The sequence below is a fragment of the Thermosynechococcus sp. PP555 genome (assembly GCF_031583225.1).
Lineage (GTDB): Bacteria > Cyanobacteriota > Cyanobacteriia > Thermosynechococcales > Thermosynechococcaceae > Thermosynechococcus.
Genome location: NZ_CP134168.1, coordinates 1,847,658 through 1,903,940 on the forward strand (window position 1 = coordinate 1,847,658; position 56,283 = coordinate 1,903,940).

Here is a 56,283-nt window from a genome sequence, read left to right on the forward strand (position 1 = left end):
AAATTGGTGAAGAATGGGGACGCCGCGATGCCGAGTTCTTTGCCAAATGGTTCCCGACCGAATATGGCTATGAGCAGGGGATCAAGCAAATGCGGCTTCCCTATGTCCTCGAAGCTTGGTGGTGGCCCTACACAACCCAAGGCTGGGGTAACTGGGAAGTGGATCTCAGTGAGCAAAAACACGGCTTCATGTTTATCAACATCTTTGATTCGGTTGTGGCGCGTACCTTGGGGGATGTTGGCCGACCCGTGTGCCACCTCTACGCAGGCCTCTTTGCCGGTTTCTTTAGCGGCCTGATTCAAAAAGAACTCAGTTGTATTGAAATCCAGTGCTACGCTATGGGAGAAACCTACTGCAAGTTCCTGCTCGGCAAGCAAGATCGCATTGATGCCGCTGCCTTCTGGCAAAACGAAGGAGCCTCCGCCAAAGATATTGAAAAACGGCTCCGCAGTGGAGAACTGGTCTATGAAAAACCGAAACGGTAATTGGCAACAGCAAGCCGTTGCTGAATTCTTTGAGGAACTGAACTGGCTGGGCTTGGTGCACCAGCAGCCGATCGCAGAAACCTTGGTTCTCAACTGGCAATCCCTGAAAGTAGGAGAATTTTGGCAGCGGGTCAATTGGCTGGGGCTTGAGGTCAAAGGGGCGATCGCTCCCACGAGTCCCACAGAATGGCCCAGCTACCGCGTCAAGGACTTCTTTGGTCACATGAACTGGGAAGGGATTGAGGTCATCTTGCCTGCGATCTCACCCCCCCTAGAGGAGGAAATGGCGGCTCCCCCCGTTGCTGCCCCTACCCTCCCTTGGGCTGCATGGTCGGTAGAAACCTTCTTCCGCCAACTCAACTGGGAAGGCCGTCCGGATCAAGCCATCTCCCTCGAGCCAAGTCTGTGCCTCTGGCGCCTGTCGGTCAAAGACTTCTGTGCCAGTATTCCTTGGGCAGGCCAACCCGTGATTGCCCAAGTGAGGAAAGTGGAACCCCCGCCCCCTGCCCCCATGGAACCCGAAGTCACCCTCTCAGACTTATCAAACCTGTTTTAGGAGATCCCTATGCACACGGAGTTAATGAATCTCTACTACAAAGCCGAAGAAAACTACCTCAGCAATGTGGACATCAAAGTCTTCCGCCACCACATCGAGTCTCTGCAACAGCGGTTGAGTACCTATGAATTTCTGCGGGATCATGAAATTGAAATCTTCCAGCCTGTAGCCGACACTCTGCAAAAGAAATACCCCACCGAAAATCCCCAAACCCTTGAGCAAGTGTTGCGTCAAGCGATCGCCCTACTGCGCTATGCCGCCATGGCCATGCTCCTGAATAACCCCGAGTTTTTGCAGCATCGGCTCCTCGAGTGGCTCACGAAAGTGGTCAACGCCCACCAAACCCAAACCCTATGGAGCAGTTGCCACGAGCTTCTCAGTGCCCGCCTCAAGGAAATGCTCACCGAGGCTGAGCAGGACTTGATTTTGCCGCTGTTGGATCACGCCCAAGCGACCCTTGTGGGTCTGCCAGCGGTGGTCTCTGTCCACGCCTAGGTTAGGGTTGGAAGTCTGCTGAAAGTGCTTGTTATGCCTACGAATGAGGATGCCCTATGATCTCCGTTGCTGATTTGGTCAAAGACCCCATCATCCTCGGCAATTACTACGCTGCCGATGCTTATGTACAGGGGGATTTTGAAACAGGTCTGATTGAAAACCGCAAAGGTGCCCGTCTGATTGCCCTACCCGATATTTTGCTCCAAGCCATCTATGCCGGCCTCGATCAGGAAGTGGGACAGGCCAGTGGGGTGGTTCTCTTTAACTGTGGTCGCTGGTGGGGCAAGAACTTTTATCGCCGATTTGTCGAGGAGGTCAGCGAGTACTATCGCCGTCCCCTTGCGGAAATGGAAATGGTGGAGTTTCTCCAGTGTCTCAAGGAATGCTGGAAGACCCACGGTTGGGGCACGATTGATCTCGATGTGAGCTTCTACCAGCAGGGCTTTTTGGTGGTGAAAACGTGGGACTCCCCCTTTGCGGCGGCGGCTCCCAAAAATACGGGTCAGCCCCAATGCGCTGCCGAGGCGGGGATTTTAGAGTCCTTCTTTAGCCAATTGACCGGTCGCGATCTCCACTGTGTGCAAACTGCCTGTGAAACCCTAGGGGCAACCAATAACCTCTTTGTCTTGGGCTTGCGGGAGCGGGTCGAACCGGCTAAGGCTTGGCTGCAAGAGGGACAGGATCATGACACGATTATGGAGCGGCTATGTCGCACTCAAGCCGCTTGAGTATGATCCTAAAGTAACTCTCGATGCGTCATTAAAAGGAGAAAAGAGCAGTGGCCAAAGTTGTCAAACTTGAACCCATCTCGCGGGAAACCACGATTAATACCAATGACAATTTGCTGTCTGCTCTATTGGACTCTGAACTCCACGTGCTCAAGGAGTGTGGCGGGCGCGGGATGTGTGCCACCTGCCATGTCTATATCAAAGAGGGGATGGAGAGCCTCTCCCCGATCAGTAAGCGTGAGCAACGCACCCTTGAAGTGATTACAACGGCAAATGCCACCTCTCGCTTGGCCTGTCAGGCACGGGTACTGGGGCCGGGGGTAGTGGTGGAGCTACCCTCAGGGATGTATGTCAGCGCGGTTGAAGATATTGAGTCTTTGATTGGGCGGCGGGCTGAGCAGGATATTTTGCACCCCCTCGATGGCCGCGTCTTGGTGGAAGCGGGCAAGCTCATTACCCGCACGATGATTACCCAGCTGAAAGATACCCAAGTGCAGGTGGGGCAATATCTCGCCAATACGTCGGATGCCTAACCAACCACTTCATTTTCATCCTCAGGGAGGCACCATTTATGGAAGACCGTAGTTTGAATTCCCATGACACGCCATCGGGCAGGGGGCTAGCACCCCTAGAATGGGGCGCAACAGGGCTAACGGTTGTGTTGTCGGTGGCGGCGGCTGCGACCCAACAGGCCATTTTGACAGCGATCGCTCCTTTGCCCCTCTCATTGGCGGTGGGCTTAAACTTAGTGAGCCGTAAAAAATTGGATGCCCAGTTCCAAGCCTTTGTGCAGCAACAGGAGGCCAAAATTGCTGAATTGGTGGCGTCCCAAGGGCAGCAGCAGTCAGAGGTCGGCGGCCTTACCTTGGCCCTGAGTCAGGTATGCGATCGCCTTGAGGATGTGCAGAAACAGGTCATGCAACTCAACCAAGGGGCACGGGATCTCCACGACTACACCCGCATTCTTGACACCGAGCAAAAACAAATTGAGGAAGTGCTGGATTGCTTGCGGGAAATCGAGAAAAATACCCAAGTGATCCAAGTGGATCCCAGCCATGCCAAGGCCTACTACAATCGCGGTCTGACCCATCAGCGTCTAGGGGATGCCGAAGCAGCAATTCTCGATTACACAGAAGCGATTCGAATTAACGATAGCTATGCCAAGGCCTATCACAATCGCGGTGTAGCGCGCTCAACTTTGGGCGATCGCAAGGGAGCAGTAGAGGATTTGCGCACAGCGGCGAAGCTCTTCTTTGAACAAGGGGACATTAGCAGTTATCAGCGGGCACGGGATCTGGCCAAGCGTATCCATGAAGTGGGGAGTATTGAACAGGACAATAAAGAGGTACCCTTAGAAATCCTCTTCTCCTAGGGGACAATTCATTTTGCTGCTGACCCTGCATTGACAGGGGCAAAATTGCGAATCATTCTGAGAAATGTTTTTCGTTGATGGTTGAGGCTCCTTGTTGGCCACGGCTCGTGCTGCCCAAACCTCCCGTTACCGGCTGGTGGATCTAGCCGGTCAAGGCCAGTACGGACAAGTTTATCTGGCGGTCAATCGCGAGTCGGGTGAACTGGTGGCAATTAAGGTGCTCAGCGAGCGGCAATTGCTGACCCGTGGCTTTTTGCGGGAGTTGAATTTTCTCCTGACGCTTCAGCATCCCCATGTGGTGGGTTGTCAGGCGATTGACTATATTCGCGTGCACCATAGCTCCCAAGTAAGCCGCAGTTTGGTAATGGATTATTGTGCCGGGGGGACCTTGCGATCGCTCCTAGAGCAAGAACAGGCCTTACCCCTGACCACCGCTTTGCGCCTTACGCTGGATGTGCTGGCAGCTTTGACCTACGCCCATCATCGCGGCATTCTCCACTGCGATCTCAAACCGGAAAATATCCTGCTGGAGGTGACTGCTACGGGCTGGCAGGCAAAGGTGTCCGATTTTGGTGTCGCACGCCTCATTGAGGATGTCAAGGGCAGCGGTCAAACGGGATCTCCTGCCTATATGGCGCCGGAGCGTTTCTATGGTCAGACGATGCCCGCTTCGGATCTCTATGCAGTGGGGATTCTCATGTACGAGATGATCGTTGGCGATCGCCCCTTCCACGGCACACCTGCTGAACTCATGACTGCCCACCTTAGCCGTCCCTATACCCTTCCTGAAGGCTTGCCCTTTCTGGTGCGGAGCACTATTACTAAAGCGTTGGATAAATTACCGCAGCGCCGCTATAAAAGTGCAGCGGAAATGACGATGGCGGTGCAATTAGCCCTAGAGGTGATCGAGGCAGAGCGTCATGAGCAGCTGTTGTTGTTCTCTAGGTCACCGGCGGCGGTTTGGCTGGGGGAACCCCAAGGCTATTCTTTAGCGATACCGCCCCAACAGGTTGCTAGTACGGCCACAAGGTTCTATGGGGTGGTGGGCGATCGCCTGTGGGCCTGGCAAGCCAAGGAATCTCACCCTGAAGTGATTGGCCAATGGCCGCTGCCACCGTTGCCGATTCAACTCTATGGCGGTGAATTGAGGGCTTGGCTGGGCATCCAAGGGCAGCCACCGCAGCTTTTCTGTATCCATGACGGGATCATTCCCCTAGAGTGTCATCTTCGCTCCACTCTGAACCGATTAGCCATTGACGCCACTGGTTATTGGTGTGCAGAAACGCAGATTGATGATGCAGGAGAATTAACACTTCATGTCCAACTGCTCAATGGTCAAGGACAGCGCACTCTCCGCTGTGGATGGCAGGGACGAGCTTTTGTGGATACACTCCTCCTCAATCGTCGTTATGGCTTGGTCATCAGTCGTTCCCAACATCCTGAGACGGAGCATGCCACCACCCATTTTCAACTCTTTGACCGCCGCGGACACTGGCGGCTATACACCCAACTGCCTGCCCACCTGACGTTGTTCACCCCTGCCCATCACCAGCCATGGCAACTAGCAGCGTTTGAAGATCATCCGCAGCAACCTCTATTGATGCTCCTCCATTTGCGGCCTTGGCGGATTCAACGCTTGGGGCTGCGGTTTCGTCCCCAATTTCTCTGTGCTACGCCCTGGGGCTATGTGGTGGCGGGTCGCCATCGTTTGAACTTAGTGACCCACAGCGGCGAAATTGTCGGCACGGCTGAAAGTGAGCAGGAGATTTGTGGCCTCGGCTTTACGGGCGATCGCCACCTTTGGCTGATTCGGCAGCATCAGGGCAAGTATATTTTGCAAACGTGGGATATTACGGCCTGGGAAATTGACCTCATCCTCTAGGCCAGCCGCCTATGATAGAAAGAATAGCCGTGGGATATGCCCCATGAAACAGCCCCAGATTCTCAAAATTACCCGCAAAGCGGCCAGTCTGAAACAAAAGCAAAAGCAGCAGTCATCTCCCACCACCCTTGATGTTACAGCGACAACGGTAGCCTCTGAACCCGTCGTTGAGGTAGCAGCGGGCGATCGCGACAGTGCTCAAGGGCGTCAACATTGGTGGAGTGAACGCTGGATTGGTGTGCTAGAGTCCTTTGGCTGGCGCCGACGCCTAGAGCGGGCACGCAATTATGTCCGTGAAGGACGGGTGCTCACCTTGGAATTCAAGGGCAACCAAGTCCATGCCCAAGTTCAAGGCACGGCTCCCGAACCCTATCACGTCAAACTGCATTTGGATGCCTTTAGTGAAGAGCAGTGGCAATATGCCATTGACGGCATGGCACAAAAAGCCTTCTATGCCGCGAAGCTCCTAGCGGGAGAACTGCCCCCCAGTATTGAAGAAGTCTTTACCCAAGCTGGACTGAGTTTATTTCCCTTTACTAAGTTCGACATCCATAGCCGCTGCAATTGCCCTGACCCCGTCAATCCCTGCAAACATATTGGCGCGGTTTATTACTTGCTGGGGCAATACTTCAACGAAGACCCCTTTTTACTCTTTCAGTTGCGGGGCAAAACCAAAGAGGAGATTCTCCAACGCCTGCGCCACTATCGGGCAACGGCGACTACCCCCTCTATGGTGCCCACCCCCCCACCCCTCTATGAGCCACCGAAAACCGATGCTCCCTTTTGCCAATATCGCCAGCCCCTACCCCCAGAGTTAGTGGTGCTTGTCCCCAGTGGTCAACCCCATGCCGTGCTATCCGTGTTACCCCCCTTTCCCCATGAGGTTCCCAGTGAAGTGGCGCAGTTAATGGCCACCCTAGAGCAGATGTACAGCAGTGCCAGTCTTGCGGCCTGTCAGTTGGCGATGGGTGAACCGCTGAGAGGAGATGAGGGAACCGAAAGTGAGCCATGAAACCCAACCAGTATGACGGTCAGGGCGAAAATCTCAAACGTGGTCTCAAAGCAGAGGACGCCTTCTTAGAGCTTGCCCGCAAGCAGGGATTCCAAGTTCACCACGCGAGCGAAGCTGCTGATATTCATGAGCACTGGGATTGTTTGTTGATTAAGGGGTATGCGTCCCTGAAAGTGGACATCAAGGCAGTCAAGAAAATTCAACGCCAAGACCCGCAGCCCCAAGATCAATACACTTGGATAGAATTGCAGGGGGTACGTGATCAAGGCTGGTTGTTTGGCGGTCACTCAGACTATATTGCCTTTCAAACGTTGAACTCATTTATTTTGGTGCAGCGCACAGCACTGATAGCGTTTGTGCAAAAGAATGTCGATCTCGCCGTTCAAGTGACCCAACCTACAGAGGCCCTAAAAAAACATCAAGGCAAATATCCTGTGTACCGTCGCTCAGGGCGGAGCGATCGCCTCATCTTAGTCGAAACCGATATTCTAAGACAGCTTCCGGGCAGTATCGAGTGGCTGAATCCCCAGTAACTTCCCCCTTTTCCCCAATGAAAGTCGCTCTCAAAGAAGATCACATCCCTTTAGACCAGCGATCGCCCAACCTGTCAATAATATGCACCATGTCTGAATTGCTCCAGCCCGCCAGCAGATGGGCAGCAATGGCACACCCCCCCGCACCAACCCCTTCCTTGACAAACCCCTGTTCATAGGCACGCAGGGCAGGATGACGGGATGCGCTGAAATCAAGTTGCGTGTAAATGAGTGGACACTGAACACGCTCTGCCAAGCGGTGAATCTGAGCCGTTTGATCTTCAATCAGCCAGCGGGTTGTGCCCACCACGATTTGTGCGGGACACCAAGGAAGCTGACGCCACTGGGCGATCGCTCGCGCAAAGGCATAGACCGCCATCATTTGTGACCCCCCCGCCAGCAACACACCACAGGTTTGACTTGCCCGCAGGGCCATAGCCGCCACCACCACCTGCATTGGATCGCCAATCGCTGCTACACAAGTGAAAGGATCCGCATTAGCAGGGAGATGGGCAAGCCCCTGTTGCACGAGTGACCACTTTTGGGCATGGTTACTCTGGCGATGACTACTGCCTACACAATCGCGAGCGGGGATGCCCAAACTTTCACAGAGGGCAAGGGCAGTGGTTGTGCCGCCCACGACACATTCAGCAATGATCAGCCACGGATATTGGCTGCTGAGCTTGGCTCCCCAAGACCATCCCTGTTCCCAGAGCTGCGCTACAGTTTGGGCTGTCATCGCTTCAGCCGTGGTTAGGCAGCGCGCCGGAGCGCCCCCCAAGTCAATCATCTCGGGCAGACGCGGCAAAGGTAAACCCGCATCAAAGACGTAGAGGGGCAACGCCAAAGCCTCAATGAGGGCACGACTAATTAGAGCAGGGGACGCACCCGCCGTCAGGGGTGGCAGCGGATAGCGGTAGTAGGGTTGAATGCCTCGCAGCAGGAACTCGCCATCCGCTAGGGCTGTGGTTCGGCGATCGCTGGGGGTTTGACCCGCTGCCGAGATTCCGGGAATCAATGCCGTTTCCGTAAAGCCAAGAACACAGACTAGGGCAGGAAAGTCGGGGTGCTGGCAGTGGCGATCGCCCCAAGCGCGGGCAATGGATTCTCCCGTGGCAACGCCAATCATACTAATCGACTAATAATTCCCGACCACTGCACCTGCTTGAGGTGTTCACGGCGATAGGAGAAAAAGCATTCAGCATCGCGAAACGTACAGTGGGGAGACAGGGCAATTTGCTCGTCCCTTAGCCCCAATTGCAGCAATTGCAAGCGATTCACCCGTGCCACATCCACCCGAAGTCGCTCAGGGTCTGGATCAAGAAAGATCATCTCTGGGTCTAAGGCAGCGAGACGCTGGTAAAGATCATCGCGGTCAGTGGTTTCCGTCACCCCCTCAAGAATGGTCTGCGCCAAGGCACGGGTCACATTCAGCCCCACTTGATAGACCTCACCGCGAATCGCAGGCCCCATGGCAATCCGTAAATTGGCAAGATCACTGCCGAATGCTTGCATCTGCTGGAGCGTGGCCCTAGAGATTTGGATCGCTGTCCCCCGCCACCCCGCATGAATCGCCGCAACCCGTCCACTGCCCACATCGGCAATGAGTAGCGGCACACAATCGGCACTACACACCCAGAGGGCTTGATCAGACCCTGTGGCCACAAGGGCATCCGCTGCCAATCGTTCATCACGGGCTAAAACTTCTGCTGCCAAAGCCACGCGATCGCCATGCACCTGTTGGGTTCGTAGCGGTGTTGCTGTCGTGCCTAGGGCTGCGGTGAGAGTGCTGAGGTCTTGTCCTTGCCAATCGCGAGTAAAGAAGCCATGCTGAAACCCCTGCAAAAGATCGCAGGTGAGAAAGCGCCCGAGGTCAGTGGTTTGCCAGCGCCACATTGTCAGATCCAATGACAGCTAAACTATGGCGTTCTCATAGCTTCCTAGAAGGCACGAATCGCTTCCTTTAATACCTCCTCCCTAAGCCTTGAACGTAAAGATTGGGGTGTGCCCAAATCAACAGAACAGCTTAAGATTTTCTCCAAATATTCTTTTAGCTCAATGAAGGTAAATAATCCAACAGGCCTTTCAAACTCTACTAACAAATCAACATCACTTTCAGCGTCAGCTTCCTCCCGTGCCACTGAACCAAACAGCTGCAGGGTCTTTACTGCAAATTTTTTAAGGGATTCTCGACGGTTTTCTAAGGTATTGATCCCTAATTGACGACTCAACATTCCAATGTTTCCTTATTCCTTTAATCTGAATCTGACCGATCCACTGGCTGATGCGGTTCATCGGGGAGAGAGTCCTTAAGGGGTTCTAGGCAGCAGGGGGCAAGTCAAAGAGAACGGTGGTCATGTAGCGTTCTGCCCAAGCAGCACCAAAGGCTTTTTCCAGAACCCGGCGGGTTTTATCGTTCTGCTGTTGCTGGTGGCAGTAGTGCCGTTGGCCGGCAATCACGGCTTCGGGCTGATCCGTGGGCACAGCTTGCTGGCTAAGTTGACAGTGGAGCGTGAGGTACTCACCAATGCGATCGAGAAATTGCTGTTCCTCAGTGTCTCCCTGTGGCCGAATAAAAATGCAAAAGGACGAGAAGATATGTCCCCAAGGGGGCAACTCACGGGGTTGACTAAAGGTGAGTTTTGGCAAAGCATTTAAGGCCGATGTATAGGCAGCGGGCAACTCACCCGTCACCGGCGAGAGATCCACAATTGCGGCACTAATTTGCCCTCGGCCACCCACGAGGTCACAGCCAAACATTGGCAGATCGTAGCGCGGCTCTGGAAACATGACACAGTGTAAAATATCCAGACTCTCCCCCACCCGTGCCAGTTCAAGGTGAAGTTTGCGAAAGGGCGGCGCTTGGTAGCAGTGGTTCTCAATCGTTAGCCGCTCCCCTTCCAGTTTGCCCTCGACATAACCGAGATCCTCAGGCAGGGTATAGGGGGCTAAGGGCAAAGTGCTTTGCCAAATCTGCTCAATGCGATCGGCGAGCCGCTGAATTAGGGGATGCTGGTGTTGACGGAGAGACATAGCCTTGATCCTAACCCAAGTCTGTGCCGCTTGCGAGGGAGCGATCGCCCCCGCTAAACTAACCAAGAGTCTAACAGCCGAGGAATCATGCAAACTCAAATTGCCGCTGCCATTGACCCAAAGCAACTCCAACAGGCGATTCGTGCCAGCCAAGACTTTCTCTTTTCACAGCAATATGCCGAGGGCTACTGGTGGGCAGAATTAGAGTCCAATGTGACCATGACCGCAGAGGTGATCCTGCTCCACAAAATCTGGGGCACCGAACAGCGGCTACCCTTGGCCAAAGCGGAACAGTATTTGCGCAACCATCAGCGGGATCACGGCGGTTGGGAGCTATTTTATGGCGATGGCGGCGATCTCAGCACCAGTGTTGAGGCTTACATGGGACTGCGACTGTTGGGCGTGGCCGCCGATGATCCTGCCTTGGTGAAGGCACGGCAATTTATCCTTGCTCGCGGTGGCATTAGCAAAACTCGCATCTTTACCAAACTGCACCTTGCCCTCATTGGCTGCTACGACTGGCGTGGGATTCCCTCCCTCCCCCCTTGGATCATGCTCCTGCCGGAGGGTAGCCCCTTCACTATTTATGAGATGTCTAGTTGGGCACGCAGCAGCACCGTGCCGCTGTTGATTGTCATGGATCGCAAGCCCGTTTATGCCATGGATCCGCCCATTACCCTCGATGAACTCTATGCCGAAGGGCGGGCAAATGTGATCTGGGAACTGCCCCGCCAAGGCGACTGGAGTGATGTCTTTATTGGTCTCGATCACGTTTTTAAGCTCTTTGAAACCCTGAACATTAATCCCCTCAGAGAACAGGGGCTAAAGGCCGCCGAAGAATGGGTGCTCGAGCGTCAAGAAGCTAGTGGCGACTGGGGCGGCATTATTCCGGCGATGCTCAACTCCCTATTGGCATTGCGTGCCCTTGACTATGCTGTGGATGACCCCATGGTGCAGCGGGGGATGGCAGCAGTGGATCGCTTTGCGATTGAAACCGACACCGAGTATCGCGTCCAGCCCTGTGTCTCCCCAGTTTGGGATACTGCCTTGGTCATGCGCGCCATGGTGGATTCAGGCGTCGCCCCCGATCATCCCGCCCTGGTCAAAGCTGGCGAATGGTTGCTGTCCAAGCAAATCCTTGACTATGGGGACTGGCACGTAAAAAACAAAAAAGGTCAGCCGGGGGGATGGGCCTTTGAATTTGAGAATCGCTTCTACCCCGATGTGGATGATACAGCGGTGGTGGTGATGGCGCTTCATGCTGTGACCTTGCCTGATGAAAACCTCAAACGGCGAGCCATTGAGCGGGCAGTCGCTTGGATTGCCTCAATGCAGTGTCGGCCGGGGGGCTGGGCAGCCTTTGATGTGGACAATGACCAAGATTGGCTGAATGCCATTCCCTACGGCGATCTCAAGGCAATGATTGACCCGAATACTGCTGATGTCACGGCACGGGTGCTGGAGATGGTGGGGCGGTGTCAGTTGGCCTTTGACAGTGGTGCCCTCGATCGCGCCCTTGCTTACTTGCGCCATGAGCAGGAACCGGCAGGCTGTTGGTTTGGCCGCTGGGGGGTGAACTACCTCTATGGCACGAGTGGGGTGTTGGCAGCCCTCTCCCTTGTTGCCCCTCGCTACGATCGCTGGCGCATTCGCCGTGCCGCTGAGTGGTTGGTGCAGTGTCAAAATGCCGATGGTGGTTGGGGTGAAACCTGCTGGAGCTACAACGACCCTTCTCTCAAGGGCAAAGGCGATAGCACCGCTTCCCAAACTGCTTGGGCCATTATTGGCCTTTTGGCCGCTGGCGATGCCACAGGAGACTACGCCACAGCAGCCATTGAAAAGGGGATTGCCTACCTGCTGCAGACCCAGCGCGCCGATGGCACATGGCACGAGGATTACTTCACTGGCACGGGCTTTCCCTGCCACTTTTACTTGAAGTACCACTACTACCAGCAGCACTTTCCGCTGACGGCCTTGGGGCGCTATGCTCGCTGGCGCAATCTGTTGGCTAGTTAGGTGAGATTAGAAGGAGCGCAGTTGTTGTTGATAGACCACCGGATCGGTGCCACACAGGGGTTGGGGGGCAACCACACAGTCATTGCTCAAACCAGAGCGAATTAAGTTTTCAGCAAGCAACTGACGATCGCGCGGCGCAGGGTGGGTACTCAAAATCGTTGGCGGTGCCCCTCCCTCCCGTTGCAATTTCTGCAGAAATGTCACCATCGCCCGTGGATCATAGTTGCTGCGAGCCAATAGCCCCAAACCATAGCGATCGGCCTCTAGTTCCTGCTCACGACTGCGAGGACGTCGAAAGGCAAGTTCCATGGCCATTTGTAGCCCGCGATCGCGATCCAAGCCCGCAGCCGTCATTAAGCCTTGGGCGATCGCCATTTGTTGCAGTTGACGAATCACATGGCGCTGATCAATGTGGCCAATTTCGTGGGCAATGACGCTGGCTAGTTCCGCCTCGTTTTCCGCCCGCAGCATTAGCCCTGTAGTGACATAGACAAAGCCCCCCATTGTGGCATAGGCATTCACTTGGCGGTCTTGGATGATGTGAAACTGGTAGGGCACACCTCGACGTTCGCCGACATTAACCAAGCGGTCACCAATGCTATGCACATAGTTTTGCGCAGCGGGATTGCGAACAAGGCGCATCCCTTGCCGCAGCATCTGCTCATGGATCTGTTGCCCCAAGGCCACCTCTTGGCGGGGCGAGATATTCGATAGTTGGATGACCTGAATCCCCTGCAACAGTAACCGCTGCCAGAGATTTTGGGCCTGTGCAGCCACAGGATGGAGAGCGATCGCCACCCCACAGACCAAGCTGGCAAAGAGGAGAAACCAACGTTGTTTTTTCACGGCTAATATTTCGCGTAAAGTCCACACCCACGCCTAGCGGCTACTTGCCCCCTTCTGACCCCTCTATTTTAGACATTGTTCCCAAGGCTTAACGTTTTTTAATCTCTGGCACCCGTAGCCCTTTACTGGCCAGCCACTCTGGATTAAAGAGCCGCGATTGATAGCGGGAACCCCCATCGCACAACACAGTAACAATTGTGTGACCGGGTCCGAGTTCCTTGGCGAGGCGTACCGCTGCCCCCACATTAATCCCGACGGAGCCACCCATAAAGAGGCCATCGTAGTGCAGCAGTTGATAAATGATCTCAAGGCACTCTTGATCCTCAATTTGAATCGCATCATCAATGGGAGCGCCTGCTAAGTTGGCGGTAATGCGGCTATTGCCAATGCCTTCGGTAATGGAACTGCCACTGCTACTGAGGGTGCCCGTTTTCGCATAGCTATAGATGGCACTGCCCATGGGATCAGCAATCACAGTGCGAATGGTGGGATTTTTTTCCTTGAGGTACATCGCCACACCTGCATAGGTGCCTCCCGTGCCAGTAGCTGCTACCCACGCATCAATGCGGCCATCGGTCTGCTGCCAAATTTCAGGGCCAGTGGTTTCGTAGTGGGCTTGGCGATTGGCCAAGTTATCGAACTGGTTTGCCCAGATGGCATTCTCCATCTCAGCAGCAATCCGCCCGGAGAGCTTCACATAGTTATTGGGATCTTTGTAGGGCACAGCGGGAACGGGGCGCACCTCGGCACCTAGGGTACGCAACAGATCAATTTTTTCTTGAGATTGGGTATTGGGAATCACAATCAGGCACTTGTAGCCTTTGGCATTACAAATGTGGGCTAGGCCAATGCCCGTATTGCCTGCTGTGCCTTCGACCACCGTACCACCGGGTTTGAGAAGGCCCTTTTTTTCAGCATCTTCAATAATGTAGAGGGCAGCCCGATCCTTAACAGAGCCACCGGGGTTGAGGAACTCTGCCTTACCGAGAATTTCACAGCCTGTGAGGTCACTAAAGTAGTTGAGGCGAATCAGCGGCGTCTGCCCGACGGTGCCGACAAAACCCTGTTTAATATCCATGCCGTCGTTGTTTTAAGTTAACTGAATACTTTTATCGTAGAGGGGTTTGCCGCCAGAATTGCCTTGAGGGGGAGCGTGACGGAGTCAATCGCGAAGTGTGCCTTTGGCATTCACCTTTGCTATGATTGGAGATCCTTGGAGAGGTGGCAGAGTGGTTGAATGCGCTTGACTCGAAATCAAGTTTAGGGTAACACCTAACGGGGGTTCGAATCCCCCCCTCTCCGTTGATGTCCCCGATAGTTTAGAAAAACGGGTACCTCGCTTTAGCTAGCGATAGATGTAGTGGCACGACTGACCTAGAAGCTTGGCTAATAGAACCTGTCAAGCTCGAAAAGTCCTATAAATTGATCACATCAAAAAGTGTAATCTCATTCAGGAGTCTCTCCTTTGCCAGTTCTGCATATCGAGGATCAATTTCAACGCCGACGCCTTTTCGTTTGTTGGCAAAAGCTTCCACCAGTGTTGTGCCGCTGCCACAAAAGGGATCGAAGACGATATCGCCCGGAAAACTAAAGAGCTTGATACATCGTCTCGGCAGTTCCCTTGGAAACGGTGCAGGGTGACCAATCTTTTTTTTGCTTTCGCCGCTGAATGTCCATAGCCCGTTTGTCCATTCCATAAATTCTTCCCGAGTAATATCGGCCTTTTCATCGGACTTGCGCCGCCACTCCTCTTTGTACAACACCACAATTAACTCCACAGGCGCAATCACATAGGGTGCTGAGGGCGACATCCACGATCCCCAAGCCGTCCGCCGCGAAATATTACCCTCATTCCAGACAATGGTGGACTGATATTTCCAGCCAACCTCTTGAGCCAAAACCGTCAAATCCGCGCCAACACTGCGCTGTCCCCCTTTGTTTTTATCGAGGGGAATGTTAAGGCAAAACCGCCCGCCCGTTTTTGTCCAGTGAAAACAGTTGGACAGCCAAGCGCGACTAAATTCTAGATAATCGCTGTAGGGGACATCATCTTTGACTGAGCGATATTCAAGACCCACATTGTAGGGCGGGGAAGTCACAATCAGGTCAATAAAAGGCTCAGTAAATAAATCAGCATCAAGGCTATTGGCATTGAATAGCCATGTATCTTTCATTTGAAAGAAGGCTTCTTTTTTTGAGATGAATGGCATTGAGTTTTCCCAAGATTAAGAGGGTTTCCATAGCTCTACCCCATCCCGCTGATCAATCCCCTGCAAGAGTACCTTGACCACTTCATCGCGAGCCGTGGGCAGTACTTTACCCGTAAAGTCGGGGTGAATCGGCAATTCGCGGTGCCCGCGATCGATGAGTACCAATAACCAAATGGCACCGGGGCGACCGTAATCATGGACGGCATTGAGGGCAGAGCGAATCGTGCGGCCACTAAAAATCACATCATCCACCAAGACCACAATCCGCCCAGAGAGATCCACGGGAATCAGGGTCTGACGCGGTGTGCGCGGGCCAATGCGATCCAAGTCATCGCGATAAAATGTAATATCCAACTCACCAATGGGGAGGTTCACTCCTTCCAGTTGTTCAACTTGTTGCCCCAACAGCTTGGCAAGGGGAACCCCACGGGTATGAATCCCCAACAACACTAATTTGTCGAGGGCATCGCGAGCCTTCTCCACCACTTGGGAGGCTAAGCGCGTGACAGTGCGCCGTAGATCATCGGCACTGAGAATTTCAACGACTTCACCAGCCATAGCCGTCACGGTAGGGAATTCACAGATTTTAGCGAAATTCCCGCAAAAAGAGACCCTACGCCAAGCGGGTAGGGCCAAAGACGCAGTTAGGAGGTATCTTGCTTCCCTACGATACTGCCGATATTTTGGGGGAGCGAAAGCTTTTACCAATTCTTTAGATTTGGCGCAATTAACTGTTACAATACACGAGAAACTGTTATTTAGAATACCAAATCTTAGGGCTGCTTTCTCAAATAGGCGAGGACGTGGTTTTGACCGTTTCAAGCGCCTTCAATCCTTCTGAACAAGATTTTGGGTGGCTCGCTCCTCCGTTGCTCGACTACCCTAAAAGCTAGGTAAGAATTCGTTAGAAATTGGGCAATGACCAGCACTCCCTTTCGTATTCACGCTCCCTTTGAACCGACGGGAGATCAACCCCAAGCCATTCAAAAACTGGTTGCAGGGGTACAGGCGGGATATCGCTTCCAAACATTGCTGGGGGCAACGGGCACCGGCAAAACCCACACGATCGCCCGCGTGATCGAGGCCCTTGGCCGCCCGACCCTTGTGCTGGCCCACAACAAAACCCTTGCGGCGCAACTGTGCAATGAACTGCGCTCATTCTTTCCAGAAAATGCCGTCGAGTACTTTATCTCCTACTACGACTACTATCAGCCTGAGGCCTACATTCCCGTTACCGATACCTACATCGAAAAAAGTGCCTCTATCAATGAAGAAATTGATATGTTGCGACACTCGGCCACCCGCTCCCTCTTTGAACGGCGGGATGTAATTGTCGTTGCCTCCATTAGCTGCATCTACGGCTTGGGTATTCCAGCAGAGTACCTCAAAGCGGCGATTTCCTTGGAGGTGGGCAGTGAAACGGATCTGCGACAACTGCTGCGGCAACTGGCCACCATTCAATACACGCGCAACGATGTGGAACTGGGGCGGGGGCGCTTCCGTGTCAAGGGAGATGTTTTAGAAATCGGCCCAGCCTATGAGGATCGCATCATTCGGGTTGAGTTTTTTGGGGATGACATTGAAGCGATTCGCTATGTCGATCCCCTGACGGGGGAAACATTGCAGAGTGTCGAACGCCTGAATATCTATCCCGCGAAGCACTTTGTCACCCCTGCCGAACGCCTGGAAGCGGCTTGTGCTGCCATTGAAGCGGAACTGCAAGCCCAAGTGGCTTACTTGGAAGCCCAAAATAAACTCCTTGAAGCACAGCGCCTGAGTCAACGTACCCGCTATGACTTGGAAATGCTGCGACAGGTGGGCTATTGCAACGGTGTGGAAAACTACTCACGCCATCTCGCCGGCCGGGCAGCGGGGGAACCGCCGGAGTGTTTGATTGATTATTTTCCTGACGACTGGCTGTTGGTGGTGGATGAGTCCCATGTAACAGTGCCGCAAATTCGCGGGATGTTTAATGGTGACCAAGCCCGCAAAAAAGTGCTGATTGATCACGGCTTTCGGCTGCCCAGTGCGGCGGATAATCGCCCCCTGAAGGCGGAGGAATTTTGGCAAAAGGTGAAGCAATGTATTTTTGTCTCGGCAACCCCCGGCGATTGGGAATTGGCGGTGTCTGAAGGGCAAGTTGTCGAGCAAATTATTCGGCCGACGGGGGTCGTGGATCCAGAAATTTTTGTCCGTCCCACCCAAGGACAGGTGGATAATCTCTATGGGGAGATTCGCCTGCGGTGCGATCGCCAAGAGCGGGTACTGGTGACTACTCTCACGAAACGCATGGCCGAGGATCTCACGGAATACTTCCAAGAACGGGGGGTACGAGTGCGCTATTTGCACTCAGAAATCAATGCCATTGAGCGCATTGAGATTCTTGAAGCCCTGCGCCAAGGGGACTTTGATGTGTTGATTGGTGTCAACCTGTTGCGGGAGGGACTGGATTTACCCGAAGTGTCCTTGGTGGCCATCCTTGATGCAGATAAAGAGGGCTTCCTGCGGGCGGAGCGATCGCTGATTCAAACCATTGGCCGTGCTGCCCGGCACGTCCGTGGACAGGCGATTCTCTATGCCGACACCCTCACCGACAGTATGCAAAAAGCCATCCAAGAAACAGAGCGCCGCCGCGCCATTCAACTGGCCTACAACCAAGCCCACGGCATCACCCCTCAACCCATTGTCAAGAAAACCAGCAATGCCATCTTGGCCTTTTTGGATGTGTCTCGCCGCCTCAATGCCGAGTCGGTGCCTGTCTTATCTTCCCAAGCCTTACAGGAACTGAGCCTAGAGGATATCCCCCAACTGATCCAAGACCTTGAGGCGAAAATGAAGGCGGCTGCCCAAGAATTGGCCTTTGAGGAGGCTGCCCGCTACCGCGATCAAATTAAGCGTTTGCGCGATCGCCTCGTGGGGCACCCCTAGAATTATGAACTTTTGTAATAGTTCGCAACAGTCCGTAAACGGGAGCGAAGGGGGAGAAACCCTACCGTGATAAGCTAAGTACGATTTTAGATCCGCGCAATTTCGGCTGGCGTTCGGGTTGACGCTAGTTTTACCAGTTCTAGGAGTAAGAAAAACCTATGCGTGATGCCGTCACCACACTGATTAAAAACTATGACTCCACCGGTCGCTACCTCGATCGCGATGCTGTTGACAGTTTGCGCTCCTACTTTAATTCCGGTGCGGTACGGGTTAAAGCGGCAGCAGTGATCAATGGCGATGCCGCAGCCATTGTGAAGGAAGCGGGTTCTGCCCTCTTCACAGAGCAGCCGGAACTGATTCAACCCGGCGGCAATGCCTACACCACACGCCGCTATGCCACCTGCCTGCGGGATATGGACTACTACCTGCGCTATGCCACCTACGCCATTGTGGCCGGGGATGTGGATGTCCTCAATGAGCGCGTCCTCGAAGGTCTGCGGGAAACCTACAACTCCCTAGGGGTACCCATTGGACCAACGGTGCGCGGCATTCAAATCATGAAGGAGATTGTGCGCGATCGCGTGGCAGCGGCGGGCATCGAGGACACGAGTATTGTCGAACAACCCTTTGACTACATGTGTCGGCAACTGAGTGAAGTGAATATCTAGGTTGGCCAAGGTAGAAGACTCTGCAACAATAGAGGGCGGTGGCATTGGCGATCGCCCCTTCATTGTCCTGCGCAGCAAGTATGAAAATTCGCATTGGTAATGGCTACGACATCCATCAATTGGTGCCCGAGCGGCCTCTGATTTTAGGCGGTATCAAACTAGAACACACCTTGGGACTCTTGGGACACAGTGATGCCGATGTCCTCACCCACGCAATTATGGACGCCCTCTTGGGTGCCCTCAGCCTTGGCGATATTGGCCATTACTTTCCCCCCAGTGATCCCAAATGGGCAGGGGCAGATAGCCAAGTCTTGCTGGCGAAAGTAGCGGCACTGATTGCAGAACGGGGTTGGCAAGTGGGCAACATTGATGCCGTAGTGGTGGCAGAGCGTCCGAAGCTGAAACCCTACCTCGACCAGATGCGCGATCGCCTTGCAACCACCCTAGGGATTGATCGCGACCAGATTAGTATCAAAGCCACCACCAATGAAAAACTGGGGCCAGTGGGGCGTGAAGAGGGCATTGCCGCCTATGCCGTGGCGCTGCTCCAGTCAGAAGCTTAAGATGAACTACTAGCGAACATACAGGCTGTAGTGAAAATCCGTTTGCTCGCACTGGCTTTGCTGGAGATTGGCATGGCGAAAATTGGCCCAGCGACAGATGGCATGACTAAGGTTGGCGCGCACAAAAAGGGCATGGGAAAAATAGCCGCGCGTCAGTCCTGCATAGGCTAAATTGGCCGCATAGAAGTTACAGCGATAGGCTTGAACCCCCTCCAAGGACGCCTGTACCAAATGAGCAAACCGCAGCGTGGCTTCATTGAGGCTAGCCCCCATCAGCAGCGCAAAGGAAAAATCACTAGAAGCAGCACGGGCATGGCTGAGATCTGCTTGACACCAATTGCTGTGGCGACAATCCGCCTGTTCAAGAGTGACCCAAGAGAAATCGGCATAGGTCAACCGAGCGTACTGCAAGTTGGCCAGTTGAAAATTTGCCCGCTGGGCAGTGGCGCGATCGCCCACCACTTTTAAGAACAACGCCCCTCGGCAATCGGCATCATCGAGGTTCGCCGCTGTCAGATCCGCCTCATAGAGGTTAGCAAAGCGCAGATCCCCATGGGCAAGGTTCACCTCTCGCAGACAGGAACGGCTGAGATTGCAGCCCCGCAGGTCATAGCCCCGCAGATCCATGCCCGTAAGATTCATTTCCCTCAAATCTACAGTAAGCTGAGGATAAGCTTGCCGCCATTCGTTCCAGAGGTGTTTTCCCCCTCGCAGGCGATCGCTCATTACCTGATTTGAGTGCCCTTTGATCATCATTCTTGCCTTGAGATTCCTCACATTTCGTTATCGTGGCGTGAAATTTGATAGAATTTCATCTATGTAGCTCTATCGCTGACGAAAGGAGAATGGGTTTGAAACAAGCAACCCTACATCAGCTTAAGGTTTTTGAGGTCACTGCTCGCCACGGAAGTTTTACCCGCGCTGCCGAGGAACTCTTTCTGACGCAGCCCACCGTTTCGATTCAAATGAAGCAGTTGACCCGTGCCGTTGGTATGCCCCTCTTTGAGCAAGTGGGCAAGCGGCTCTATCTGACAGAAGCCGGCAAGGAACTGCTGGCCACCTGCCAAGACATCTTTGAGCGCCTTGAGCGCTTTGAAATGGCCGTTGCTAATCTCAAGGGTCTCAAGCAGGGACACTTGCGGCTGTGTGTCATTACCACGGCCAAATATGTGATTCCGCGGCTGCTGGGGCCATTTTGCCAGCGCTATCCGGGGATTGATGTTGCCCTGACGGTCACCAACCATGAACAGGTGGTAGAGCGCATTCGAGGCAATATGGACGATCTCTATATTCCCAGTTGCCCACCGGAGAATCTGGATGTGGAGTGCCACCGCTTTTTGGATAATCCCTTAGTGGTGGTTGCCCCCAGTCACCATCGCCTCAGTGGTCGCAGTAAAATCCCGATCCAAGAACTGGCGGGAGAACCCTTTATTATGCGGGAGCAGGGATCGGGCACCCGCCAAGCGGTGGAGAAGCTCTTTGCAGAGCACGGTGTGCCGATCAATATCCGCCTTGAGCTGGGAAGTAACGAGTCCATTAAGCAGGCGATCGCTGGCGGCCTAGGGATTTCTGTCCTGTCTCACCACTGCTTAGCCCTTGATCGCGAGTCCAGCCAGTTGACGATTCTCGATGTCGAACATTTCCCGATTCAGCGGCACTGGCATTTGGTCTATCCTGCGGGCAAACAACTGTCGGTTGTGGCTCAGGCCTTCTTTGACTATGTGTCCACCGAGGGTCGGGAAATGATTGAATCGAGCCTCACCTATCCTAGTGTGGCGCCGGCCAAGGAACTCAACCCCGTCTAGCATGACAACCCTCCAATTTCTCACCTTTCCCGATCCGCCGATCGCGGCAGATCACAGCCTTCTATTGCTCCACGGCTGGGGTGCCAATGCCGCAGATCTGATTTCCCTTGGATCGTTGCTGGCTCCCCAAGCCCAAACCTATGCAGCGGAAGCCCCCTTTCCCCATCCTTACGTCCCCCAAGGGCGGATGTGGTACGACCTGAATCAGCACGATGCCCTCGGTGGCTCATTACTGCTCGATGAGCGGGCAATGGATCTAGCCACCAGTGAAGCGGCACTGCGGCAGTGGATTGCCAGCTTGCCCATTGATCTGAGCCGCACAATGTTAGGGGGGTTTTCCCAAGGGGGAGCACTGACATTGGCTGTGGGGTTAACGTTGCCCTTGGCAGGGTTGTTGGTCTTTAGTGGCTATTTGGTGCGCCCGCCAGGGGTAAGCTCTACCTCACCGCCCGTGCTGATGATCCATGGCACAGCCGATCCTGTCGTGCCCTTTGCCAGTGCCCAAGCCAGTTGGCAAGCCCTGCAAGCGGCAGGCGTGAAGGGAGCGTTTCATGCCCTACCCATGGCTCATGAAATTAATGGAGACGCGATCGCGATCGCCCGCCAGTTTATTGAGAAGACCCTGCCTAACATCAACTCAAATTGAGTAACCCATAGGCAAGCAAAGCGCTACCGATCGGAACTGTGAGATTATCAACCCCTCGCCAAGCAATCAGTTCCAAAAGGGTCGCACCCAGACCTACTAAGGGGGCAATCCAGAGCAACTCTAAGGTCGCAATGGGGGTGAGGGATAGAGCCGCCACCACGGTACTCACACAGAACATGGTCAGGGTTCCTTCCCAGCTTTTACTGGTTCGCGGCAGGGGATGGCGTCCCCAGTTAATCCCCACAAGGGCAGCCAAGCCATCTCCCCAAGCCATCACTAAAATTCCCAGAACCGCCAGTTCCGGCAGCGTGTTCCAAAAGAGCGCCATTAATGTGCCAATACTCACCGCATAAAAAAAGGTGCCCCAGCTTTGACGCCCCACGCCACTAATACTGGGAAAAATCGGTATGCGGTAAGAAAGCAGTGTGACGACGCCAGCGATCGCTGCGGCCACAATTCCCCAACTCGTGGGTACCCCCAAGGCATAGGCAATGAGAATCACTTGACCGGCACCAATGTGAACCACTTTCCGTGACCATTCCTTGGCATTGGGAAGCCAAGCGTGAATCAGTTCTGCGGTTAACAGCACCAAGCCCAGCCAACTGGTGACCAAAATTCCTGCCCAGAACATTGTCATTGCTATCCTCAGATGGCCGTGGCTCCTTACTGTGTCTGCTGGGCAAAAAACTGGGTCACAATCTCAAGGATGCGATCGCTCGCATGACCATCGCCAAAGGGATTAATCGCCGTCGCCATGCGGTTGTAGGCCACTGGATCCGTGAGCAGTTCAATGGCTGCCGCGGCAATCGTATCCGCAAACGTGCCCACCAGTTTAGCAGTGCCAGCGGTGACCGCTTCCGGCCGCTCAGTGGTTTCCCGTAACACCAGTACCGGTTTACCAAGGCTAGGGGCTTCCTCTTGGAGACCACCGGAATCCGTCAGCAGGAGCGTTGCTCCCTTAATCGCTGCCACAAGAGCAGGATAGTCCAGTGGCTCCGTCAGAAAAACGCGGGGATGATGCCCCAAATAGGCTTTGAGGGGTTCACGCACAGTGGGATTGCGGTGCAGGGGCAAGAGCAAAGCGGTATCGGGAATCGTGTTTAAGATTTTCAGGAAGCCATTGGCAATGTCTTCTAGGGGGGCACCCCAGTTTTCCCGTCGGTGAACGGTGGCGAGGATCACGCGATACTGTTGCCAGTCAAGGCCGGGGACATGGCACACTGGCTGGCGATCGGCCACTTGCAGCAGGGCATCAATCACGGTATTGCCCGTCAAGTGAATACTACCCGTGACCCCGGCCGCCTGAAGATTCTTGACGGCTTGCTCCGTAGGGGCAAAATGCAACTGCGCTAATTGGGAAATAAGGCGGCGGTTGGCTTCTTCTGGATAGGGGTTGTAGAGATCGTCGGTGCGCAAGCCCGCTTCCACATGGCCGACAGGAATCTGCTGATAAAAGGCGGCAAGGGTAGCGGCAAAGGCGGTTGTTGTATCCCCCTGAACCAAAACAAGACGGGGCAGGAGTTCTTGATAGAGTTGCTCAAGGCCTTGGAGAGCACGACAGGTGATTTCGGTCAGGGTTTGCTTGGGCTGCATAATGGCCAAGTCCCGATCTGCCCGCAGGTCAAACAGTGCCATCACTTGATCCACCATTTCGCGGTGCTGTCCCGTGAGGACAACGTAGGGTTCAAACAGGGGCGATCGCTGGAAGGCTTGAATGACCGGTGCCAATTTGATTGCCTCCGGGCGCGTACCCAACGTAATGCAGATCGGGATCGGGGAAGCAATCATAGCCGTCTAAATACCAAAAATAATAAATAATAACTTTAGTGTACCGAGAAGCGAGCGTCAAAAAAGTGTCTAGTTGCCACTGCCCATGATTCCGTCGTTCGCCAGTCTTTTTCTAAAGCATGGAGTCCCAAGGAATGCCTGCGCGTCGCCCCTCCGTTACTTCCCCCATAGGGAGTCTTACAGTGGTAGGGGTGTGCCATCTTGGTGGGAAGGACTGTATGTTAATAATAGAAGGGAATGCACCGCCATTGCGCTCGCTGAGGTGGCCATGATTGAAATGACCGTTGCTGGGATTGCCCTCGATGCCACTAACCGTCGCACCCCAATTGTCTTACTCAAAGACGGTGCTGGACGGCGAGCACTGCCCATCTGGATTGGTGATAATGAGGCGCGGGCAATTTTAATGGCCTTGGAAAATCAACGAGCACCGCGACCGATGACCCATGATCTGATGGTCAACATTCTCAATGAATGGAATATGACCCTAGAACGGGTGGTGATCCATTCCTTGGAAGACAACACCTACTATGCAGTGCTCACCCTGCGCCAAGGAGAAACTCGTAAAGAGATTGATGCTCGTCCCAGCGATGCCATTGCCCTTGCCCTGCGCTGTGATTGCCCGATTTGGGTGATGGAAGCGGTTGTTGCCGATGCCTCGATTCCCGTCGATCGCGATGCTGACGAGGAAGAACGCCAAGCCTTTCGCCGCTTTTTAGATTCGATTCGCCCTGAAGATTTTATTCAGCAGGGCCGGGGAATGGAAGAGGATTCCTCCGCAGGCTAGAATGCGCTACCGCCGCTTTGGTCGCACGGGGCTGAACCTCTCGGTTTTTTCCCTTGGAACGATGCGTGCCTTGGGCAGTCCAGAGGTGATGCAGGCGGTCATTGAGGGGGCGATCGCCCACGGCATGAACCACATTGAAACCGCCGCCGCCTACGGTGCCAGTGAAGCCTATATTGGTCGTGCCCTCAAGGCACTGGGTCAGCCCCCCGTTTTTATCACCACTAAACTCTTGCCCCAAGGGGATGCGGATCACGTCCAGCGGCAAATTGCTCAATCCCTTGAGCGTCTTCAAGTCTCACGGTTAGATGGTGTCGCCCTCCATGGCCTCAACACCCCTGAGCATCTCGCATGGCTGAGCACTGAGGGGATGGCAATGCTGCGGCAGTTGCAAGCAGAGGGTGTGATTGGTGCTTTAGGCTTTTCCAGTCATGGATCGTTGTCTGTGATTTTGCGGGCGATCGCTAGCAACCAATTTGACTTTGTGAATCTGCATTACACCTACTTTCAGCAACGCAATGCCCCAGCGATCGCCGCTGCCGCCGAGCGGGATATGGGGATTTTTATCATTTCGCCAGCCGATAAAGGAGGACAACTCTACCGGCCTTCCCAACGGCTCCAAGACCTCTGTGCGCCCTTTCACCCTCTCCATTGGAGCTATCGCTGGTTGCTGAGTCAGCCGGCCATCACCACCTTGAGTATTGGACCGGCCACCGTTGCCGAGTTGGCCTTTCCCTTGGCCGTGGCTGATCAGGTGGCACCCCTGAGCGCTGAAGAGCAAGCGGTGGGCGATCGCCTGCAAGCAGTGATGCAGGAAACCTTGGGCACCGATTTGTGTCAACAATGTTATGCTTGTTTGCCCTGCCCTGAGGAAATTCACATCCCCGAAGTGCTGCGGCTTCACAACTTAGCCGTCGCCTACGACATGACAGAATTTGGCAAGTATCGCTATGGGATGTTTGGTCGTGCCGGGCATTGGTTTCCCGGTCAACCCGCCAACCGCTGTACTGAATGTGGCGATTGTTTGCCCCGCTGTCCCAGTGGCTTGGAGATTCCTCGGCTATTGCGCGAAACCCATGAGCAGTTGCAGGGCAGCTCGCGAACCCGCCTTTGGCAGAACATTTAATCAAATAATCAAAAATCGAAAAAACTTCCTATTTTCCCACCCAGTACCGAACTCAACTGTCAAGTATGGGTCAATCCCAATATTCCCGTCCTGTTCCCAACTCAGGGACTTCGCTAAAATCTAAAGTGAAGATAGCTTGTCATCCCGCCACGATGTTGCGCAGTATTGTCAAGGTTGGGTCAAAATTCTTTCTCTCAATCTCAATGTGAAGTATATAAGCTGAGAAAGAATTATGTGAAATGATGTCAAATTACTATGCTCATACTCCAAACCAAGATGGTCAATGGCATTCCCTGTCAGCGCATCTTTCTAAAGTGGCTGGTAGAGCGTCGAAGCTGGCTGGAAAGTTAGGTACACCTCAACTGGGCAACTATGGTGGCCTTTGGCACGACTTAGGCAAATACAACCCTGATTTTCAGGCTTATCTCCAAGCCTGTGCCCAAAATCAAGCTGTTAAAGAGAAAGTCCCTCACGCTAAGTATGGTGCGCTCCTCGCTTTTCAGAAGTGTCAGCCTCTTGCACCAATGATCTATGGCCACCACAGCGGCCTGCCTAATATGGCAGATTTGCAGAATCGGTTGGCGGAGGTTGATCGGGTAACCTACGAGCATATTAAAGGCCTAGCCAAGGCGGATGGGATTGATTTAGACCCGTCAGCAGATTTTCAAAAAGAGTTAACTTCCATTGCTAGCCCTGAGCTAGACATTGCAACTTGTAAATTAAATACTGAACTGTTCCTGCGCTTGCTGTTTTCCTGCTTAGTGGATGCGGACTACCTTGATACGGAATCCCATTTTGATCCAACCGCCGCAGCCCAACGGGGGCAGTACCCCTGCCTACAACAGCTATGGTCAGCGTTTGCAGCGAATCAGACTCAATTGATGGCCAATAGCCTAAACACGCCTGTTAATACGGTTCGTAAGGATGTTTATCACCATTGCTTGACCACAGCCAAGGAGCCGCAGGGAGTCTTTCGCTTGGCAGTCCCCACTGGCGGTGGTAAAACCCGCAGCAGTCTAGCCTTTGCCCTTCAGCATGCTTTAACACATGGGTTAGATCGCGTCATTGTTGCGGTGCCCTACACCAGCATTATTGAGCAAACAGTCGCCGTCTATCGGGAGATTCTGGGTGAAGACACTGTTCTGGAGCACCACAGCGCAGTACAAACAGATTTTCAGAATGAAGATGATGCGCGATCGCTCCAAGCCTGTGCCCGCCTAGCAGCTCAAAACTGGGATGCACCGCTGATTGTCACCACGACGGTGCAACTATTTGAAAGCCTATTTGCCAATCGCCCCAGCCGTTGCCGCAAACTTCACAACATTGTCAACAGTGTAATTATTTTAGATGAGGTACAGACCCTGCCGCTGAAACTGTTAGCTCCTATTCTGAGTGTTCTGAAGACACTAGTAGCGCGGTATCGAGTCACGGTTGTGCTCTGTACGGCAACGCAGCCCGCCTTAGCTGGAACAACGCCCTACCTAGAGGGATTTGACAATGTCAGGGATATCATTCCGCCTGAAGAAGCTCAACAACAATTCTGCACCCTGAAGCGGGTCAATTATGAGCAGCTGCCAATCCTGTGGTCATGGCAAGACCTTGTGGCGGATTTGAAGCAGCAACATCAAGCCCTCGTCGTGGTGAATACCCGCAAAGATGCGCTTGCTATTCTGGATGCCTTGGGTGAGGAGGAGCGCGATCGCCAGTTTCATCTTTCAACATTGCTCTACGGTGCCCATCGGCAAGCTGTCCTACAGGAGGTGCGCGATCGCCTGCGAAACAATCAACCCTGCTGGCTTATTTCTACTCAAGTGGTCGAAGCGGGTGTAGATTTAGATTTTCCGGTCGTTTATCGCGCCATGGGGCCACTGGATCGCATTGTGCAGGCGGCAGGTCGCTGTAACCGTGAAGGGCAACGTTCATCCTTGGGACGGGTCGTGATTTTTGACCCCCAAGAGGGTCGCACGCCTCAAGGGGAGTATTGCACCGCTGTTGAAACTACTCGCACTTTACTCAGGCAAGCCATGGTTGACCTAAATGACCCTACAGTTTTTCAGAGGTATTTCCAGCAGCTTTACCAAGTTCATGATCTTGATACCGAAAAAATTCAGCAGTATCGTCAGGCATTCAACTTTCCCGAAGTTGCGCAACGCTTTCGTCTCATCGAGGATCACACGTATCCAGTTGTCATTGTGCCCGATCAAGCAAAAAATAAAGATGAACACAATCAAGTAAAACAGTTAATTCGCCGTATTCAGCAACGCGGCTTAAGGGCAAAAGAAATCCGCGCATTGCAGCCTTACCTTGTCAACCTACGCACCAAGGAATTTCATGACACTGAGCACCTGCGGGAACTGATTGCTGCTGGCCTCTGGGCTTGGCAGGGTGACTATGACCCTCTCAAAGGGATTGCGATCGCAACAAGCCCCATCGTCGCAGATCCCAGCGATCTTATTTTTTAGGTCAGTCAGAGTTAAACTAGAGGAACGGCATCATCGGCTTTCCTAAGCCAATCAAAAGTAAGCTGGCGATGACAATTAAAATCAAATCAATGCTCAGTGTTAAAGTTTGGGGGGATTATGCTTGCTTCACCAATCCTGCCTTTAAGGTGGAGCGGGTGAGCTATCCAGTGATGACACCTAGTGCCGCGCGGGGGGTGTTGGAGGCGATTTTTTGGAAACCTGAGTTTATTTGGCAAGTGGAAGAAATCCACGTTCTGAAGCCGATTCGTCATTTTTCAATTACCCGCAATGAGGTCAACTCTCTGCAAAGCGATCGCGCCGCCCGTCAAGAGAGCTACCGCTATTTTGCTGATGAAGATCGTGCCCAGCGCCATACCCTAGCACTGCGGGATGTGGCCTATGTGATCAAGGCTCAGATTGTTCTACGTCCCCATGTCAATGCTGACATTGCCAAGTACTGTGAGCAGTTTCGCCGTCGGGTCAGGAAGGGGCAATGCCACCACCAGCCTTACCTAGGTACTCGTGAATTTAGTGCCTTCTTTGAGGAACCTACGCCAGCGGATCAGCCGATTGCCCACAGTGATGATTTGGGGTGGATGTTGCTGGATGTCGTCTATGAGCAGGATACCAAGGTAAAGACCCTCAGCTACTGGCGCCACGATGGCAATGGCGCCCATTTAACTACTGGGAAAGCAGAGCCAAAGTTTTTCCATGCCCGATTGATTAATGGTGTCTTAAAGGTGTCCCAATGACAATTCTCACGGTATTGAAAACCTATGCCGAGGAGCGGCTTGAATTGCCCCCCTCAATGTACGGCGAAAATACCATTGCTTGGCTTATTGAGCTAGATGATGCGGGCAACTTTCGGGGCATTACTCCCCTCAAAAGTAAGGAGGCGAAACGGGGACAACGGTTTGTCACCCCCCACGTTGGACGAACAAGTGCCGTTAAGCCCAAACTCTTAGCGGATACAGCGGAATATGTGTTGGGGATTCGTCGGCCAAGGTCAACCTCTAAGCCTGAGCTTGAGCGGGCTGAAGACTGCTATCATCAGTTTGTGGCCTTAGTGAAGTCCTGTGCAGAAAACACTCAGGAGCCAAGCGTCCAAGCCATTTCAAAATTCTATGAATCAGCAAACGCGGTCGAGGAGGCTAGGCAAGCCCTGCAAGCCTATAAAGATTTCGATGCGGGGGAGGGTGTAACTTTTCGGATAGGAGGGCAGCTTATACCTGCGGATGCAAGGGCTAACCTCTACTCTATTGAGCAGTTTTGGCAGCAGTACACGGGGAAACAGTCAGAGTCTGAGAATGGCGACGATAACCCCACAATGACCTGCTTGGTGACTGGGAAAAAGACGGTAGTGGCAAAGCGAATGCCATTTATGATTAAGGGTTTGCTCGGGGGGCAAACTTCAGGAGTAGCGATGGTTTCTGCGAATGCAAAAGCCTTTACGTCTTATGGATTGGAATACTCTCTAACGTCACCCATGTCTGCGGAGGCGGCGGAGAAGTTTACGAAGGCACTGAACCACTTGTTGCGGGATGAGCAATCCCACCTGTGTGTGGCGGAGACGACTTACCTTTTTTGGACGCGGGAAAAAACGACATTCGATGTCATGATGTTTCTGACGCAGCCCCAAGCGGATGAGGTTGCCAGTCTGCTAAAGTCGGTTCAAACCGGTCAGCAAGCCACTAGCTTTGATGCCGATCGCGCCAACTTGTTTTATGCTCTTGCTTTGCGTGCCAACAATAGCCGTGCGGTGGTCTGCGATTGGCTGGAAACAACGATTCCCAATGTACAGGCGCAGTTGAAGACGTGGTTTGAGGCACAGCGGTTGGTGTCGCCAATGGGGGGCGAGCCACGATTTTTCAGTCTTTATACTTTGGCTGAAAGCCTTTATCGCGATCGCGAGGCGGCGCGGCGGGAGATGCCGGCAAGGGTGGTGACGGCTTTGACTCGTTCTGCCCTCTATGGCGATCGCCTACCAGAGGATTTACTGGCTAAGCTGGTGCGCCGCAACTGTACGGAGCGTAAGCTGACCTACCCTCGCGCTGTGCTCCTCAAGTTAATCTTTTGTCGTGACAAGCGGAGACAATCCCTAATGACAAATATGCACGCCTTGAATCCCAATCCTAGCCTTGAAGGCGCTGACTTGGCGGCCTATACCTGTGGTCGCTTGCTGGCTCTTTTAGAGGAAATTCAACGGGCAGCCCTAGGGTCATTGAATGCCACATTGGTGGATCGCTACTATGGTGCCGCCTCAAATACACCTGCGGTGGCGTTTCCACCCCTGTTGCGGGGGGCACGTGCTCACCTCTCAAAGCTACGGAAGGAGAAAGGAGGAGCGGCGAAACGCTTGGAAGAGACCCTAGAGGAGGTGATTGCTCAGTTACCTACGTTTCCGAAAACACTGAATCTACAGCAGCAGGGCTTGTTTGGACTGGGCTACTACCACCAACGGGCAGAACAGCGCCGTCAGGCACAGGTGGCAAAGCAATCATCCGTGGCGATGGTTGACGGCTGAGGCAGCACGGAAGCCAATATTGACTTTGACTAAAGTAAGGAGAACGAAAGTAATGACGAATACGACTCATAGTTTTGCAGTGTACTGTGATCCTCAGAAACGGCATGATTTTTTGCTACTCTTTGATGTCACTGATGGTAATCCTAATGGGGATCCCGATGGTGGCAATTTGCCGCGCACTGATGCCGAAACGGCTCAAGGGTTGGTGACTGATGTTGCCCTGAAGCGAAAAGTCCGTAATTATGTTGCCACCTATGCGGAGTTTGAGGCGACTGAGGAAGAAGCAAAGCGCTTGAAAATCTTTGTGGAACATCGGGGGGTCTTGAACGAGCAAATCCGCAAAGCCTATGTAGCTGAAGGGATTCCTGTGGGTACCACTGTTAAGGAACCTGTGAAAGATGGCAAGGTTTTAGAAGGCTTGCGGCAACTTAAAGATGAGCTACCGGATGCGTTTACCTTTACCGACAGTGATGAGGAGTCGGATGAGGTCACTGCAACGCTAGCCTATAGTGGCGAACTGAGTGAGGATGAACTGAAGGAGTTTTATGGCAAAGATACCGTTGCAGAACTCCTCAAGCAAAACAAAGCCCTAGCTGCTTTTCTCAAGGAGGTCGTGAAGAAGGCGGGTAAGCCGGCAAAAGATCGCGATAATGCGGAGAGGGCACGGCGGTGGATGTGTGCGAATTTTTACGACGTGCGGATGTTTGGGGCAGTGATGTCCACGGGGCTGAATGCGGGTCAGGTGCGCGGTCCGATGCAACTGACCTTTGGGCGATCGCTAGATCCAATTTTGCCCACAGACCTCTCGATTACGCGGGTAGCGGTTACAGATGTCAAGGATCGAGAGAAGCTGCAAACAATGGGCCGTAAGGCAATAATTCCCTACGGTCTCTACCGTAGTTATGGGTTCTTTTCCCCTTATTTGGCGGCACAAACGGGGGTAACGGCAGAAGACCTTCAGCTTTTTTGGCATGCCCTTTTGGGGATGTGGGATCACGATCGCTCTGCTAGTCGAGGAATGATGGCGCTACGTGGGCTGTACATCTTTACCCATGACAACAAGTTGGGACGTGCCCCTGCCCACAAACTCTTTGAGCGTATCCATGTCGAACTGAAAGACAAAGCCTTACCCCCGCGAAAGTTTGAGGACTATCGTGTAACGGTTTGTGAGGATTCTTTGCCGGAAGGAGTCACATTAACTCGTTTGGCCTAGTGTTGCGATCGCCCCAAGTCTTTAACAGATTACATTAACGGGGCGATCAATAATTGCCATACGAAAAAGTTTTGACTTAGCTGTGCATGATTACCTTAATGGCCTTGGATAAATAGTTGAAGGGTTATCTCAGGGTCGTGAGTATGGACGATGAGGACTATGTGCTGCTGAGTGCACTCCAGCATTTTGCGTTTTGCCCGCGTCAGTGTGCTCTTATCTACACAGAACAAGTATGGGAAGAAAACATTTACACACTGCGGGGAGCAAGAGTCCATGAAAAGGCACATACACCGGGGGATGAATTCTTGGATGGAGAACTGCGGATTGAACGGTCGGTGCCATTATGCTCCCATCAGTTGCGGATTCGTGGTGTGGCAGATGTGATTGAGTTTTCGGATCGCGGTCTGCCCTATCCCATTGAGTACAAGGCAGGAACAACGAAATCCCGTCTGGCTGATGCAGTACAGTTGTGTGCCCAAGCCTTGTGCCTAGAAGAGATGCTTGGATGCGCTATTGCAGTAGGAGCCATTGTTTACTATGGCTCACGACGACGACTGGAGGTGCACTTTGATGCTAGGTTGCGACAGCACACGATCGAAGTGATTGAGGGAACTCGAACGTTGCTTGCTAGCCAAAAGTTGCCTGCGCCTGTTGCCGATAAACGGTGTCGGGACTGCTCGTTGATTGAAACTTGTATGCCTGATGCTGTTACTCATTTTGGCTCTAGAGCTTCAAGAAATGCCATTTTTGAGGTGTCGGGACAATGAAGCCAATCCTTAATACACTCTTTGTGCAGACCCAAGGCACTTATGTACGTCTTGAGCATGAAACATTGAAGTTGGAGGTGGAGAAGGAGGTTCAGTTTCAGATACCGTTACATCACCTCGGTAGCATCGTCCTATTTGGCAACGTGTTGATCAGTCCCTTTCTGATTCACCAATGCGCTGAGGATGGTCGCACTGTGGTGTGGCTCACAGAGCATGGCCGTTTTAAGGGGCGACTAACTAGCTCAACCACTGGCAATGTTTTGTTGCGCAAGGCATTACATGAGGCAGCAGTTTCTGTAGAGACATCCCTGACTATTGCTCGGACTGTGGTGGCAGCGAAGCTACAGAATGCCCGCAATGTGTTGTTACGAGCAGCTCGAGAAGCAGCGAACCCCACCGAGCGAGACGCTCTGCAAGCAGCGGCTAAGCACCATGTCGAAGGATTAAGTAAGGCATCCCATGCAGAGAGTATTGACTCGTTGCGCGGAATTGAGGGGATGGCAGCCAAGACGTATTTCGGCGTTTTTGGTCTGATGGTGCGGCAACAGCGGAATGCCTTTCCGTTTACTGGTCGCTCAAAGCAACCCCCTCGTGATCCCCTGAATGCTTTGCTATCACTGGCCTACACACTTTTGACAAATGACTATGTTGCTGCGTGTGAAAGTGTTGGCCTTGATCCTCAGGTGGGCTTTCTGCATTGCTTGCGTCCGGGTAAGCCCGCATTAGCATTGGACCTGATGGAGGAGCTACGAGCAATTTTTGCGGATCGCTTGGTATTGACGCTAATTAACCGTCAGCAACTCAAATCTGAGGATTTTATTGAGCGTCCGGGTGGAGCGATCTACTTGAATGATGAGGGACGCAAAACTTTTTTGACGGCGTACCAAAAACGCAAGCAAGAGGAAGTCATGCACCCCATTTTGGAGCAAAAAGTTCCCTTTGGGCTGATTCCCCACGTCCAAGCACGATTACTCGCGCGGTATTTACGGGGGGATGTTCCCCACTATCAGCCGTTTATTCCGCGAGGTTAACTATGGATATTTTGGTGTCTTATGACGTAAATACGGAGACAAAAGCAGGGCGAAAACGACTGCGCAGGGTGGCTACAATCTGCAAAAACTACGGCCAGCGCGTTCAGCTTTCAGTTTTCGAATGCCGTGTCAGCGAGGGGCAGTACGAGACGTTGAGAGCGCAACTCGTGAAGGTCATTAACGAGGAAACAGATAGTCTGCGATTTTATCGGCTGATGTCGCCCAGAGAGAAATACGTGGAGGTCTTTGGTTTAGATCACTATGTTGATTTTGATGAGCCGTTGATTCTTTGAGAGCGCGGATCTGGAGTGGGGTCTATTTTCCTAGGGGGGTCGCGGTGGTTGAATTTTCAGGCTTTGAGGGCAATCATGGGGTATTGGATCACATTTTCTCCTTCCATCAAAAATATATTCGCGCTAAAAATGCTGGAAACGCCCTGCCTGACAGGGGTTATAATAGCCGCAGTTGCGATCGCCCTTCGGGGCGATCGAGGATTGAAACTTCCAGTTCTTTTATTGCCCTGTAAAGGCTTGATTGTTGCGATCGCCCTTCGGGGCGATCGAGGATTGAAACTTAATTAGAGGCTTGGACAGTCTCCAAAGCCAGATGTTGCGATCGCCCTTCGGGGCGATCGAGGATTGAAACGCATGTACTAAGGATAACTTGCCCATCAGTGCGGGTTGCGATCGCCCTTCGGGGCGATCGAGGATTGAAACTTGCGGTACAAACGAGTGCGGTGGTGGCTGAGGGAGTTGCGATCGCCCTTCGGGGCGATCGAGGATTGAAACCTTTGGGTTCCACATAATAAGGGTGCCACCCATGAGTTGCGATCGCCCTTCGGGGCGATCGAGGATTGAAACCTTGTACAGGAGAATTTATAACCGCACTGATGGGCAGTTGCGATCGCCCTTCGGGGCGATCGAGGATTGAAACTTTAGTAAAAGGTAACTTCTGCCCAAATGGATACGTTGCGATCGCCCTTCGGGGCGATCGAGGATTGAAACTAATAATCAGCAGGAAATCTCTAATAATCAGCAAGTTGCGATCGCCCTTCGGGGCGATCGAGGATTGAAACTTATTACAAACCTCATTCTTCAGACGCACCCCCTGGTTGCGATCGCCCTTCGGGGCGATCGAGGATTGAAACAGAGCTAACGCCTGAACAGCGCGAGAAAATGATGGCGTTGCGATCGCCCTTCGGGGCGATCGAGGATTGAAACTGCAACTTCAGTGGCTTCTGCAACTTCAGTGGCTTCGTTGCGATCGCCCTTCGGGGCGATCGAGGATTGAAACCTCTGCGGGACGCCTCTTTCCTCTTTCCTCTGCGGGTTGCGATCGCCCTTCGGGGCGATCGAGGATTGAAACTCAAGAATGTAGTCAATGAGCACTCGGATATCCTTAGGTTGCGATCGCCCTTCGGGGCGATCGAGGATTGAAACGTGACAAGCGTCAAGGCAAGAGGATCAATGGAAATTGTTGCGATCGCCCTTCGGGGCGATCGAGGATTGAAACGTTACATGGGTCATGTAACGGCTATAAAGTTCTGCGTTGCGATCGCCCTTCGGGGCGATCGAGGATTGAAACTTTGGTGAGCTGCCGCATATTCCAGTAGAACTGAAAGAGTTGCGATCGCCCTTCGGGGCGATCGAGGATTGAAACAATAAGTTTGAAAAAGCGTTGCGCCGTTTGCCTGAAGTTGCGATCGCCCTTCGGGGCGATCGAGGATTGAAACCCTTTTGCGGGACGCCTTTTGCGGGGTTGCGATCGCCCTTCGGGGCGATCGAGGATTGAAACTGTGAGGAGCCGCAATGCAAGAGGATCAATGGAGTTGCGATCGCCCTTCGGGGCGATCGAGGATTGAAACTACTTTTTTGAGAGGATAATGCAAAAGGAAGGCGTTGCGATCGCCCTTCGGGGCGATCGAGGATTGAAACTTGTCTGCCAGATCCTTTAGTCCCGCGCTGATTAAGTTGCGATCGCCCTTCGGGGCGATCGAGGATTGAAACCATGGTTAATCAACTCCAGTTAAGTTCCGCTACTGTTGCGATCGCCCTTCGGGGCGATCGAGGATTGAAACAGGAACACTTGGCTTAATCTGGTTATCGAGTAGGTTGCGATCGCCCTTCGGGGCGATCGAGGATTGAAACTTACCCCTAGCTTAATTTTTTATGGCAGAGATATTGTTGCGATCGCCCTTCGGGGCGATCGAGGATTGAAACTGTGCAAAAGGGTAAAGTAGCGATCTTAGACCGCTGTTGCGATCGCCCTTCGGGGCGATCGAGGATTGAAACAGCCAAAGCTTGCCCCGCTCCAGCCACTTAACAGCGTTGCGATCGCCCTTCGGGGCGATCGAGGATTGAAACTTGTGCGCGTGCCCAATGTTTATGGACAATGCTTTGTTGCGATCGCCCTTCGGGGCGATCGAGGATTGAAACTTGCGCTATCCGCGCTAGCTGTTTCCGCGCTAGCTGGTTGCGATCGCCCTTCGGGGCGATCGAGGATTGAAACCAGAACGTAATCGATTAAGACCAAAAAGTCTGTGTGTTGCGATCGCCCTTCGGGGCGATCGAGGATTGAAACCCGAAAAAACTCCAACTCTACTGCACTGGAGGATGTTGCGATCGTCCTTCGGGGCGATCGAGGATTGAAACGCCACTGACAGCATCAAAGCGATCGTCTCCGGGACGATATGACAGGATTTCTAAACCAATTGGCTCCCCAGTCACCCCATCCTTGAACAAAATCACCCCATCTCCAAGTTCTGTCGCAACTTGGTTTCTTCGTGGAACTTGCCAGAATACACTTAACAGCTCTGTTTCTGGCTCATAAAATACTCTTATTTGAGCCACACTCTCTCCCCTTCTTTAATGGCGCCAGTTTGATAAGCAGTGATTAAAAAACCATCTCCATTTAAGCGTCGTGCCACTGCAACAACCCAACGTTTTTCTCGCTGTACCCGATAAAACAATAATACTCCTGAATCTCGGCTACTGCGACGAACCTCATCTGGTGTAGAAAGAGCCAACCGCACACAATCTTCCAACTCCTCAATATCAGGGTGCTTGATGAGCAGCCGTTGCCAATACTCCTCAGAGGTTCTAACCGTAAATCCAAGCGGTGTAGAAATTTCAAATTTCATGAAGCTACTGTGGTAGCAAGGGGTGTCTATCGGAGTTGCGATCGCCCTTCGAGGCGATCGAGGATTGAAACTATTCAATACGAATGACTTGCTCCATTGAATGGGGTTGCGATCGTCCTTCGGGGCATCAAGGATTGAAACGAGGCAATCGAGGATTGAAAAGGGGGCAAAAATATGGAGAGTAGGGAACTCGAATCCCTGACCTTCGCGGTGCGATCGCGACGCTCTACCAACTGAGCTAACTCCCCAGTTCTTTCTTTAATATACGGTAAACGAGGACACGATGGTCTTAAATTGGTCTTCTACCTTTGGCCATCGCTCCTCTGGAGCTGAGACACTTAGAGTATAGACCTTGCCTCGGCTCACGACAATACTCGACAAATTGTGCCGCTGCTGAGCATTGTCCCTATCCCCCGGCAGAGTGACGGCATACTCCAGAATGTAATAAGTTTTGTCATCTGCCTTTTGGGAGGTCGCGGAGATCAAGGCAGAACTGCGCCCGCTTTCAGTTGGGGCAATGATATTTCGCAGCAGGCGATCGCCCACCTCCTCAGGGGATCCCAATTCCTCAAGAGACTTTGTGCTGGAAACCGTATTCACAACCACACTGACGTTTTCTGTCGTCTCGATAATGTCGTGAAAGACCACATCCACGGGGTCATCCACCTGTACTTGTACCCAACCGCGGGGGTAGAGAAACTCATAGCCATCGTAGCTATCCACATAGGCCTGTAGCCCACTGGTGGCCGAACACCCCCCCAGCAACATCACAAGAATCGCCAACGCTGTGGCAAAAAACCGTTGAATCATACCGTCCTTTTGCGCTGTTCTCCCCTATTGTGACACTGAAGCTGGCGTAGCGGGGCGGCGCAATTCCTCTGGATGTGAGGGGGGAATGCCCTCAATCGTAATCAGGGACTCCGTTACCGCTCGCACAATCGGAATCGCCACCGTTGAACCGTAGGCATCATCCCCCTTGGGTTCATCCACTACCGCCAAAATCACATACTGCGGCTGATCAAGGGGAAAAATAGCCGCAAAGCTCGTGATGCGCAGATTGCTGTAGGTACCGCCAATTGCTTTTTGTGCTGTGCCGGTTTTACCCCCCAAGCGGTAGCCGAGAATATGGGCGGGTTTCCCTGTACCGAAGCGCACCACTTCTCCCAGCATTCTGACCACTGCTTGACTGGTGCGCTGCGAGAAGACCCGTCGAGGGGGGCGTTGCTCAAGGCGTTTTTGCAGTTGGCCATTTTCATCGTAGAGGCCATCAATGACATGGGGAGTGACCATCTCTCCCCCGTTGGCGATCGCCCCCAATAGTTGAGCCAAATGCAGCGGCGTCAGGGAAAAGCCTTGGCCAAAGGCCGTTGTTGCCGGTTCAATGGGGTAGTTAATAAATTGCTCCGGGGGCTTTAACTGGGCGGCGGTTTCAAAGGGGAGATCACTGCCCACCTTCTCGGTCAGCCCCAAGCGATGCAGATAGCGATAGTAGTGGCGGGCGGGAATGCGGTTCATCATGTGCACCATGGCCACATTGCTGGAGTAGGCGAGAATTTGGGCAATATTGAGGGCACCGCGGCCGCCGCGTTGGCTAAAATCACTGTTTTGAATTGGCCAGCCCCCCACCGTAATCCGCCCCTCATCGGGCAGCACTGTATCGGGAGTAATGGCATTGAGTTCAAGGGCGATCGCGGTGTTGATCGGCTTAAAGGTTGATCCCGGCTCATAGAGATCCGAGACCGCCCAGTTACGAAAAAGGGCTGGATCAGCGCGGTAGTAATGATTAGGATCGTAGGAAGGCTCTGAGACCAGTGCCCGCAGTGCACCAGTTTTCACTTCTAGGACAATGACCGTGCCCCGCTTAGCGTTGAATTTGCGTAACTGCTGTTGCAGGGCTTGGCGTGCTGTTTGTTGCAAACGAGTATCAATCGTCAGGCGCACATGGTACCCCTGACTCAAAGCACGCGGATCCGCAGGGGCAAGGGCAGGTAACCATTGACCCAAAGCATTGGTTGATAGGAGCTGGCGGTTATGGGAAACCTGTAAAAACTGGTTTTGGCTAAACTCAATCCCCGCTTGACCTTGGTGGTCACGATCCACATAGCCGACAACGCCCGCCATGAGTTCCTGCTGCGGATAAATGCGCTGCCACGCTTGGTTGAGTTCTAGCCCATCGTAGTTCAAAGCGCGAATTTTAGCAGCAGTTTCCTCATCAATGTCGTAGGCAATGGGTACCCCCGTTGGGTAGGTACTGAACTTGGCCAACAGTTGCTCTGGAGATTGCTTGAGTAAAGGGGCCAGATCGCGGGCGATCGCCCGCCGCTCCACTTTGAACTGAATTGGATGGGCAAAGAGGGTAAACACAGGCCGATCGAGGGCAACAACCGTCTCTCGGCGATCGGTAATTGGGTAGCGTGCCAAGGTTGGCGGAGTATAGCGCCGTTGTTGTTGCTGTGCCCGTGCCGCTAAGGTTTTCCCCTGAACCACTTGCAAATAAACTAGGCGAGCAACCACACCCCCCATCACCATCAGCAAAAAGCCAAAGATCAAGCCAACTCGCAAGGGTGGCAGGGATTGGTTTTGGGGGCGGGCCGTTGTCATGGATAGCGATCAGTAATTGACAGTGCGCTGCGGTGGTGGTGTCACGGGGGGGCGTTCAAAATGAGTTTTGGCAGCAATCTTGCCCTCATTGGGCACAAAAAGAATGTGTTGCGGCGTTTGGGGCACGAGACCTTGGGGCGCGCGTTGGACTTGCTGCGTCACCCGATAGCGGAGGGTTTCATTGCTGACGAGTAGCTCCCGCTCCTGCCGTTTGAGGGTTTCTAAGCGGTCATAGGCTTGACTCCACTGCTGCTCAGAGAGGGCTGACCAACCATAGAGAGGCAGTACAGCCACAAGGGCACCGGTGGCTGCCACCCCAGAAACCCATTGAATCCCCAGCAAAGTTTTTTGCCACAGGGGCATTTGCGGCTTGGGGAGAGGCCGAATTTCCGTCAGTGTTGGCGACGATTGGGGAATAAATCGGGATTTGAATTTAGGGGCAGCAACCATAGACTCCAGCACTCCTCAGCAATTTATTACCCTAAAAGATTATGACGCACTGTAAAGATACCCATAAATAAACCATCATTCGGGCAATTCATGCAAAAGTACGCGCTGCAATTCGTAGCTTTGCCGATCGCGATCGCGGGTTGAAAGTAACTTCCGCTGCATCCGCCACAATCGGTTTACGAGTCACAACTGCCAAGAGGGGATTGCCACGCCACGCCTGCTTCACCCGCCGATCTTCCAAGCTATGGAAGCTAATGACGGCAATGCGCCCTGCGGCCTTTAACCAGTGGGGCGATCGCGCCAAAAATTGGTCGAGCACCGCTAGCTCTTGGTTCACATAGATCCGCAAGGCCTGAAAAACCCGTGTGGCTGGATGAATGCGTTGCCGCGGAGAAGCTTTGAGGCAGTGGGCAACCAACTGCGCCAGTTCTTGGGTAGTGGCAAGGGGACGACGGGCAACAATGTGGCGAGCAATGCGGCGGGCAAAGCGTTCTTCGCCATATTCGTAGAAAATATCCGCCAGTTCTCGCTCGCTGTAGTGATTAATCACCGTTGCCGCTGTCAAAGGGTTAGCGGGATTCATGCGCATATCGAGGGGGGCATCAAAGCGAAAACTAAAGCCCCGCTCTGGACGATCCAACTGGGCGGAACTCACTCCTAAATCTGCGAGAATGCCATCAAACATCGGCTCAGCCACAGGCAGATCAGCAAAGTTGCCGTGCCAAAACTGGACGCGATCGCCAAAGGGGGCGAGGAATTCCTGAGCCGCCGCTAGAGCCATCGGGTCTTGATCGATCGCCAGCACCCGACAGGTAGGTTCACTGCGCAATAGCAGTGCCGTGTGGCCGCCACCTCCCACCGTTGCATCCAAATAGAGTCCCCCGGCCTTGGGTTGCAATGCCTCCAGAACTGCGCTTGCCAGTACCGGTTGATGGTAGGTGGAAAATTCCAAATCTTGCATGAGCGGATCAGAACCAGCGTAAAATTTGCCACAGCACAATCCCTTGGAGAGCAGCCGCCGTGAACGATACTTCCCTCAACTTAGCCGATGAACTGCTGATACGGGATCAACTCGTGCAGCAACTCTCAGAGGAACTCTATCAACTCATGGTGCAGCATCCTGAGTTATTTGTGCGCTTTTACCAAGCCCGCAAGACCGAGGCAGCCAATGCCGCAGCCCTGAAGTTGCTGCAAGCCCAAGTGCAACAGGTGGAAGCACAAATTGCTGCCTATCAAGAACAGATCCTTGCCTACCAGCAGCAGAGCCAAAGTCGTGAAGCGGAAATGAATGAATTGAAAGCTCAAGTCATTGAATTGAGCGATCGCAATGAGATGCTAGAGCGCGTCATCCAGGAAATGCCCGAAGTCTATCGGCAAAAATTTAGTGAGCGGCTGAGTCAAGTGAAACTCAAAATTGAAAGCCTCGAAAAAGAAAACGCGCAACTGCGTGCCGAACTGCGGAATCTGCAAACCCTCTTGGCCGCTCAAGCCCGCCAGCAACAACAGCAGGGATTCCCCTCATTGCAACCTGCGCGCGTTGGCTTGATTCCCAGCTTTAATACCTAGGTGGACAGGAATCAAAGCGTGACCCCTGCCAACGAAGATCTGCGGGAACTCAAAAAAATACTAGAAGACTTTTTTACAGGGTTTGCCGTCAAGGTCTATCTATTCGGCTCGGCTGCCCGTGGTGCTCTCCGCCAAAGCTCTGACTTAGATGTCGGGATTTTGCCCCTTGCACCACTGCCCGTGGGGCTGTTGAGTGAGTTGCGGGAGCACCTAGAGATGTCCAATTTGATCTATCCAGTCGATGTCGTGGATTTATCAGAAGTGTCCGCCGACTTTCGATCGCGAGTGATTGCAGAGGGAATTGAGTGGATCGGCTCAGGGAACGATTAGTGGTTGCCCAAAGAGCGCTAGCTGCTTTGCAAGAATTGCCCTTGGGTAAGCGCACAGATACGATTATTCGTGATGCTGCAATTCAGCGATTTGAATACACCCTAGAAGCCGTCTGGAAAGCAGCACAACTATATCTACGGGAACGCGAAGGATTAGACATCGCCTCACCGAAGGGCGTGATCCGTGCTTGCTTGGCTGTTGGCCTACTTACTCCAGAGGAAGGCCGTTTAGCGCTAAAAATGGTGGATGATCGCAACTTAACCGTCCACACCTACAATGAGACCTTGGCAGATGCAATTTTCTCGCGGTTAGCACAGCACGCCATGCTCATGGATCGCTGGTTAGCTGCCCTCGCAGCAGGAGGATTAGAGGATTGAAAATACGGATTTGGTGTGCGGCACAGCCAAGGGAAGCCGAACTGTCTGCGGATCAAGTCGCGACCCAAGTGGTACCCCTGCTGCAACAGTGCCAAGACAGTGCCGAGATTGCCATCTGTCCTCTCGATGCCCCGATCGCGATCGCTCCCCAACCGCAGGTGCTAGATTATAGCCTCACCCATTGGGCATCATCCGAGCTTTGGCAGCAGTGTCAAGCGTTGCGTGCCTTGGTTACCCAGTGGGGGATACGAACCAGCACAGGGGGTCTCTATCAGTTGCCACTAGCGCAAACGGCAAAGGGGACGCTCTTTGGCGAAATCATTGGCTGCCTTGAAGGGACATGGCAGTTACCTATCCATGCCAGCGATCGCCAGCGACAAACCCTCTATGCCCTCGGACGGCGACTCCTAGATCACTTACAGGCACCGGTGGGCTGCTATTTTCTGCAATTTGGCTGGCAGGGGGAAGTGATCTTTGAGCGACTGTGGCCTTTTCCAACCGTGGCGGCCCTAGCCAGTATTGGTGTGCAAACGCCTGATTGGTTCACAGCTCACTACCAGTGTTTAAGCGCCATGCCCCTGCGGGATCTGCGGATTCCCGCTCGCGAGACAGTGCGGCGATTAGAATAGAGAGCGCAGCGTTTGGAAAGGTGAAGCGTGAAGATTGTCCGCCGGCGGCTAGTGGGTTGGCAAGCGGTCTATGACATTGGTTTAGCTGGGGATCACAATTTTCTCTTGGCCAATGGAGCGATCGCCGCCAATTGCTTTAACAAGTCCCACTCCACGGCCTACGGCTATGTGACCTATCAAACCGCCTTTCTCAAGGCCAACTTTCCCGTCGAGTACATGGCCGCCTTGCTCACGGCGAATAGTGGCGACCAAGACAAGGTACAGCGCTATATTGCCACCTGCCTCAGCATGGGGATTGAGGTTCTTCCCCCCGATGTGAATCGCTCGGATATTGACTTTACGCCCGTGGGGGACAAAATTCTTTTTGGTCTGTCGGCCGTACGCAATGTTGGTCAGGGAGTGATTGAGGCCATTTTGCAGGCACGGGCAGAGGGGGGTGCCTTTCAAAGTTTGGCGGATTTTTGCGAACGGGTTCCGCGTGCGGGGGGCGATAGTCGCATTCTCAACCGTCGTGCCCTTGAATCCCTGATTGCCTGTGGTGCCATGGATAGTCTGCATCCGCAGCGCAACCGCAACCAACTGATGCAGGATCTCCCCCTCGTGCTGGAGTGGGCACAGGCGCGCGCCAAGGATCGGGCGGTGGGGCAAGTCAACCTCTTTGATATGTTGGCGGGTGGCTCCAGCAATGAATCCGGCGGTAGCTATGACCCAGCCCCCAGTGCGCCCCCAGTGGACGACCTACCGGATGCCGAAAAGCTCCGCCAAGAAAAAGACCTACTGGGATTTTATGTGTCGAACCATCCCCTCAAGGATATTCATCGGCCAGCGGCCATGATTGCCCCTATTAGCTTGGCGGATCTCGAGCAGTACACAGGTCAAGGGATAGTGAGTGTGATTGCCCTGCTGACAGGACTCAAGCCCATTACCACTAAGCGCGGCGAGCGGATGGCCATTGTGCAGTTGGAAGACCTCACGGGTCAAGCGGAAGCTGTCGTCTTTCCCAAAGCCTACGAGCGCATTCATGGGCAGTTACAGCTTGATCATCGGCTACTGCTGTGGGGCACCCTAGAGATGCGCGACGATCGCCCCCAACTCCTGATTGAAGATGCCGAACCCCTTGAAGCGGTGAAGCTGGTGCTTGTGGATTTGCCTGTTGAGCAAGCGGGGGACATTCAAGCCCAAAGTCGCCTCTCGGAAGTGCTCAAACAACAGGTGGGCGACATGCCCAAGGTGCCGGTAGTGGTCAAAGTGACCGATGGCTACCATGCCCAGTACGTACGCCTAGGACCACAGTTTCGCGTTGAAGATGCGGATCGCGCCCGCCATGCCCTTGCTAGTGCCGGTTTTCAGGCTGAAGCGAGTGAACTGTTGAGTCTCAAGCTCTAGGCAAAGACATCCCTAAAGAAGGCAATGGCTTCCCCAAGGGCAGCAATAAACTGATCAATTTCAGCGCGGGTGTTGTAGAAATAGAGGCTGGCCCGTGCCGTGGACTGAACCCCTAAATGGCGGTGCAAAGGCTGTGTGCAGTGGTGTCCTGCGCGGATGGCAATCCCCGACTGATCAAGGATGGTCGAGAGATCGTGGGGATGCACCTCACCAACGGTAAAGCTGGCCAAGGCAGCGCGATCGCCGGACTTCGGGCCATAGATCGTCACATCGGCCAGTTCTTGGAGACGTTCAAAGAGATAAGCCGTCAGTTCCTGTTCGTAGGCATGAATGCGCTCCATCCCCCACTGGCTCAGATAATCCACCGCTGCCCCAAGGGCGATCGCCTCCGCAATCGCTGGCGTTCCCGCCTCAAACTTATGGGGAATATCGGCATAGGTGGCATGGTCGAGAAAGACATCGGCAATCATTTCGCCACCGCCCAAGAAGGGGGGCATTTGCCGCAGGAGTTCCGCGCGTCCCCAGAGGAAACCAATGCCCGTGGGTGCACACATTTTATGACCGGAGGCCACCAGCCAATCGCAGCCCAACTGCTGCACATCAACGGGCACATGAGGCACACTTTGGCAGGCATCCACCAGTACCCGCGCCCCCTTGGCATGGGCAAGACGCACAATCTCGGGAATCGGGTTCAGGCACCCCAGCGTGTTGGATACATGGGCAACGGCCACCAATCGCGTGCGATCGCTCAAAAGACTTGCGTAGTGGTCAAGATCAAACGTTTGCTCTGGAGTGAGTTGCACAAACTTGAGGCGAGCACCGGTTTTCTGCGCCACAAACTGCCACGGAATCAAATTACTGTGGTGCTCCATCACCGTCAGGATTATTTCATCCCCTGCCTGCAGCGTATTCATGCCCCAGCTATAGGCCACGAGGTTAATCGCCTCACTGGCATTGCGGGTATAGATAATCTCCTCGGCATGGGGGGCATTAACAAAACGCGCCACTTTTTCCCGTGCCCCTTCGTAGGCCGTGGTGGCCTCAGCACTCAGGGTATGTACGCCCCGATGGACGTTGGAGTTGTAGCGACGATAGTAGTCCTCAAGGGTATTGAGAACTGCCAAGGGCTTTTGGGAGGTGGCCGCATTGTCAAAGTAAATCAAGGGGCGATCGTGCACCTGTCGCGCCAAAATCGGAAAGTCAGCACGGCAAAGGTCAGCGAGGGAGCGGCTCGGGGCGATCGTCATAGTGGTTGTGGTGGCATCAGTAACATTCAGGAATTTCCTTGCAAGTCCCCACAGCATTTGCAGGGATACATTTCTCACTATACTCCCTTCCCCCTCGCAGAAGGTGGTTTGAGGCTGAACAGGAATAGCAAACCGCTATCTTGATCCCCGTGCAGAATAAATGTTATGAAATCCTGACATTTGATCCCTGCAAAAGAGTAAACTGCGTATAAATTCCTAGAAGTGTGCCCGAATTCCCTTGACGCCCCAAGACTTTTTTGCCAAAGATCAAGGGCAAAGGATAGCTCTGTCTATCAACCCACGATAAGGAGGCACCCATGCCGAAAGATCGCCCCCCTTTAGAAGAAATGACCTTGCGGCAGTTGCGGCGCATTGCCAGTGAACTGCAAGTGTCCCGTTATAGCCGTATGCGCAAAGATCAACTCCTCGCTGCCATCCGTGAAAAGCAGGCGCAAGCCAACGGATCCACCACTACCATTTCTGTCCAACCTGTCCCCTCTAATCTGGAGTCGCAAGAAAAAGTGGAAGCAGCAAAATTTGACCTCGGTCCTGCTCAAGAGGATGTTCTCTTGGCCTCTGTAGATGAAGGTCTTGGGGATTTGCCGGGGGGCTATGGTGAAAGCCGCATTGTCCTCATGCCCCGGGATCCGCAGTGGGCCTACGCCTATTGGGATGTGCCCAACGAGCACCGCGAAGAATTGCGGCGGCAAGGGGGTCAGCAACTGGCTCTCCGGCTCTACGATGCCACGAATATCAACCTCGATAGCCAAATTCCCCACAGTGTTCAGGAGTACCCCTGCGATGAGTTGGCGCGGGAGTGGTATCTGCCCATCCCCGTGAGCGATCGCGACTATGTGGTGGAAATTGGTTACCGCTGTGCCGATGGCCGCTGGTTGGTTCTAGCCCGTTCTGCCCCTGTGCATATTCCCCCCACCTACCCCTCAGATTGGGTCTGGGATCAATTCATTACGGTGGATTGGGATATGGATCTGCGGGGCAAAACCCTCTTTGATCTGGGGGCACCCTTGGCGGGCACTGCCGAACCCCATCCCATTTACGAAGGCATCTTTGCCATGGCCGAAGGAGCCGAAGCGCAGCGGGTGGCAGGTTCTCTCTTTGGTTCCATGCACCAAGTCCCCGGCTCCATCTCCCAGTTGCCCGAAATGGCCATCAGTTCCTACGTCTTCCCCTCTGGGGTTGGCCTATGGGCTGTGCCGACGGTGTCGGGTCTGACGATGTCGGGCGTTGGCTTCTCAGCTTCGGCGGCTCCCATTCGTCCCCGCAAATTCTGGTTGGTGGCGGATGCTGAACTCATTGTCTATGGGGCTACGGAGCCAGATGCCACCGTCACCATTGGTGGGCGCCCGATCAAACTCAATCCCGATGGTACATTCCGCTTCCAAATGTCCTTCCAAGATGGCCTCATTGACTTCCCGATCTTGGCAGTGGCGGCAGATGGGGAACAAAACCGCGCCATTCACATGAAGTTCACCCGCGAAACCCCCGAACGTCGCACCAATCCCAAGGAAGAAGCAGTGCTGGAGTGGCTGGCCTAAGCGAGTTAGTTGGCTCAATCCATGCCTTTCCCTCTGCCGAATGGTGGGGGGATTTTTTTAGGCACGCAAAAAGGCAAGCAGTTCACGATTGACTAGCCCCGGCACTTCCTGTTGTGCCCAATGGCCACAGTCGGGCAGATATTTCAGCCGCCACGGTGCATGGATCCACGCTTCGATACCGTTGGCAAGGCTGGGTTGGGCGAGGGGATCATCGGCGCCCCAGAGAATCAGGGTGGGGCTGGTAATGGCTTCCGTGTGCTGTTGCAGTAGGTGCCACCACTGTTGGGGTGAAAAAAGATGGCGATAACTTTTGAGCACCGCAGCGATCGCCCCCGCTTTTTCGAGAGCCGCTTGATAGAGTTGCACGGTTTCTGCCGAGAAGGCAGCCTTGCGGATGGAGTAGCGTTGAAAGAGATCCTGCAAAAAACTCCGCAGATTATGCCCTAGCCAGTATTCCGCCAAGCCGGGGATGTGGCAAGCCAACAGTGGCCAGTTGCGCCAAAAATGCTCTACCTGTTGCCAGAGTTCCAGTCCCACACGGTAGGGGTGGGGGGTATTCAAGACGGCTAAATGCTGCACCCTCTGCGGAAAACGTGCCGCCACGTGCCAAGCAATCAGGCCACCGCAATCATGGCCGACAATGTGGGCGCGTTCATAGCCCAGTTCTTGGATCAGCGCCGTGACATCTTGGCTGAGGGTATCGAGATCATAGCCGTGGGCAGGCTTCTCGGAGTCATTGTAGCCCCGTAGATCTGGCACTACAACCTTGAAATGACGAGCCAGTACGGGAATTTGAAATCGCCAAGAGTACCAAAACTCTGGAAAGCCATGCAACAGAATCACAAGATCACCGCTGCCTTGGGTGACATAGTGCAGGCGTACTTGGTTAACGCTGAGGTACTGGTGTTGCCAACTAAGGGACGCTTCAGTCATTGAGGGTGGGGATCAAAGTAGAAGGAAAGTCCAGCTACTTTTAAGCTAGCACCGACAAAAGATCGAGGGATAGCCCCGACAGGATTAAACCGCAGTGGGGATACGGACTTCCTTGAGGAGATTGGCCAGTTCTTGCAGTTGATTGATCGCCTCTGCCCCTTCGAGTTTCATGAGTTCGCGGTCATCGCGCATTTCAGTCCAAGTGATCCCATAGTCAGAGACCAGGAACCGAATCAGGTGGTTGTCGGCCAAGCTGACCATGAAAGAGGCACTGTTGAGTTCACCGCCACAGGTGTAGCAGGAGGCCATGTAGCCTCGGTTTTCTAGGGCAATTGCCAGAGCTTGCAGGTTCAACACTAAATCGCGAATAAACTGGCGGTGTTGTTCGGCTAAACGGTAAAACATAGGACGATGCACTCCAAGCAATGAACAAAGTTATAGCACAGCTGCTAGGGAAATATTAAGACAATCTTAAGAAAGGGCAAGGCCGTACCAACGTTGTTAAATTCCTGCAGCCATTTGTAAAATTTGATAGAAAAATAAGGGAAGCTCAAATTTGTTATCGAAACCATCTTATGAAAGAGGAGACTTAACAGCTGCCCGCTGGGGATAGCCCTCCAAAGCGCGACGTTTACCTCTGGCTACCCTTTGCTCAACGTTTTAGCGGTTGTTGATTTGTTCTTGCTACTATACTCTTCATTTTAGCTTTAATCTACTTTAGGATTGGCTTTACGTTTCTAGGGTAGAGTAGCCCTAACGACATATCTTGCAAGACAATGCCAGCAACCACGATTGTTCCCGTTGCCCTTGCGGTTCTTTACCAAGGCGATCGCGTCCTTATGCAGCTGCGCGATGACAGTCCCCATATTTTGTATGCCGGCCACTGGGGACTTTTTGGCGGTCATCTTGAACCCGAAGAAGCACCGCTCGCGGGCGTCCAGCGGGAAGTCTATGAGGAGATTGGCTACTGCCCACCTCACCTCACCTTTTTTGGAGAGTACGGCGATCCCCAAGTACATCGCTATATTTTCACAGGCCCTTTGACGTGTGCACTGGAAAACTTGGTACTCAACGAAGGACAGGGCATGGACTTGGTACCCTACGATTCGGTGGTGGCTGGGGTTCACTATGCCCAAACCCTCGGCGAAGATCGCCCCTTAGGCGCCATCCACCAGCGCATTCTGCTGGATTTCTTTGCTAGGAGAGAATCCCCCGTTTAAGCAGCAAACTGTTGCAGCACCCGTTCGGGGGTTCCCAGTCCTTGGACAGAGCGATCGAGATACAGCACCTGATCACAGGTTGCCCTTACCCGCTCCAAGTGATGGGAAATTTGTAAAATTGCCCAGCCCTCACTCACCTTGAGGGTCTCCAGTAGGTCATAAAACTGTTGCTCACCTCGGAGATCTAAGCCAGCGGGAGCTTCATCCAAAATCAGGAGACGACGGGGTTGCACCAAGCAATAGGCCAAGAGGGCGCGCTTTGTTTCGCCCCCGGAAAGGGAACTCATGGGTTGTGTCGCAAGATGCTCGAGGTGCAGGCGTTGGAGACTTTCCAAGATGGCGCGATCGCGCTGTTGTCGATGCTGCCAAGGCCACTGCCACGTAGGTTGCCCCCAGCCCAAACCCACAAATTCAGCCACGGTGATCGGAATGCGTGGATCGCACTGAAAATTTTGCGGCAAGTAGGCTACCTGTTGGCGGACATAGGGGAGCGTGCGGCGATAGCCCATACCATAGCCCAAGAGGGTCACCCGTCCCTGCTGGTAGGGAATAATGCCCAAAATGGCTTGAATCAGGCTACTTTTGCCCGCCCCATTGGGACCAATAATGGCCATATTCGTATCGGCGGCGAGGGTAAAGGAGACATTTTCCACCACCCAGCGATCGCCCCGCCGCACCGAGAGGTTTTCCACCTCTAGCAGGTATTCGTTCACAGTGCTGCCCCTAACGGTCTATTCACCTGCATCCACCATGTCCCTACCACCGCGATCGCATCGGGACGACGATAGGCTTGCTGTTGCGCCCCAAAAGCCTCAGCCAGATTGCGAATGTTTTGCTCCATTCTTTGCAGGAAGTAGGTCGGCGTGAGATCAGCGGCAGTGGGAGCACGCTCTAGGGGATCAAACACACTCACTTTTACGCCCAAATCCTGCGCTAAACTTTCAAAGACCTGTTCTTGCCCCGGTTCCGTCAGGAGCGTTTTCAGATCACTTTGTTGCACCGCCTGCATCACCCGCTGCACATCCGCAGGTGAGGGGTTAACCGACGGAATGCCCACGAGATAGATCGCTTTCAGGTTATAACTCTCGGCAAAGTAGGGTGCGACATCGTGATAAACCACAAATGTTTTGCCCGCAAAGGGAGTAAGTTTTTCCCGGGCGAGGGCATCTAGGGCTTCTAACTCTCGAATAAAGGCAGTGCTATTTTGCGCGTAGATGGCAGACCCTTCGGGATCCACAGCAATCAGACCATCGCGAATGTTTTTCACTTGCTGCATGGCACGCTGGGGATCTAGCCAAATGTGGGGATTGAATTCACCGTGGCTGTGACCGTGGTCATCATGAGCGTGGTCGTGGTGGTGATCGTGGTGGTGCTCGTGATTATCCTTTTCGCTGGCAAGGGTGGCCACCCCCGCGCTGGTATCAATGATCTTGAGATTGGGATTGGCGGCGTTTTCAATCAGTTTGTCTAAAAAGGTTTCCATCTCAAGGCCATTTTTGACCAAAACCCTTGCTGTGGCCAGCAGCCGCACATCCTCAGGCCGCGCTTGAAAGTCATGGGGGTCAATATTGGCCGGCAAGAGTTGCTCAACAGTGGCGCGATCGCCTGCGACCGCTTTTGTAAAGGCAGTGATGGGTAAGAAAGTCGTCACAATGGTGAATTGGGCTTCTGCCTGTGAGGTCTCTTGCTCCTGTGGCGACTGGGCTTGGGGGGCACAACTGCCCAAAAATACCCCCAGAGTTACCAGCAGCCCCCAGCGTTTAAGGTGAGCTTGGATAGCCATAGAGAAATAGATGAATGATAACCATTCTCATATTTGCACACTTAGGCAGGGAGAGCAAGCAAAAATAAAGGGGCAAGTCTAAACCTCCCCCTTCGCAAAAACCAATTAGCGATCGCGAGTTTTTAGCCTTCGAGATTCAAGAACGGCAAGAGTGCCATGATCCGTGCCCGCTTAATCGCCACTGCCAGTTGTCGCTGTTGCTTGGCCGTGAGACCGGTCACCCGCCGCGGCAAGATTTTCCCCCGTTCAGTGATAAAGCGCCGTAGTAAATCAACATCCTTGTAATCAATGGGCTGTCCAGGGGGAATGGGAGAAATGCGTCGCCGATAAAATGCCATAGCTGTCCTCTAATTACTTGATTTCTTTGTGAATGGTGTGCTTGTTGCAGTGGGGGCAAAATTTCTTCAGTTCTAACCGCCCTGTGGTGGTGCGACGATTTTTGGTGGTGGTGTAGCGAGAGACACCGGGCGATCGCTTGGCCGGATTAGTGCGACACTCTGTGCACTCTAGGGTGATAATGATTCTGGCGCCTTTTGCTTTAGCCATGGTCTTGCCTATCTATCCAGTGAGCCGATCTCTAATTATGGCAGATCTTTGCGGATTTTGCTCACCAATTCAATGAGCTTGCGATCAAGGGCAAAGCCCCGCCGACAGCGATATACCTTTGTGCCGCCAAGGCGATCGTGGAGCGTGCGGTGCTCTTCATCAATCCACGCCAAGCTACAGTCAACGGCCAAGGGCAGTGCCAAAATAATCAGCGCCATACTCGGGCCATAGGACTCCAAGCCTGCCAATGTCAACAGCGCCCCGACACCAATCACCAGTTCTCGCTTGCTGAGGGAAAGGAGATCCGGTGTCCGCTGCCGCTGATCCAACAGGCGCACATTCATTAGCCAATGGCCGGGGCTTTGACCCTTATTGCGGTTCACCATCGCCACCCGCAGCAACCACCAAACGATGGCAAAAACAAACAGTTGCTCCCACTGAATGGCTGCCCCCGGCGTGATACCGACAACACTCGTCAACCAGATGAGGATAAAGTCAATGCTGGTGGCGATCGCCCGTCGCCAAGGCTGAGCCAGTGGTAAGGGGGGTGGATATTGACGGGAAAGTGCCATAGCAAACACGCGGTGGCAAAAGGCCAGAGAGTGGCTAGACTAGTATAGCTTGAGGCCGATTCCCTCAAAAAATTCTGCGGAGTTTGGACGGTGCAACCCGTTGATTTGACCACCCTGCGTGCTGTTTGTGCCGATCTCCAACATTGGCTACCGGCACGGCTCGAAACGGTTTACCAGCGCGATCGCCACACGATTGCCTTGGCGCTGCGCACGCTGAAAAAACAGGATTGGCTGACCCTCAGTTGGCATCCCCAAGCGGCACGCATTGCCTTTGAACCACCGCCCCCCCGCCAACCCGACACCTTTACTTTTAGTCAGCAACTCCATGCCCAACTCAATCGCCTTGCCCTTGTGCGGGTGGGGTTAGTCAACCCTTGGGAGCGCGTCTTGGTCTTGGAATTTGCCCCTCGTCCGCAGGCAGCAACGCAGTGGCGTCTCTATGCCGAGATCATGGGCAAGTACAGCAACGTGATTCTGGTTAACGCTGCCGGGGAAATTGTTACTGCTGCCCACCAAGTCAATGCCCAACAGTCCCGCTTGCGCCCAATTCTGACCGGTCAACCCTATGTGCCCCCACCCCCCCTAACGGCCGCGTTGCCCAGTTGCGAGATTCCCTTTGAGCAGTGGCAACAACAGGTAAGCGTGATTCCCGGACTGCTGCGGCAGCAACTTCTGAAGGCCTATCGGGGACTGAGTCCAGCCTTGGTACAGCAACTACTGGCGGATGCCGCATTGTCCCTAGAAAGTCACACCACAGAGCTAACCGCTGAAGAATGGCGACGGCTATTTGACCATTGGCAGCACTGGCTGGCGTGTTTAGAGAGCGGGCATTTTGTCCCCCAATTGACATCAACGGGCTATCGCGTCATTCCCCCTCTTGGGACTCAGAGCCAGCCAACGGCCACTATCCATGAGCTGCTTGCCACCTACTACCAAGACCAACTGCGGCAACAGCAAACGCAGCAACTCCGTCAACAGTTGCACCAGAGCCTACAGGCACAGCGGCAAAAACTGATCGCCAAAATTGAGGGCTTTCGGGAACGCTTAGCGGCGGCGGCTGGGGGCGATCGCCAGCGGTATTTGGCCGACCTACTGATGGCCCATGCTCACCTGTGGCAACCGGGGATGACGAAACTGATCGTGACGGACTTTGCCACCCAAGAACCCCTTGCCATTTCCCTCTCGCCAGAGAAGAGTGCCATCCAAACGGCGCAGGAGCTGTACAAACAACAGCAGAAACTCAAACGTGCCCAGCAGCACATTACGCCGCTCCTCACCGCTGCTGAAGAGGAACTCGCCTATCTCGATCAGGTGGCGGCCACCCTCGCCACAGCCACATCCTTAGATGTCCTTGAGGAGATTCGCGCTGAATTGATTCAACAGGGATACCTGACGGCGCCCGATTACTATCGTCCCCCTACCACGCCCAGTCCCTACCTACGCTATACGACACCAAGTGGCTTCACGGTTCTCGTGGGGCGCAACAACCGCCAGAATGACGATCTTACGTTTCGCGTTGCCAGTCCCTACGATTGGTGGTTTCACACCCAAGAGATTCCAGGAAGCCACGTGATTCTCCGCCTCGCAGCGGGGGAGGTGCCCAGTGAGAAAGATATTCAATACGTGGCGAATTTGGCGGCCTACCATAGTCAAGCCCGTGCCAGTGCCCAAGTACCCGTGGTCTATACTCGCCGCAAGTATGTGCAAAAACCGAAGGGCGCTCCACCGGGGATGGTGATCTATGATCAGGCGACAGTGGTGTGGGGGTGCCCTCTGAGTGTCAGTGATGGCTCTTCCGATCTGTCCCAAGGGGGTGCTGGCGGCGATCGCCACGGGATCATGGCAGAATAGAACCGTGTTTTTTACGACACCATTGACTGCTGAGGTTCTATGCTGCGCCTAAATCGAAAATCCCTAATTTCAATCCTATTAAGCGTTGTTGCCATTATTTTAGTCGGCTGTGGCAGCCCCAGTGCCACGACCACCCCTCCGCCCACCTATAGTGAGTTGCAAATTACTCGCATTCAAGACTACCTGAGTGACATTGAGAAAAATGCTGAACGCTTTGCCGACCTAGAGGTCAGTGTGGCCAAAGGGGATTGGCAGGAAGCCCGCAACATTATGCGCGGCCCTCTCGGTGAAATGCTGATGGATATGCGTGCCCTCAACCGCAATCTCTTGGCCAAGGATCAACCCACCCCCACAGCTTTGACCCGTGCCCTGACGGATGACTTCCTGAAAATTGATCAGGGGGCGGATCTGAATAGTGTCACCGTGGCTCAAGAGGGCTTCCGTGATGCTGAAGCGGACTTCAAGGCCTATCTCAATAGCTTGCCTGAGTTGTCCTAGTCCCCTGCGTTTCTCCTAGGTTGATAGCCGTTGCCCATGTCCTTCGTCGGTCTGCATATTCACAGTGATTACAGTCTCCTCGATGGAGCTAGCCAGCTTCCCGACCTAGTGGCACGGGCAATGGAATTGGGGATGCCCGCGATCGCCCTCACGGATCACGGGGTGATGTATGGCGCCGTTGAACTGTTAAAGTTGTGTCGCGGCAAACCCCTGAAGCCAATCATTGGCAATGAGATGTACGTCATCAATGGCGACATCACCAAACAGGAGCGCAAACCCCGCTTTCACCAAGTGGTGCTGGCCAAAAATAAACAGGGCTACCACAACCTCTGCAAACTCACCACCATCTCCCACCTGCAGGGCTTCCAAGGCAAGGGCATTTTTGCTCGCCCCTGCATCAATAAAGAACTGTTGGCGCAATACCGCGACGGACTCATTGTCACCAGTGCTTGCCTCGGTGGTGAGATTCCCCAAGCCATTTTGCAGGGCAAGCCGGATTTGGCACGCAGTGTTGCTGCCTGGTATCAAGAGACCTTTGGTGAGGATTTTTACCTTGAGATCCAAGACCACGGCAGTCAAGAGGATCGGGTAGTCAACGTTGAACTGGTGCGCATTGGCCGCGAGTTGGGGATCAAAATTATTGCCACCAATGACTCCCACTTTATCTCCTGCAATGACGTTGAAGCCCACGACGCCCTGCTTTGTATCCAGACCAACAAGCTGCTCACCGATGACAAGCGGATGCGCTATAGCGGCACGGAGTACCTGAAATCCGCTGCTGAAATGGCTCGGCTGTTTCGGGATCACTTGCCCGCTGAGGTCATTGAAGAGGCTTTGGCGAATACCCTTGAAGTGGCCGAAAAGATTGAACCCTATGACATCTTTCGTGAACCCCAAAGTCCAGAGTTTCCAGTGCCTGCTGGCCATACAGCCGATACCTACCTAGAGCAAGTGGCGTGGCAAGGACTGTTGGAGCGATTTCACCTCAGCGATCGCCAGCAGTTGGATCCCACCTACCGGCAGCGCTTGGAATACGAACTCAAAATACTCCAGCAGATGGGGTTTTCGAACTATTTCCTTGTGGTTTGGGACTACATCAAATATGCCCGCGACCACAACATTCCCGTCGGGCCAGGGCGGGGATCGGCAGCGGGTTCCCTTGTAGCCTATGCCCTGCGCATTACCAACATTGATCCCGTACACCACGGCTTGCTCTTTGAGCGGTTTTTGAACCCTGAGCGCAAGTCCATGCCCGATATTGATACGGACTTCTGCATTGACCGCCGCGAGGAGGTGATCCAGTACGTCACCGAAAAATACGGCAGCGATCGCGTCGCCCAGATCATCACCTTCAACCGCATGACATCAAAGGCGGTGCTCAAGGATGTGGCACGGGTGCTGGATATTCCCTATAGCCAAGCGGATCAAATGGCAAAGCTGATTCCGGTGGTGCGGGGCAAACCAGTTAAATTGGCGGTGATGATCTCCGATGACACCCCCTCGCCAGAATTCAAGGAAAAGTACGACAGTGATCCGCTGGTGCGCCGCTGGATTGATATGGCGATGCGCATTGAGGGCACCAACAAAACCTATGGCGTCCATGCAGCCGGCGTTGTCATTGCCTCAGAACCCTTGGATCAACTGGTGCCGCTGCAACGCAATAACGATGGGGCGGTGATTACCCAGTATTTCATGGAGGATCTGGAATCCCTTGGCCTTTTGAAGATGGACTTTTTGGGTCTCAAGAACCTGACAATGATCCAAAAGACGCGGGAGCTGATCCAGAAAAACCACGGTCAAACCCTTGATTTGGATGCATTGCCCCTAGATGATGCCAAGACGTACCAAATTCTGGCGGAAGGTAAACTGGAGGGGATCTTCCAACTAGAATCTTCGGGGATGCGCCAAATTGTCCGAGATCTCAAGCCCTCAAATCTGGAAGACATTTCCTCGGTGCTGGCGCTCTATCGACCGGGACCGTTGGATGCAGGCCTGATTCCCAAATTCATTAACCGCAAGCATGGTCGGGAACCCATTCAATATCAACATGAGCTTTTGAAACCCATTTTGCAGGAAACCTACGGCGTTCTTTGTTATCAGGAGCAAATCATGCGGATGGCGCAGGACTT

58 protein-coding genes, 2 tRNA genes, 1 pseudogene and 1 CRISPR repeat array (2 of these 62 running past the window's edge) are annotated in these 56,283 nt (G+C 53.5%); of the genes and pseudogenes, 35 read left to right on the forward strand and 26 right to left on the reverse strand.

Annotation, left to right across the window (positions count from 1 at the left end; all coding sequences use genetic code 11):
- The 9 genes from RHH27_RS09080 to RHH27_RS09120 form a co-directional block, all read left to right on the forward strand.
- A protein-coding gene (locus tag RHH27_RS09080; protein ID WP_206199877.1) for a V4R domain-containing protein crosses the window boundary here: on the forward strand, positions 1-485 show its 3' portion. 253 nt of this gene lie to the left of the window's left edge; 485 of the gene's 738 nt are visible here — the last part of the coding sequence; its start codon lies beyond the left edge, outside the window; the stop codon is at positions 483-485.
- Positions 466-1,041: a hypothetical protein gene (locus RHH27_RS09085; RefSeq protein WP_302678103.1), complete on the forward strand. Its 576-nt coding sequence runs from the start codon at positions 466-468 to the stop codon at positions 1,039-1,041. The genes RHH27_RS09080 and RHH27_RS09085 overlap by 20 nt, the downstream gene beginning before the upstream one ends.
- Positions 1,042-1,050: 9 nt before the next feature.
- Positions 1,051-1,536 (forward strand): phycobilisome protein, encoded by a 486-nt coding sequence (locus RHH27_RS09090; protein ID WP_206199879.1) that lies wholly within the window; start codon positions 1,051-1,053, stop codon positions 1,534-1,536.
- Between the two features lie 56 nt (positions 1,537-1,592).
- Positions 1,593-2,264, forward strand: a complete 672-nt coding sequence (locus tag RHH27_RS09095; RefSeq protein ID WP_206199880.1) for a V4R domain-containing protein — start codon at positions 1,593-1,595, stop codon at positions 2,262-2,264.
- A 50-nt stretch (positions 2,265-2,314) separates the two neighbouring features.
- Positions 2,315-2,797 carry a 2Fe-2S iron-sulfur cluster-binding protein gene (locus RHH27_RS09100; protein WP_206199881.1) on the forward strand — a complete coding sequence of 161 codons (483 nt, stop codon included), beginning with the start codon at positions 2,315-2,317 and terminating at the stop codon, positions 2,795-2,797.
- A gap of 38 nt (positions 2,798-2,835) precedes the next feature.
- A complete protein-coding gene (locus RHH27_RS09105; protein WP_206199882.1) occupies positions 2,836-3,636 on the forward strand; it encodes a tetratricopeptide repeat protein in 801 nt (266 codons plus the stop codon).
- A gap of 94 nt (positions 3,637-3,730) precedes the next feature.
- Positions 3,731-5,518 carry a serine/threonine-protein kinase gene (locus tag RHH27_RS09110; protein ID WP_302678104.1) on the forward strand — a complete coding sequence of 596 codons (1,788 nt, stop codon included), beginning with the start codon at positions 3,731-3,733 and terminating at the stop codon, positions 5,516-5,518.
- A 43-nt stretch (positions 5,519-5,561) separates the two neighbouring features.
- Entirely contained in the window at positions 5,562-6,530 is a 969-nt protein-coding gene (locus RHH27_RS09115) for a metal-binding protein (protein WP_302678105.1), read from the forward strand.
- Positions 6,527-7,063, forward strand: a complete 537-nt coding sequence (locus RHH27_RS09120) for a hypothetical protein (protein WP_302678106.1) — start codon at positions 6,527-6,529, stop codon at positions 7,061-7,063. The genes RHH27_RS09115 and RHH27_RS09120 overlap by 4 nt, the downstream gene beginning before the upstream one ends.
- 40 nt (positions 7,064-7,103) lie before the next feature.
- Here RHH27_RS09120 and cobT read toward each other — a convergent pair whose 3' ends face one another.
- The 4 genes from cobT to RHH27_RS09140 form a co-directional block, all read right to left on the reverse strand.
- Complete coding sequence (cobT, locus tag RHH27_RS09125; protein WP_206199885.1) at positions 7,104-8,192, reverse strand: nicotinate mononucleotide-dependent phosphoribosyltransferase CobT; 1,089 nt, start codon at positions 8,190-8,192, stop codon at positions 7,104-7,106.
- Positions 8,189-8,959, reverse strand: coding sequence for a peptidoglycan editing factor PgeF (gene pgeF, locus RHH27_RS09130; RefSeq protein ID WP_302676071.1), 771 nt, complete (start codon positions 8,957-8,959; stop codon positions 8,189-8,191). The genes cobT and pgeF overlap by 4 nt, the downstream gene beginning before the upstream one ends.
- Positions 8,960-9,003: 44 nt before the next feature.
- The gene (locus RHH27_RS09135) at positions 9,004-9,297 is read right to left on the reverse strand and encodes a nucleotidyltransferase family protein (RefSeq protein WP_302678107.1); all 294 of its coding nucleotides are present in this window, start codon (positions 9,295-9,297) and stop codon (positions 9,004-9,006) included.
- Between the two features lie 85 nt (positions 9,298-9,382).
- Positions 9,383-10,096: a phycocyanobilin:ferredoxin oxidoreductase gene (locus RHH27_RS09140; RefSeq protein WP_302678108.1), complete on the reverse strand. Its 714-nt coding sequence runs from the start codon at positions 10,094-10,096 to the stop codon at positions 9,383-9,385.
- 87 nt (positions 10,097-10,183) lie between these two features.
- On the opposite strand from RHH27_RS09140, the gene shc reads away from it, so the two are divergent.
- Positions 10,184-12,112 (forward strand): squalene--hopene cyclase, encoded by a 1,929-nt coding sequence (shc, locus tag RHH27_RS09145; protein WP_302678109.1) that lies wholly within the window; start codon positions 10,184-10,186, stop codon positions 12,110-12,112.
- Between the two features lie 6 nt (positions 12,113-12,118).
- Here the strand turns inward: shc and RHH27_RS09150 are convergent, their stop codons facing one another.
- On the reverse strand, positions 12,119-12,958 hold the full coding sequence (locus RHH27_RS09150) for a M48 family metallopeptidase (RefSeq protein WP_302678110.1): 840 nt from the start codon (positions 12,956-12,958) through the stop codon (positions 12,119-12,121).
- A gap of 88 nt (positions 12,959-13,046) precedes the next feature.
- A complete protein-coding gene (locus RHH27_RS09155) occupies positions 13,047-14,036 on the reverse strand; it encodes a cysteine synthase A (RefSeq protein WP_302678111.1) in 990 nt (329 codons plus the stop codon).
- A gap of 137 nt (positions 14,037-14,173) precedes the next feature.
- On the opposite strand from RHH27_RS09155, the gene RHH27_RS09160 reads away from it, so the two are divergent.
- Positions 14,174-14,260, forward strand: a tRNA-Ser gene (locus tag RHH27_RS09160).
- A gap of 113 nt (positions 14,261-14,373) precedes the next feature.
- On the opposite strand, the gene RHH27_RS09165 is transcribed toward RHH27_RS09160, so the two are convergent.
- A complete protein-coding gene (locus tag RHH27_RS09165; protein ID WP_206199892.1) occupies positions 14,374-15,168 on the reverse strand; it encodes a site-specific DNA-methyltransferase in 795 nt (264 codons plus the stop codon).
- 15 nt (positions 15,169-15,183) lie between these two features.
- Positions 15,184-15,726 (reverse strand): bifunctional pyr operon transcriptional regulator/uracil phosphoribosyltransferase PyrR, encoded by a 543-nt coding sequence (gene pyrR / locus RHH27_RS09170; RefSeq protein ID WP_206199893.1) that lies wholly within the window; start codon positions 15,724-15,726, stop codon positions 15,184-15,186.
- A gap of 360 nt (positions 15,727-16,086) precedes the next feature.
- Between pyrR and uvrB the strand changes: the two genes are divergently transcribed.
- From uvrB to ispF, 3 genes are all read left to right on the forward strand, one after another.
- Complete coding sequence (gene uvrB, locus RHH27_RS09175; RefSeq protein ID WP_302678112.1) at positions 16,087-18,096, forward strand: excinuclease ABC subunit UvrB; 2,010 nt, start codon at positions 16,087-16,089, stop codon at positions 18,094-18,096.
- Positions 18,097-18,254: 158 nt separating this feature from the next.
- Positions 18,255-18,764, forward strand: coding sequence for an allophycocyanin subunit beta (gene apcB, locus RHH27_RS09180; RefSeq protein ID WP_149818761.1), 510 nt, complete (start codon positions 18,255-18,257; stop codon positions 18,762-18,764).
- 80 nt (positions 18,765-18,844) lie between these two features.
- Positions 18,845-19,327 (forward strand): 2-C-methyl-D-erythritol 2,4-cyclodiphosphate synthase, encoded by a 483-nt coding sequence (gene ispF, locus RHH27_RS09185; protein ID WP_302678113.1) that lies wholly within the window; start codon positions 18,845-18,847, stop codon positions 19,325-19,327.
- A 9-nt stretch (positions 19,328-19,336) separates the two neighbouring features.
- On the opposite strand, the gene RHH27_RS09190 is transcribed toward ispF, so the two are convergent.
- Positions 19,337-20,083: a pentapeptide repeat-containing protein gene (locus RHH27_RS09190; protein ID WP_302678114.1), complete on the reverse strand. Its 747-nt coding sequence runs from the start codon at positions 20,081-20,083 to the stop codon at positions 19,337-19,339.
- A gap of 95 nt (positions 20,084-20,178) precedes the next feature.
- Here RHH27_RS09190 and RHH27_RS09195 point away from each other — a divergent pair, with 95 nt between their 5' ends.
- A complete protein-coding gene (locus RHH27_RS09195) occupies positions 20,179-21,132 on the forward strand; it encodes a LysR substrate-binding domain-containing protein (protein WP_315862887.1) in 954 nt (317 codons plus the stop codon).
- A gap of 1 nt (position 21,133) precedes the next feature.
- A complete protein-coding gene (locus tag RHH27_RS09200) occupies positions 21,134-21,778 on the forward strand; it encodes an alpha/beta hydrolase (RefSeq protein ID WP_302676062.1) in 645 nt (214 codons plus the stop codon).
- Here the strand turns inward: RHH27_RS09200 and RHH27_RS09205 are convergent.
- Both RHH27_RS09205 and wecB read right to left on the reverse strand, forming a co-directional pair.
- Entirely contained in the window at positions 21,765-22,415 is a 651-nt protein-coding gene (locus tag RHH27_RS09205; RefSeq protein ID WP_302676061.1) for a diacylglycerol/polyprenol kinase family protein, read from the reverse strand. The two genes, RHH27_RS09200 and RHH27_RS09205, sit on opposite strands and share 14 nt — an antisense overlap.
- A 26-nt stretch (positions 22,416-22,441) precedes the next feature.
- Positions 22,442-23,566 carry a non-hydrolyzing UDP-N-acetylglucosamine 2-epimerase gene (gene wecB / locus RHH27_RS09210; RefSeq protein WP_302678115.1) on the reverse strand — a complete coding sequence of 375 codons (1,125 nt, stop codon included), beginning with the start codon at positions 23,564-23,566 and terminating at the stop codon, positions 22,442-22,444.
- A 268-nt stretch (positions 23,567-23,834) separates the two neighbouring features.
- Between wecB and RHH27_RS09215 the strand changes: the two genes are divergently transcribed.
- From RHH27_RS09215 to cas2, 9 genes are all read left to right on the forward strand, one after another.
- On the forward strand, positions 23,835-24,350 hold the full coding sequence (locus RHH27_RS09215; protein WP_206201676.1) for a bifunctional nuclease family protein: 516 nt from the start codon (positions 23,835-23,837) through the stop codon (positions 24,348-24,350).
- Position 24,351: 1 nt separating this feature from the next.
- Positions 24,352-25,473 carry an aldo/keto reductase gene (locus RHH27_RS09220; protein ID WP_302678116.1) on the forward strand — a complete coding sequence of 374 codons (1,122 nt, stop codon included), beginning with the start codon at positions 24,352-24,354 and terminating at the stop codon, positions 25,471-25,473.
- Between the two features lie 314 nt (positions 25,474-25,787).
- Positions 25,788-27,935, forward strand: a complete 2,148-nt coding sequence (gene cas3, locus RHH27_RS09225) for a CRISPR-associated helicase Cas3' (RefSeq protein ID WP_302678117.1) — start codon at positions 25,788-25,790, stop codon at positions 27,933-27,935.
- An 89-nt stretch (positions 27,936-28,024) separates the two neighbouring features.
- On the forward strand, positions 28,025-28,687 hold the full coding sequence (gene cas5c, locus RHH27_RS09230; protein WP_302678118.1) for a type I-C CRISPR-associated protein Cas5c: 663 nt from the start codon (positions 28,025-28,027) through the stop codon (positions 28,685-28,687).
- A complete protein-coding gene (cas8c, locus tag RHH27_RS09235) occupies positions 28,684-30,459 on the forward strand; it encodes a type I-C CRISPR-associated protein Cas8c/Csd1 (RefSeq protein WP_302678119.1) in 1,776 nt (591 codons plus the stop codon). Before cas5c ends, cas8c begins: the two co-directional genes overlap by 4 nt.
- Before the next feature lie 52 nt (positions 30,460-30,511).
- Entirely contained in the window at positions 30,512-31,672 is a 1,161-nt protein-coding gene (cas7c, locus tag RHH27_RS09240; protein WP_302678120.1) for a type I-C CRISPR-associated protein Cas7/Csd2, read from the forward strand.
- A gap of 143 nt (positions 31,673-31,815) precedes the next feature.
- Positions 31,816-32,439, forward strand: a complete 624-nt coding sequence (gene cas4 / locus RHH27_RS09245; RefSeq protein ID WP_302678121.1) for a CRISPR-associated protein Cas4 — start codon at positions 31,816-31,818, stop codon at positions 32,437-32,439.
- On the forward strand, positions 32,436-33,470 hold the full coding sequence (gene cas1c / locus RHH27_RS09250; RefSeq protein ID WP_302678122.1) for a type I-C CRISPR-associated endonuclease Cas1c: 1,035 nt from the start codon (positions 32,436-32,438) through the stop codon (positions 33,468-33,470). The genes cas4 and cas1c overlap by 4 nt, the downstream gene beginning before the upstream one ends.
- Positions 33,471-33,472: 2 nt before the next feature.
- Positions 33,473-33,763 (forward strand): CRISPR-associated endonuclease Cas2, encoded by a 291-nt coding sequence (gene cas2 / locus RHH27_RS09255; RefSeq protein ID WP_302678123.1) that lies wholly within the window; start codon positions 33,473-33,475, stop codon positions 33,761-33,763.
- 171 nt (positions 33,764-33,934) lie between these two features.
- Positions 33,935-36,121: direct repeats of the CRISPR family, unit length 37 nt; unit sequence GTTGCGATCGCCCTTCGGGGCGATCGAGGATTGAAAC.
- A 3-nt stretch (positions 36,122-36,124) separates the two neighbouring features.
- On the opposite strand, the pseudogene RHH27_RS13310 reads toward cas2, so the two are convergent.
- From RHH27_RS13310 to rsmH, 7 genes and pseudogenes are all read right to left on the reverse strand, one after another.
- Positions 36,125-36,319, reverse strand: a pseudogene (locus tag RHH27_RS13310) (hypothetical protein); the annotation flags it as partial.
- Complete coding sequence (locus RHH27_RS09260; RefSeq protein ID WP_302678124.1) at positions 36,307-36,609, reverse strand: hypothetical protein; 303 nt, start codon at positions 36,607-36,609, stop codon at positions 36,307-36,309. The pseudogene RHH27_RS13310 and the gene RHH27_RS09260, both read right to left, overlap by 13 nt.
- Before the next feature lie 175 nt (positions 36,610-36,784).
- A tRNA-Ala gene (locus tag RHH27_RS09265) sits at positions 36,785-36,857 on the reverse strand.
- 10 nt (positions 36,858-36,867) lie between these two features.
- Positions 36,868-37,419, reverse strand: a complete 552-nt coding sequence (gene psbP / locus RHH27_RS09270) for a photosystem II reaction center PsbP (RefSeq protein ID WP_206199901.1) — start codon at positions 37,417-37,419, stop codon at positions 36,868-36,870.
- A 24-nt stretch (positions 37,420-37,443) separates the two neighbouring features.
- On the reverse strand, positions 37,444-39,210 hold the full coding sequence (locus tag RHH27_RS09275; protein WP_302678125.1) for a penicillin-binding protein 2: 1,767 nt from the start codon (positions 39,208-39,210) through the stop codon (positions 37,444-37,446).
- A gap of 9 nt (positions 39,211-39,219) precedes the next feature.
- Positions 39,220-39,660: a hypothetical protein gene (locus RHH27_RS09280; RefSeq protein ID WP_302678126.1), complete on the reverse strand. Its 441-nt coding sequence runs from the start codon at positions 39,658-39,660 to the stop codon at positions 39,220-39,222.
- Between the two features lie 88 nt (positions 39,661-39,748).
- Complete coding sequence (gene rsmH / locus RHH27_RS09285; protein WP_302678127.1) at positions 39,749-40,621, reverse strand: 16S rRNA (cytosine(1402)-N(4))-methyltransferase RsmH; 873 nt, start codon at positions 40,619-40,621, stop codon at positions 39,749-39,751.
- 59 nt (positions 40,622-40,680) lie between these two features.
- Here rsmH and RHH27_RS09290 point away from each other — a divergent pair, with 59 nt between their 5' ends.
- Genes RHH27_RS09290 through RHH27_RS09310 form a run of 5 tightly spaced genes read left to right on the forward strand, consistent with a single transcriptional unit; the run spans position 40,681 to position 43,948 of the window.
- A complete protein-coding gene (locus tag RHH27_RS09290; RefSeq protein ID WP_149818787.1) occupies positions 40,681-41,226 on the forward strand; it encodes an Npun_F5560 family protein in 546 nt (181 codons plus the stop codon).
- A gap of 18 nt (positions 41,227-41,244) precedes the next feature.
- Positions 41,245-41,556: a nucleotidyltransferase family protein gene (locus RHH27_RS09295; RefSeq protein WP_302678128.1), complete on the forward strand. Its 312-nt coding sequence runs from the start codon at positions 41,245-41,247 to the stop codon at positions 41,554-41,556.
- Positions 41,532-41,933 (forward strand): HI0074 family nucleotidyltransferase substrate-binding subunit, encoded by a 402-nt coding sequence (locus RHH27_RS09300; RefSeq protein ID WP_315862888.1) that lies wholly within the window; start codon positions 41,532-41,534, stop codon positions 41,931-41,933. Before RHH27_RS09295 ends, RHH27_RS09300 begins: the two co-directional genes overlap by 25 nt.
- Positions 41,930-42,562, forward strand: coding sequence for a hypothetical protein (locus RHH27_RS09305; RefSeq protein ID WP_206199907.1), 633 nt, complete (start codon positions 41,930-41,932; stop codon positions 42,560-42,562). Before RHH27_RS09300 ends, RHH27_RS09305 begins: the two co-directional genes overlap by 4 nt.
- A 27-nt stretch (positions 42,563-42,589) precedes the next feature.
- On the forward strand, positions 42,590-43,948 hold the full coding sequence (locus tag RHH27_RS09310) for an OB-fold nucleic acid binding domain-containing protein (protein WP_302678130.1): 1,359 nt from the start codon (positions 42,590-42,592) through the stop codon (positions 43,946-43,948).
- On the opposite strand, the gene RHH27_RS09315 is transcribed toward RHH27_RS09310, so the two are convergent.
- The gene (locus RHH27_RS09315) at positions 43,945-45,195 is read right to left on the reverse strand and encodes a SufS family cysteine desulfurase (protein WP_302678131.1); all 1,251 of its coding nucleotides are present in this window, start codon (positions 45,193-45,195) and stop codon (positions 43,945-43,947) included. The genes RHH27_RS09310 and RHH27_RS09315 overlap by 4 nt on opposite strands.
- Before the next feature lie 317 nt (positions 45,196-45,512).
- Here RHH27_RS09315 and RHH27_RS09320 point away from each other — a divergent pair, with 317 nt between their 5' ends.
- The gene (locus RHH27_RS09320) at positions 45,513-46,751 is read left to right on the forward strand and encodes a DUF4912 domain-containing protein (RefSeq protein WP_206199910.1); all 1,239 of its coding nucleotides are present in this window, start codon (positions 45,513-45,515) and stop codon (positions 46,749-46,751) included.
- A 57-nt stretch (positions 46,752-46,808) separates the two neighbouring features.
- On the opposite strand, the gene RHH27_RS09325 is transcribed toward RHH27_RS09320, so the two are convergent.
- Positions 46,809-47,684 carry an alpha/beta fold hydrolase gene (locus RHH27_RS09325; protein ID WP_206199911.1) on the reverse strand — a complete coding sequence of 292 codons (876 nt, stop codon included), beginning with the start codon at positions 47,682-47,684 and terminating at the stop codon, positions 46,809-46,811.
- Between the two features lie 84 nt (positions 47,685-47,768).
- Positions 47,769-48,089 (reverse strand): DUF1815 family protein, encoded by a 321-nt coding sequence (locus RHH27_RS09330; protein ID WP_149818796.1) that lies wholly within the window; start codon positions 48,087-48,089, stop codon positions 47,769-47,771.
- A gap of 371 nt (positions 48,090-48,460) precedes the next feature.
- On the opposite strand from RHH27_RS09330, the gene RHH27_RS09335 reads away from it, so the two are divergent.
- Positions 48,461-48,904 carry an NUDIX hydrolase gene (locus RHH27_RS09335; protein ID WP_206199912.1) on the forward strand — a complete coding sequence of 148 codons (444 nt, stop codon included), beginning with the start codon at positions 48,461-48,463 and terminating at the stop codon, positions 48,902-48,904.
- Here RHH27_RS09335 and RHH27_RS09340 read toward each other — a convergent pair.
- The 5 genes from RHH27_RS09340 to RHH27_RS09360 all read right to left on the reverse strand — a co-directional run bounded on the left by RHH27_RS09340 (position 48,901) and on the right by RHH27_RS09360 (position 51,805).
- Positions 48,901-49,617: a metal ABC transporter ATP-binding protein gene (locus tag RHH27_RS09340; protein ID WP_206199913.1), complete on the reverse strand. Its 717-nt coding sequence runs from the start codon at positions 49,615-49,617 to the stop codon at positions 48,901-48,903. The genes RHH27_RS09335 and RHH27_RS09340 overlap by 4 nt on opposite strands.
- The gene (locus tag RHH27_RS09345; RefSeq protein WP_206199914.1) at positions 49,614-50,687 is read right to left on the reverse strand and encodes a metal ABC transporter substrate-binding protein; all 1,074 of its coding nucleotides are present in this window, start codon (positions 50,685-50,687) and stop codon (positions 49,614-49,616) included. The genes RHH27_RS09340 and RHH27_RS09345 overlap by 4 nt, the downstream gene beginning before the upstream one ends.
- 122 nt (positions 50,688-50,809) lie before the next feature.
- Positions 50,810-51,025, reverse strand: a complete 216-nt coding sequence (gene rpsR, locus RHH27_RS09350; protein ID WP_011057896.1) for a 30S ribosomal protein S18 — start codon at positions 51,023-51,025, stop codon at positions 50,810-50,812.
- 13 nt (positions 51,026-51,038) lie between these two features.
- Positions 51,039-51,233, reverse strand: a complete 195-nt coding sequence (gene rpmG, locus RHH27_RS09355) for a 50S ribosomal protein L33 (RefSeq protein WP_149818803.1) — start codon at positions 51,231-51,233, stop codon at positions 51,039-51,041.
- Between the two features lie 35 nt (positions 51,234-51,268).
- Entirely contained in the window at positions 51,269-51,805 is a 537-nt protein-coding gene (locus tag RHH27_RS09360) for an RDD family protein (RefSeq protein WP_302679159.1), read from the reverse strand.
- Positions 51,806-51,895: 90 nt separating this feature from the next.
- Between RHH27_RS09360 and RHH27_RS09365 the strand changes: the two genes are divergently transcribed.
- The 3 genes in view from RHH27_RS09365 to RHH27_RS09375 are tightly spaced (at most 39 nt apart) and all read left to right on the forward strand, a layout consistent with a single transcriptional unit that may run on beyond the window.
- Positions 51,896-53,656 carry an NFACT family protein gene (locus RHH27_RS09365; RefSeq protein ID WP_302678132.1) on the forward strand — a complete coding sequence of 587 codons (1,761 nt, stop codon included), beginning with the start codon at positions 51,896-51,898 and terminating at the stop codon, positions 53,654-53,656.
- 39 nt (positions 53,657-53,695) lie between these two features.
- Positions 53,696-54,154, forward strand: coding sequence for a photosystem II protein PsbQ (psbQ, locus tag RHH27_RS09370; protein WP_302678133.1), 459 nt, complete (start codon positions 53,696-53,698; stop codon positions 54,152-54,154).
- 36 nt (positions 54,155-54,190) lie between these two features.
- Positions 54,191-56,283, forward strand: partial view of a DNA polymerase III subunit alpha gene (locus tag RHH27_RS09375; RefSeq protein ID WP_302678134.1) — the 5' portion only. It continues 526 nt past the right edge of the window; only the first 2,093 of its 2,619 coding nucleotides appear in the window; the start codon lies at positions 54,191-54,193; its stop codon lies beyond the right edge, outside the window.

Coding starts and splice junctions, on each gene's coding strand:
- RHH27_RS09085 (WP_302678103.1), top strand. CDS start 466: ATGAAAAACCGAAACGGTAATTGGCAACAGCAAGCCGTTGCTGAATTC.
- RHH27_RS09090 (WP_206199879.1), top strand. CDS start 1,051: ATGCACACGGAGTTAATGAATCTCTACTACAAAGCCGAAGAAAACTAC.
- RHH27_RS09095 (WP_206199880.1), top strand. CDS start 1,593: ATGATCTCCGTTGCTGATTTGGTCAAAGACCCCATCATCCTCGGCAAT.
- RHH27_RS09105 (WP_206199882.1), top strand. CDS start 2,836: ATGGAAGACCGTAGTTTGAATTCCCATGACACGCCATCGGGCAGGGGG.
- RHH27_RS09115 (WP_302678105.1), top strand. CDS start 5,562: ATGAAACAGCCCCAGATTCTCAAAATTACCCGCAAAGCGGCCAGTCTG.
- RHH27_RS09120 (WP_302678106.1), top strand. CDS start 6,527: ATGAAACCCAACCAGTATGACGGTCAGGGCGAAAATCTCAAACGTGGT.
- cobT (WP_206199885.1), bottom strand. CDS start 8,192: ATGATTGGCGTTGCCACGGGAGAATCCATTGCCCGCGCTTGGGGCGAT.
- pgeF (WP_302676071.1), bottom strand. CDS start 8,959: ATGTGGCGCTGGCAAACCACTGACCTCGGGCGCTTTCTCACCTGCGAT.
- RHH27_RS09135 (WP_302678107.1), bottom strand. CDS start 9,297: ATGTTGAGTCGTCAATTAGGGATCAATACCTTAGAAAACCGTCGAGAA.
- RHH27_RS09140 (WP_302678108.1), bottom strand. CDS start 10,096: ATGTCTCTCCGTCAACACCAGCATCCCCTAATTCAGCGGCTCGCCGAT.
- shc (WP_302678109.1), top strand. CDS start 10,184: ATGCAAACTCAAATTGCCGCTGCCATTGACCCAAAGCAACTCCAACAG.
- RHH27_RS09155 (WP_302678111.1), bottom strand. CDS start 14,036: ATGGATATTAAACAGGGTTTTGTCGGCACCGTCGGGCAGACGCCGCTG.
- RHH27_RS09165 (WP_206199892.1), bottom strand. CDS start 15,168: ATGCCATTCATCTCAAAAAAAGAAGCCTTCTTTCAAATGAAAGATACA.
- pyrR (WP_206199893.1), bottom strand. CDS start 15,726: ATGGCTGGTGAAGTCGTTGAAATTCTCAGTGCCGATGATCTACGGCGC.
- uvrB (WP_302678112.1), top strand. CDS start 16,087: ATGACCAGCACTCCCTTTCGTATTCACGCTCCCTTTGAACCGACGGGA.
- apcB (WP_149818761.1), top strand. CDS start 18,255: ATGCGTGATGCCGTCACCACACTGATTAAAAACTATGACTCCACCGGT.
- ispF (WP_302678113.1), top strand. CDS start 18,845: ATGAAAATTCGCATTGGTAATGGCTACGACATCCATCAATTGGTGCCC.
- RHH27_RS09190 (WP_302678114.1), bottom strand. CDS start 20,083: ATGATGATCAAAGGGCACTCAAATCAGGTAATGAGCGATCGCCTGCGA.
- RHH27_RS09200 (WP_302676062.1), top strand. CDS start 21,134: ATGACAACCCTCCAATTTCTCACCTTTCCCGATCCGCCGATCGCGGCA.
- RHH27_RS09205 (WP_302676061.1), bottom strand. CDS start 22,415: ATGACAATGTTCTGGGCAGGAATTTTGGTCACCAGTTGGCTGGGCTTG.
- wecB (WP_302678115.1), bottom strand. CDS start 23,566: ATGATTGCTTCCCCGATCCCGATCTGCATTACGTTGGGTACGCGCCCG.
- RHH27_RS09215 (WP_206201676.1), top strand. CDS start 23,835: ATGATTGAAATGACCGTTGCTGGGATTGCCCTCGATGCCACTAACCGT.
- RHH27_RS09220 (WP_302678116.1), top strand. CDS start 24,352: ATGCGCTACCGCCGCTTTGGTCGCACGGGGCTGAACCTCTCGGTTTTT.
- cas5c (WP_302678118.1), top strand. CDS start 28,025: ATGCTCAGTGTTAAAGTTTGGGGGGATTATGCTTGCTTCACCAATCCT.
- cas8c (WP_302678119.1), top strand. CDS start 28,684: ATGACAATTCTCACGGTATTGAAAACCTATGCCGAGGAGCGGCTTGAA.
- cas7c (WP_302678120.1), top strand. CDS start 30,512: ATGACGAATACGACTCATAGTTTTGCAGTGTACTGTGATCCTCAGAAA.
- cas4 (WP_302678121.1), top strand. CDS start 31,816: ATGGACGATGAGGACTATGTGCTGCTGAGTGCACTCCAGCATTTTGCG.
- cas1c (WP_302678122.1), top strand. CDS start 32,436: ATGAAGCCAATCCTTAATACACTCTTTGTGCAGACCCAAGGCACTTAT.
- cas2 (WP_302678123.1), top strand. CDS start 33,473: ATGGATATTTTGGTGTCTTATGACGTAAATACGGAGACAAAAGCAGGG.
- RHH27_RS09260 (WP_302678124.1), bottom strand. CDS start 36,609: ATGAAATTTGAAATTTCTACACCGCTTGGATTTACGGTTAGAACCTCT.
- psbP (WP_206199901.1), bottom strand. CDS start 37,419: ATGATTCAACGGTTTTTTGCCACAGCGTTGGCGATTCTTGTGATGTTG.
- RHH27_RS09275 (WP_302678125.1), bottom strand. CDS start 39,210: ATGACAACGGCCCGCCCCCAAAACCAATCCCTGCCACCCTTGCGAGTT.
- RHH27_RS09280 (WP_302678126.1), bottom strand. CDS start 39,660: ATGGTTGCTGCCCCTAAATTCAAATCCCGATTTATTCCCCAATCGTCG.
- rsmH (WP_302678127.1), bottom strand. CDS start 40,621: ATGCAAGATTTGGAATTTTCCACCTACCATCAACCGGTACTGGCAAGC.
- RHH27_RS09315 (WP_302678131.1), bottom strand. CDS start 45,195: ATGACGATCGCCCCGAGCCGCTCCCTCGCTGACCTTTGCCGTGCTGAC.
- RHH27_RS09320 (WP_206199910.1), top strand. CDS start 45,513: ATGCCGAAAGATCGCCCCCCTTTAGAAGAAATGACCTTGCGGCAGTTG.
- RHH27_RS09325 (WP_206199911.1), bottom strand. CDS start 47,684: ATGACTGAAGCGTCCCTTAGTTGGCAACACCAGTACCTCAGCGTTAAC.
- RHH27_RS09330 (WP_149818796.1), bottom strand. CDS start 48,089: ATGTTTTACCGTTTAGCCGAACAACACCGCCAGTTTATTCGCGATTTA.
- RHH27_RS09335 (WP_206199912.1), top strand. CDS start 48,461: ATGCCAGCAACCACGATTGTTCCCGTTGCCCTTGCGGTTCTTTACCAA.
- RHH27_RS09345 (WP_206199914.1), bottom strand. CDS start 50,687: ATGGCTATCCAAGCTCACCTTAAACGCTGGGGGCTGCTGGTAACTCTG.
- rpsR (WP_011057896.1), bottom strand. CDS start 51,025: ATGGCATTTTATCGGCGACGCATTTCTCCCATTCCCCCTGGACAGCCC.
- rpmG (WP_149818803.1), bottom strand. CDS start 51,233: ATGGCTAAAGCAAAAGGCGCCAGAATCATTATCACCCTAGAGTGCACA.
- RHH27_RS09360 (WP_302679159.1), bottom strand. CDS start 51,805: ATGGCACTTTCCCGTCAATATCCACCCCCCTTACCACTGGCTCAGCCT.
- psbQ (WP_302678133.1), top strand. CDS start 53,696: ATGCTGCGCCTAAATCGAAAATCCCTAATTTCAATCCTATTAAGCGTT.